Below are 57,671 nucleotides of genomic sequence, written 5' to 3'. Positions count from 1 at the left end.
TCAGTGAGATCGAGCGCTATACTCCAAAGGAAATCGAAGAAAAATACGGCCTCAAGCCGCTCCAGATCATCGACCTCAAGGGCTTGATGGGCGATACCTCGGACAACATCCCAGGTGTACCTGGTGTCGGTGAAAAAACAGCACTCAAGCTGTTGCATGAATATCAGTCCGTTGAAGCGGTATTGGAGAACATCGATAAAGTAAGCGGCAAAAAACTGCAGGAGAACCTGCGCAACAACGTCGAGCAGGCCAAAATGAGCAAATCGCTCGCCACGATCATGCGCGAAGCCCCTGTCGAGCTGGGCTTGGATGACGTAACCTACAATGGCTATGACCCGGCGACACTCCTGGACTTTTTCAAAAAGGTCGAGTTCAAGTCGCTGATCCCGAAAATCAAGAGTGCATCCCCGACGGTCTCTTATCAAAATACCGAGAACGCAGGTGCAGACGGCACAGCACCGAATACCCAACAAGCAAGCGAATTCACTTATGAAACCGTCAGACCTGATCAATACGCCGAGTACGCCGCCAAGCTCACCTCTCCGATGAGCCTGTTCGTCGAGCTCGATGGTGATAACTACCACTATTCCCCGCTCTTAGGCTTCGGACTGGCCGCAGACGGCGTCAATCTGTACGTTCCATATGAAGCGGCAAAAGACTGGTCGGAGTTCACCGCATGGCTTGCAGACGAGACCCAGGAGAAGTTTGTCTTCGACGGCAAGCATGACCGCGTCGGCCTCGGCTGGCATGGCATGGAGCTGAACGGCATCACGTTTGACCTGTATCTGGCTTCTTATCTGCTCAATGCAAGTGAGAGCAATCCGACCTTAAGTGATGTAGCGGCACAGCACGCATCCATCCCGCTGGCAAGCGATGAGGACATCTACGGCAAAGGTGCCAAGCGTCAGGTGCCGGGTGAGGAGATCTTAAGCGAGCACGTCGCACGCAAAGCAGCGGCCATCTGGCAAAGCGTACATACGGTGAAAGATGAGATTGCCAACAACCAGCTGACCGACCTGTTGACTGATATCGAACAGCCACTCAGCATGGTGCTGGCTCAGATGGAAGCAACAGGGATAAAAGTCGATCAGGACCGCTTGACACAGATGGGCCAAGATCTGGATGCCAAACTGGGCGAGCTTACTGATAAAATCTATGAATTAGCAGGCGGCGAGAAGTTCAACATCAATTCACCGAAGCAGCTGGGTGAAATCCTGTTCGACCGTCTCCAACTGCCTGTGATCAAAAAGACCAAGACAGGCCCATCGACCAGTGCCGATGTACTGGAGAAGCTGGCCAGCTATCATCCGATCATCGAATCGATCCTGCATTTCCGTCAGCTCGGCAAGCTCCGCTCCACCTACATCGAAGGACTGCTTCAGGTGATTAACCAAAAATCAGGCAAGGTCCACACCAGCTTCAACCAAGCCACGACCGCTACAGGCCGCCTGAGCAGCACCGAGCCGAACCTGCAAAACATCCCGATTCGTCTGGAAGAAGGCCGCAAAATTCGCGAAGCATTCGTCCCTTCTGAAGCGGGCTGTTATATACTCGCTGCCGACTATTCGCAGATTGAGCTGCGGATTCTTGCGCACATCAGCCAAGACGCCAACCTGATCGACGCCTTCCAAAAAGGCATGGACATCCACACCCGTACCGCGATGGACGTATTTGGCGTAGAGGAAGCAGAAGTCACCTCGTTGATGCGCAGACAGGCCAAAGCGGTCAACTTCGGAATCGTATACGGTATCAGTGACTACGGCTTGTCACAGAACCTCAATATCACGCGAAAAGAAGCACAGAAATTCATCGATCAATATTTTGCTGTATTCTCTGGGGTCAAGCAATGGATGCACGATATCGTCGAGCAGGCCAAGGTGGACGGCTATGTCACCACCCTGCTGAACCGCCGCCGCTCCCTGCCAGATATCCGCAGCTCTAATTTCAACGTGCGTTCGTTTGCCGAGCGTACCGCGATGAACACCCCGATCCAAGGAACCGCTGCTGACATCATCAAGCTGGCCATGATCCGCATGCAACAGCAGCTCACCGAAAAAGGTCTGCAAAGCCGGATGCTTCTGCAGGTACACGACGAACTTGTCTTCGAGGTACCGGAGGCAGAGCTTGAGACCATGCAGCAGCTTGTCGCCGATGTGATGGAAAACGCGATGGATGACCGACTCAGCGTTCCGTTACAAGTAGATGTTCATTATGGTCCGACATGGTATGAAGCGAAATAGGGAGGATTCACATGCCTGAGTTGCCAGAAGTCGAAACCGTCGTCCGTACCCTGCGTACCCTTGTCAGCGGCAAAACGATTGAGCGCATCACCGTCAATCTCGCGCGCATCATCCGCCGCCCTGACGATGTGGAGGAGTTCAAAGCCCAGCTGATCGGGCAGACGATCCATGCAGTCGAACGACGGGCCAAATTCATCAAATTCATCTTAGACCGCGATGTGCTGATCTCCCACCTGCGGATGGAAGGCCGATATGGGGTGTACAACCAGGACGAAGAGGTAGAGAAGCACACCCATGTGATTTTTCACTTCACGGATGGCACAGAGCTGAGATACCGCGATGTGCGTCAATTCGGCACGATGGATATCATCCCAAAAGGCTTGGAGCACGAGACACCGCCGCTTCAGGGTCTTGGCCCGGAACCGCTGGACGAGAGCTTTTCCTTGGCACTTTTCCGTAAGATGCTCAAGGGCAAGACCACCAAAATTAAGCCGCTTTTGCTAAACCAGGAATTTCTCGTGGGACTCGGGAATATTTATGTGGACGAATCCCTGTTTCGCGCCAGGATCCATCCGGAGAAGCCGGCAGGTGAATTGACGCCGCGTCAGGTGTCCCGCCTGCATGAGAGCATCATCGAGACGCTGCAGGAAGCCGTTGATCAGGGTGGAAGCTCCATCAAATCCTATGTCAACGGGCAAGGCGAGATGGGGATGTTCCAGCAATCGCTCAATGTCTACGGACGTAAAGAAGAGCCTTGCCCGATCTGTAAAACCCAGATCATCCGCTTCGTAGTGGGCGGCAGAGGAACCCATATCTGCCCCAAATGCCAGAAGCCATAATAGAAGGAGGGAGGAACCAGCATGATTCTTGGACTGACCGGCGGTATCGCCACAGGGAAAAGCACCGTTTCCAACATGCTGCGGGAACGCGGTCTCACGGTTGTCGACGCAGATCTGATCGCCCGTCAAGTCGTCGAACCGGGACAGCCTGCCTACGAGGGAGTGGTTCGCCACTTCGGTACAGAGATACTTGCCCCAGACGGCACGCTTGACCGCAAAAAGCTGGGGGACATCGTTTTTACCAATGAACAGGAGCGGCAGACGCTCAACTCGATCCTGCATCCAGAGATTCGCCGCGTGATGCGTGAGCAGGCAGAAAACGCGCTCTCCGCAGGTGAAAAGCTCGTGATTATGGACATCCCCCTCCTGTTTGAAAGCAAGCTTGAATTCATGGTGAATCAGATCGCTGTTGTCTACGTGCCGCGCGAGACCCAGCTGACCCGCCTGATGAAACGGGATGATTTCACCGAGGAACAAGCCATCGCCCGTCTCAACGCCCAGTTGCCGATCGACGAGAAAAAAGCCAAGGCCAACTACGTCATCGACAACACGGGTACCATTGAAGAGACACGGCAGCAAGTGGATGAGCTTCTCGACACCCTGCTCAAGGAGTCGGCCCGATGAGGTCACAGAAATCTGCGTGGGTGATTCTTGCCATGCTGATGGCTGTCTTCTTTTTGATTAATACGCCCTTCGTCTGGAAGTGGATGTATCCGATCAAATACCAGTCCGAGATCCAAGCAGCGTCGGCCCGCTTTGAGGTCGATCCGCATCTGGTGCTCGCTGTGATCCGGACAGAGAGTGCTTTTCGGGACAATCTCGTCTCCAAAAAAGGCGCGGTAGGCCTCATGCAGCTCATGCCGGACACCGCCGTCTGGGTCAAGGCACAGGAGAGCTTCCAAAGTCTGTCCAATCCAGATCTGAGCGAGCCGATCATGAACATCGACATGGGTACCTGGTATCTTTCCTTCCTCATCAAAATGTTCAACGGCAACCAAACCCTCGCCATCGCCGCCTACAACGCAGGCCCCGGCAATGTCACAGAATGGCTTGCCCGAGGTCAGTGGGACGGCAGCCGCGAGCGGATCGAGGATATCCCATATGGCGAGACCCGGCACTATGTGCAGCGGGTGCTGTATTATCAGGACCGGTATAGTAAGATTTATGATGAGCAGCTGGAGTAATCGAGACGAAGGAAGAGCATATGCACGGTCAAAGAGGTATCTGGGAGCATTCCTGGGTGCCTCTTTTTTGTGCCAATATCACGAGAAATCGTGTTTTTTTGTCCCAAATCCATCAGGTATGCTGGTGCAAAAGAGTTACTGCGGAGGGAGGGATACATGATGTCCGTAGATGCACCCGTTATTATTTTTCCTGAATGGGTCTATCATGGAACGGTAACAAGTACATGTGACAGTTTCAAAAGACTGCTCATCAATCAGGAGAATCCATCATTCTGGCCTGTGGACAAAGACTTTGGCAGAGGTTTCTATACGACCATAGATGTGGAGCAGGCCAAGCGATGGGCGATGAAGCGTGCTGATGAACAGGATGACGATGCCCTTGTGTTAAAAATAAACTGTCGGCATGTCAACATCACTCCTGATATCAACATTCGCCATCTTGTTTTTCTCGGTCCGAGTTTGGAGTGGAGCACATTCATTCTGTACAACCGAACCAACTCGGCGCAGAAGAGGCATCAAGTGAGTGATGTATCATTTCCAGGAACGTCTGTCCATGCTGATGTCATCACTGGTCCAATGGCAGATAATGATGTAGGCGCTATTCTTAACCGATTTCCAAAAGATCAAATTCCTCTTCATTGGTTTTATGATGAGATTACGAAAAGTAAAGCAGGTCTTCAGTTAGTTGGCTTGGATTTGGGAAACCAGATTGTGTTCAGTAACTTGGATATGGCCCAACAGATTTTATACTTAGATGGAGCCTACAAATTCGAGAGAGGAAAGTGGGTTTATTATGACAGAAAAGAACTGTGAGATGGAACATCTGGACGATTACGAAGATGCAATCGCGGAAGCCTTGGCAGATCAATACGGATACAGTCAGAATACAGCGTATCAACACGTCATGAGTTATCGGGAGGTACTCCGTCTGCTGGACAGATATGATAGTCCAGAGTACCGCGCGGGTAATATCCACAACGCAATCATCAAAAATCTCACACCAGCCCAATGGGTCAGCAACATCCATAAACGCCGCGGTTACAGGACAAGAGAGCGTAGCCTAGAAACAACAGGGCGTTCCAACCATCCCGCGTTTAAGCGAGGCAAAACAGCCATCGTCAGACGTTCGAGATAACCACCTATACCAGCTGAAAAACACATGGACATTCGTTCCGTGTGTTTTTTATTTTTACTCCATTTGCATGGTCCATGCACCATTTTATCCCATCACATTTGTCCAAATTTTTATTTTTTAGTAAAACACATTGATAATTGTGCCATACTTATTATAATAAGAGTATGAGATATTCGTAAAAAGCGTAACTCAATTATGGGAAGGGGAAAATTAATATGACAATTAAAATCGGGATCAATGGATTTGGACGAATCGGGCGCATGGTGTTCCGCCGTGCCATCCAAGACCCTAACATCGAGATCGTGGCGATCAATGCGAGCTATGCCCCTGAAACCCTTGCTCACCTGCTGAAGTATGATTCCATTCATGGCCGCATGAACAATACCGTAGAGGTTGTTGATAATAAAATCGTGGTAGATGGCAAACCGACGATTGTTCTGTCTGACCGTAATCCGCTTAACCTTCCGTGGGGCGAGCTTGGTGTTGAGATTGTCGTAGAAGCAACCGGCAAGTTCAAAGATCATGAAGGCGCTTCCAAGCATCTCCAAGCCGGTGCGAAAAAAGTAGTCATCACTGCACCGGGTAAAGATGAAGACGCTACCATCGTCATCGGCGTAAACGAAGAACAATACGACCACGCCAACCACCACATCGTCTCCAACGCATCCTGCACCACCAACTGCTTGGCTCCAGTGGCCAAAGTGCTCAACGACGCATTCGGTATCGAGCATGGCTTGATGACCACCATCCACTCCTACACCAACGACCAGGTCAACTTGGACAATCCACACAAAGACCTGCGCCGTGCCCGCGCCTGCGGTCAGTCGATCATCCCGACCACAACTGGTGCAGCCCGTGCAGTAGGTAAAGTATTGCCAGAATTGAACGGCAAGCTCAACGGTTTTTCCCTGCGTGTACCAACTCCTAACGTATCCGTAGTCGACCTCGTGGTGAACGTAAGCAAATCCGTCACGCTCGAAGAAGTCAACCGCGTACTGAAGGAAGCGGCACAAGGCTCCATGAAAGGCATCATCGAATTCTGCGAAGAGCCACTCGTATCCACCGACTTCAACGGCAATGACCATTCTTCCATCGTAGACGGTCTCTCCACCATGGTGATGGGCGACAAGCAGATCAAGGTCATCGCTTGGTACGACAACGAGTGGGGCTACTCCTGCCGCGTTGTAGACCTCGTGCGTCACGTATCCGACCTGCACAATGCAGCAGCTGTGCAAGCAGAAGAGATCGTTACCACGGTCTAATCCGTATTATCGAAGAGCATAGAATAAAAAAATATAAAAAAAGATGAAAAAAACCCTCCAGATGTTGAAACGAATCTGGAGGGTTTTTCGTCGAATAGGCGGAGAGTAATTTTTCATTGTTAAATCTAGCCCTATGAAAAGGCCCGGCTGTATCTACTACAGCCGGGCTTTTCATGTGCAGACAGTTGATTCGATTCGGTTTATTTGCCAAATCCACTGACAGTGAACAGAGATTCATCCTCGAAGCCTGCGATGAATGCCTTCAGGTCTTGACGCAGATCCAGCTCATATGGCATGGAGATGTCGTTGCCGCGTCCGTCTTTTAAGATCCGCACTACAGGACGATGAGCAATCGACGGATCGACCCGGCAGACGACACCTACCTCGCCGGTGTTCATCACGATACTCGTGCCAAGCGGGAAGACCGCGATATGCTTGCGGAACGCATCCACAAGGCGAAGCGAGAACTTGGTGTCGCCCGTGCCGAGGAGATATTCCAGCGCGTCTTGCGGCATGAAACGCTTGCGCCACGGACGCGGTGTGGTCAGAGAATCATATACATCGCATATTCCCACGATTTGCGCATATTCATGAATTTGAGAGCCGGACAGCCCCTGCGGATACCCACTGCCGTCCAGACGCTCATGGTGCTGGAACGCGACATGTGCTGTAAGCAGAGAGAGGTCATGCTGTTTGCGCAAAAGATCGAAGCCGAGGCGTGTGTGCATTTTAGCTGTCTCGATCTCATTGGGGTTCCAGCGGTGTGTTTTTTCGAACATCTCTGGGGGTAAGAGCACTTTCCCCACATCATGCAGCATCGCGCCGATCCCAAGCTCTGTCAGCTGCTGGCGGTTGTAGCCAAGCGACATCCCGACTGCGGTGGCCATGACGGCGACGTTGACACTGTGATGATACATCATCCCTGAAGTGGAGGAGATACTGATTAAGTGAATCATGACATTCGGATTTTCCATCAGGTCCTCAAGAATCTCATGGAATGCTTTTTGAAAGAGAAGTCCCATATCTTTAACCGACACACGGCGTGTCAGCTTGTTCGAGTTGGTAATCTGCTTCACTGCTTTTTGGATGGCTTCGACCGCTTTACGTCTGGTCTCCGGACGAATGACGTCTTGGACAATGATATCTTCGGTGTGAGGGTCATCGATGTAGATGGAGTCCACGCCGGATTTGCGTAAGCCTTGGATCAGCCGTTCATCCAGAACGACTCCCAGACCAAGCAATACCTTCCCGTCCTCTGTGAGTACGGTCTGGCCCATCTTCATTCCGGGTTCTGCCTGTGTTACGGAGATAAAGCGCATAATGATGTTTCCCCTTTCGTTGCGCACTAACATTATTGTAGAAGTACACATTTCAAAAAGAAATAGGTAGTTGGATTTGAACTTGACTAGAAGAAATAGATGAGGGACACTAGAAAAAAAGGTTGGACAAACTTGGAGATGATGCTATGCGCTGCCCTTTTTGCGAATTTAATGGGACTCGGGTACTAGACTCTCGTCCGTTTAACAATAACAAATCGATCCGTCGCCGCCGCGAGTGCGAAGAATGCAGCCGCCGTTTTACCACGTTTGAGATGGTGGAGGAGACTCCGCTCTTGATCGTGAAGAAGGACGGCGTACGGGAAGAATTTAACCGGGATAAAATTCTGCGCGGTTTGATCCGTGCATGTGAAAAACGTCCTGTTGCACTGGCCACGCTCGAAAACGTTGTGAACGAAATCGAAAAAGAGCTCCGTTCCAGCGCGCGCTCCGAAATACCGAGCAAAGACGTGGGAGAATTAGTGATGGAGCGGTTATACTACATAGATGAAGTGGCCTATGTCCGCTTTGCTTCCGTCTACCGGCAATTTAAAGATATCAATGTGTTCATGCGAGAATTGGAAGACTTACTCGCCCAGGCCCGACTCAAAGGGATCGAGGGTGTGCCAAAATCCAACGACACGGGAGGAGACGAGTAATCCATGTGTAGAGGGTCGCTGTCCAAGATTATGCTATGTATCGTAATGGTAAGTATGATCATTCTGACGGGATGCACCGATGAAGGACAGCCAGAACCCAACTCATCCACCACTGCCGATTCCACAATCACGACTCAGCAAAATCAAAACCCGCAAGCCACATCGCCTGACACTGCCGCCACACAAGGCCGGGAGCTGGTCATCGGTTCCCCTGTCGCACTGCCGGCACTCGATCCGCTCGGACTGTCCAAGCAAGAGCCGCTTTTGACCGACTATGAGCGGTTTACGTATCACAGTCTGTTTACCCTGCATGAGAATGGGTTGTTAGCGCCAGAGCTTGCCTTTGACTCGCAGATCCATTCCGAGGCCAATCCCCCGTCGCTCACACTCACTCTGCGCAACGGAGCGAAGTGGTCAGACGGTCAGCCTGTGACGCTCGATGACATCGCGTTTACCTATCAGCTGTATGCCAGAACCGACTACTATGGTGTCTGGAAAACAGGCATTCATCTGTTGCAGGGAGTCTCAGAGTACCGTAAAGGCAAAACCCCGGATATCTCCGGGATCAAGCTGGACGCGGCAAAAGGAACGGCTACGTTTACATTTACCCGCTCCGATGCCAGTTCAATCCAGATTTTTACCGCTCCATTATTGCCTAAGCATCAGCTGGACGGAAAAAATCTGGCCCAGATCGCCGACCTCGCCAAACAAGGCTCTCTTATCGGCGCAGGACCGTTTCAAGTCAAGTCGTGGGGGCAGCAGGACGCTCAGTTTATCGCTAACCCCAACTATTATCATGGACAGCCGCAGCTTGCTTCTGTCCGCATCGTACCGGTCGCAGAAGACCGCGTCGCCGAGGAGATCAGACAAGGACGCATTCATGTAACCGCTGTCTCCCCTGATCTGGCAAGCCAACTGGCATCTGGGACTCAAGGCGCACATGTTCAGACCAGTGCGGGGAGCGGCTATCATTATCTCGGCTTCAACACACAAAGTGATAAAGTGAAGGATCGCGCTATCCGCCAAGCATTGGCGCAGGCGGTTCCTGTCGGGGAGATCGCAAAGACAGCCTTCCATGGTTTTGCTGTACCAGTCAAAAGTCCTATTTCTTCTCCATCCATTTTCTATAAAGCGGGAAATTTTCCTGCCTATGATTTACAATTTGCACAAAAAATTCTTGTTGATAAAGGCTATACCCAAGAAAAGCCGCTTGCTTTGACACTGGTCTATCCAGGAGATAACCCAGTCCGGGAGCGGATTTTGGATGCTGTCCTCCAATCGTGGAAGGCGCTACCCGTCCAGATCGAGCGAAAAGCTCTGCCCCCTGCTGAGTTCACGGCCTATCTGTTCGGCGGTCAGCCCGCAGATCTCTTTCTCTATGCGTGGAAGTACCCGCAAGATCCAAGTGAACTTCGCGAGATGTGGCACAGTCAGGAAAAAGTAGGCGAGCTGGGCCTCAATGCATCCCGCTACCACAATCCCAAAGCAGATACGCTGCTCGACCAAGGCAAGTCTACCCTTGCGACCAAGATCCGCCAAGGCTACTATGCACAGTGGCAGGAGCTGTGGGCTGCTGACCTGCCGATATTGCCGCTTGTGGAAATCCAGGAAACCTATTATGTATCTGATCAGGTAAACGGGATGAAAGACAAGGCGGGCCAGAATCCTTACGAGAATGTGAATGAGTGGACACTGCGGTAAGTTTTTCGGGAATGCTTCCCAGCCAAACCTTCCTATACTGTTCATGGCTCCTGACATGGTATAATACAAGGACGAGATTTTTAGTCAGGAAGGAACATTCAACTTATGCGAGTGGTTTGGAACGAGCTTACCCCCAATGACCGTTACCTCGTCCGAATGATAAGACCGATTAGTATAGCGGAGATGGGTTATGCAACTCATCTCTATTTACCTTTAATAGGCGTGGCCTCTTATGCACTCTACCAATTGTTAATTCATGAGGTGGACGAGCGCAGTACTGCCGCTTCCGAAGGGACACACCGCAGTCTGATGATGATGACCTCCCTTTCGTTGGACCGTCTGATCGCCTGCCGTGAGCGTCTGGAAGCGATGGGGCTTTTGGAAGTGAGACGACGTGAGAATCGTGACCGCGATTACTTTTTTGAATATACATTAAAGCCGCCTCTGTCACCGTATCAATTCTTCCAGGAGGATATCTGGCCGGTCATGCTGCTCAACCAAGTAGGCAAGCCCAAATACGAGCAGATCCGCCGCCGATATGCCGACCACCTGCATCACAATCTGGCCGAGGAGTACCCTTACGAGGAGAACATCACCAAGCGCTTCTATGAGGTGTATCACACGCTGAGTGCGTCTGAGGTGGATGTGCGCCCCGGTTCGGAGACCGACCAATTTTTCCATCAGATGCAGACCCAGTATCCACTCCCTGTGCAGGATACCCAGTACGAAGTGGATGCCGCGCCTACACTTGATTTATCCTTTATCCGCTTGAATGTGCCGTCCCACGTACAGGTAGGCGATGTGATGAATACGGAAAATATTGAGTTTTTCTACAAGCTGATGAGCTTCTATCATCTGAACAGCTGGCTCTTGGGTCAGGAGCTGTCCGACTGGAGTCTGTATCGTACCAATGGTGAGCTGGACAAGGATGCTCTCCGCAAGCGGCTGGTTCAGCGCTATCTGGATGAGAAGCTCAACCGCCAGTCGTTCGTACAGGAGTCAGAGGAGCTGGCCCCTGGGAACTTACCGGCAGCAGGATCTGCTACCTTCACCAAAGTATGCCGCCAGTATTCGCCGCTCTCCCTACTGGAGCAAGCCTTCGGCGGACGGATCGGCAAGGTGAATGTGGAACGCGCGGAGACGCTCTTTTTCGCATCGGGTCTGACTCCTGAGGTCGTGAATGCGCTCCTGCTCAACACCCTGCGTGACACCAACATGGAGCTGCCCAAGGCCTACATCGAGACCGTCCGCGACAACTGGAAAGCGAAGAAGGTCAGCACGGTCGACGAAGCCGTCCAGGTCATTCTGGAGCGAGCCGAAGCCAAGCAGCAGGCAGCCGCTCAGTCAGCACCAGCGGCCATGTCTGCGTCTGGCAGCAGTGCGAAAACCCCGCGACGGGGCAAAGGAAACCGCTTCGTGATCGAAGACGAGCTCCCGATGGCCGTCAAGCGCCAGATGGAGCTAGAGAAGGAAGAAGAGGCCCTGAAGGAATCGGGTCAGCACATAGAGAAACCTAAGAAAACCGTAATGGACGACCCAGAGCTCAAAGCCCTGTACGAATCGCTCATGAAGTCAAGGAAAGGGGGACGGACGATAGATGAATCCAATTAATCAGTTACTTGTCGATATCGCCAAACGGACACCGCGCAATGTACTCACACCAGACGAGCAGTTAGACAAAATGCTGCGTTCGTCAACGTTACTCAAAAAATTTCAACGAGAACATCCGGAAGTAACTCGTGATGATTATCTTCGTGCCCTCTCGACGGTGTATGGAGCGGTCAAGGAGCATTACTTCTGTGAGAAATGTCCCGGTCTTGAAAAATGCCCTAATCTTGTGAAGGGTCACTATACAGAGTTACATCTGGCGAACCGCCAAATCGTCGGAAGCATCGCCGAGTGCGACCTGAGTCTGGCACAGGAAGACAAGCGACGTACCCAGCGCCTGATGCGCAGCTACTACATTGCCGAAGAGACGCTTGCGGCCAGCTTCCAAGAGATGGTCGTCGACGAGGACAACGGGGATGCTGTCAAAGCCGCCCTGCGCTTCTGCAACACCTTTGACCCGAAAAAGCCAAGCGCCAAGGGAATCTACCTCTACGGCGGCTTCGGTGCGGGCAAAAGCTATATCATGGGTGCCATCGCCCGTGAGCTTTCCCATAAAAATGTAGCTTCACTCATGGTCTATGTCCCAGATTTCATCCGTGAGATCAAAGAGTCCTTAGGCGACAACAGCTACACCAACAAGCTCAACGTTCTCAAAGACGTCCAAGTCCTGATCCTCGATGACATCGGGGCCGAGACCGTCACCCCGTGGGTTCGTGACGAAGTGCTGGGGGTAATCCTGCATCACCGTGTCAACAACAACCTCCCGACGCTCTACACGTCCAACTACTCGTTCGAAGAGCTGGAAGGCCACTTGTCGATCAGTGGTGCCAACCGGATCGAGAACACCAAAGCCTCCCGCATTTTGGAGCGGATTCGTCATTATGTAGATGCTTTCTATATGGATGGGAAAAATAGAAGAAGAGCCCTGTAGCCCTAAGGCTGCGGGGCTTTGTCTCACCCCAGCCGCCTTCCTGCACCTCCACAACCTCACAGAAGGATGAACAAGATGCCGACCTTATCCAATCAGCACGTCCAACGAGTGGTGAGCTCGTTCACCCATCAACTGCATAACCTGTTCGGTGCCAACCTGCTCGGCTTCTATCTGTACGGTTCCGTCTCCCTCGGTGCTTATGAAGAAGGCATCAGCGACATCGATTTCCTCGCAGTGCTGGCCCAAGAGATGACCCCGCTCCAGCTGATCAAGCTCCGCCGTGCCTATCAGACCGCGTGTGAAAAAGACGCACTGGCGAAGACCTTCGAGGGGAACTTCATCCTACAAAATAAACTCTTCCTCGATAACACGGTGCCCTGTCCGCAGGTGTATGATGGAGCTTTTCATGTAGCGGCTCCACGGGATTGGAATGCGGTGACGCTGTATAATCTCTATCATCATGGCTTGTCGGTCAAAGGACCGAGCCCGAAAAGCCTGCTGACACCTGTCACCGAGCGCGACCTGATCAAGACGATGCTGGGCAATCTCTTGTATCTGGAGCAGCGTATGCCGTATTATGCGCAGCATTCGCTGGAGTATCAGGTGTTCGGTGTGCTGACGCTGTGCCGGATTCTGTATACGGTGGAGACGGGGAAGATTACGAGCAAAAGGCAGGCGGCGGAGTATGTGTTGGGGAAGGGTGAGATCGTCGGTGTCGAACGCACTGGCACCGGATCAAATGGATTTGGATTGACAGAACCGTGGTTGGGGATTGTGCGGATGGCGTTGGCGTTATTGGATAGGGCTGTGGCAACAACCGCGTCTAAGGATATGACTAATCGGGTGAACCTCCACAGCCATAGCAGGCAAGACAAGGCTGACTTTGCTGACCAATCTGTCAATGACATACGTGCTGATTTTCCCATCAAAGACCTTGCTGATGAAGATGCCCTGGTGGCATTTGTCCGACTGGTGAAGGGTATGACCGAGGAGATCGTGGCGGGGAATAAAAAGTGGAAGTGAAAAAGGTATTGTGTTTATGGAGAGTTGTGTGCTATAATCTTTTTTGTAAGTGATGTAACGCATACAACATTTTGGGCCCTTAGCTCAGCTGGGAGAGCGCCACACTGGCAGTGTGGAGGTCGTCGGTTCGATCCCGATAGGGTCCACCAATACCAGGATAATAGAACCTCTGAGAGAAATCTCAGGGGTTTTTTGTTGTTTATAGCTACCACTAAGACTTTCGAGATCATCGTTACTATTCATGGCATTTCCATAAACCCACCATAGAGAAAACACTGTTAAGCCTCTACAATGTGAGAAGTAAGTGAAGAGCAGGAGGTAGATTCGGTGTTTTCCAAACTGATCTCGTCTATACTATCCATTACTGTTGTGTTCTTTGTAGCCATGAGCGGGACAAGCTATGCTACCGAATCGGTCAGAGTGAAAAAGAATGATAACAATAGATCTGTTGCAAGCTCAAAAAGAAGTGGATATGATCATCCCATATATTCATGGATCGACATTTGATGATCAAGCTGCCAGAAAGAATCACGTACCAGAGTACGACGTCTACTTGAACAGTTGTACCACGAAGACAATTCTCAGTATGGTTGAAAAAGGGGCATATCTAACCTCTATAGCTGCAGCTATATCAGGATTTACGGGGAATCTGCCAGCAGCTACGGCTCTTAGTATCGCAGGTGGTATGGTTGGATTGGGATCTAGTTTTGTACGTGATGCAGCAGAGGCTGGAAGAGGAGTCAAAATTAGATGGGCGAGAGCGGGTGTTCTGACCGTTCCATTTTGGGTAACCTCACAGTAATCGCCCAAAAGGAGATGTCATCCATTGAACAGCAAGAGGGCCTTACATCTATTTTATGCACTAGTCATTGTCATGGGCATAGCAGGACTTATTATTAATTTTCTAGCAGACTCTTCTAGTGCTTATTTCGCCGTTGACCGTACTTTTTCGAGAATCAATATAGCATTAACGCTGACCATGATTGCTCTTCTGATCTGGATTCAAAAGCGAAACAAAAAGAAATGACCCCACTTCATACAAAAGGAGACATCCCTAACCCACGGAGATGTCTCCTTTCCATGTTCAACAACCCTTCACCACATCCAGCACTACAATAAGTAAAAATATGGTAATATGTAAAGTGACTCACATTTTCCAAAATCCGCAAAGGAGTGACCATATGAGTACATACGTCTTGGTTCACGGAGCCTTTCATGGAGCATGGTGTTGGCAAAAAGTGGTTCCACTGCTGGAAGCGGCCGGTCATCAGGTAATCGCTGTCGATCTTCCTAGCCACGGTGAGGATCAGACACCGCCATCCGAGGTGACGCTAAAGGACTACACCAATCGGGTATGCAGCGTGCTAGATGAACAGACAGAAAAAGTGATCCTCGTCGGGCACAGCTTCGGTGGTCTGGTCATTTCACAAGTAGCTGAGTACCGCCCGGACAAAATTCAGACGCTCGTCTATCTCGCCGCCATTCTTCCGATGAATAATCAAAACATGATGGTCATCAGTGAGGCTTATCAGATGTCACCTTTGCCGCTTCTGTTCAGTCCTGATATGACGTATGCCCACCTCGATCAAACGTGTGTAACCGAGCATTTCTACGGTGAATGTACGGAAGCAGATGCGACTGAAGCCAAATCCAGGCTGGGTCACCAACCATTAGCCCCTTTTATGGCGCCTGTTTCTCTGACGGAAGAGCGTTTTGACAGCGTACCTCGTATGTATATCGAGACGACGAAAGACAACTCGCTGACCGTTGAAGTCCAACGACAAATGCAGAGCCATACCCCTTGTCAGCAAGTCTTTACGATGGATACCGATCATTCTCCATTTCTGTCGCAACCAGAGTTACTGGTATCCAATCTAGAATCGGTAGCACAAAAGGTAGCTCCCTAAGCAAGTTTTATGCGAATACGCGAAGAGGTCTGACTTTTCCAATAAGTTCAGACTTTTCTATTATCTTATCGCTTAAAATAAAAATATTTACATTTTAAACAAATATAGTAGAATGGTGTTTGTGTCTTTATTTTGAATTTGGAGGTAAATTATGAAAAAGCTACTAAGTCTTTTGATTATTCCATTCTTCTTATTCGCGTTCAGTTCTTCAAGTTTTGCCGCAGCAAATGAAAATATCCTCAGACCGGGAGAATTCCTGTGGAAGTATGATGCATTGGTCTCCAATAACGGCAAATACGCGCTGTTTATCGCCAATGGTGACTTGGTGCTGGTAAGTATCGACGGTAGAACCCTATGGCATACAGGTACTGCGGGAACCAGCACCAGTGGTTTATACATGACGCCGGATGGGGACTGCCAACTTATTTGGTTTGACACTTACCTGTTTCACACAAATACCGCAGGGCATCCTGGCGCGTTTCTTGTTGTTCAAGATGATGGGAATCTGGTTGTATACACGCCAGAGGGAGTTCCGCTCTGGAATTCAGGTACGTGGGAATAGCAACGCTTGTGGGAAGGAGGTTCTTCCCTATGGAGGATCACCGATTTCGGTGGTCCTTTTTCTGTATTCCGATTGCTCCAATCGCTATGTGAATATGAACCATTTTGCGTTATCATAAGGGATAATATTCAGACACGAAGGCACGCACAGTTATACGCAGATCGGTTAACTTACATAACGGAAAAGGGTGGGACAAATGAGGACAGTTACATGTACGAACTCACGTGGACTGCGCTTGGTGGGAAACTTGTATCCAGCCGATTCTCAGGCGATCATCATCATGTGCCACGGCTTCACCTCAGACAAATCATCCAAAGGGCGGTTCGATCGCTTCGCCGCGCGGTATCAGCAGTTGGGATACAATGCGCTTGCCTTTGATTTCAGCGGCTGCGGGGAGAGCGACGATGACAGGTTGACACTGTCGAAGCTGGTGGATGATCTACATGCCGCCATCGCTTTTGCGAAGTCCCAGGGTTTTACCCGGATCGCGCTGCACGGTCACAGCTTGGGCAGTCGGGTCTGTCTGGAAGCGTATACCCCCGAGATTATCACGATGGTGTTGTCCGGGGCGGGCACGGGGCCTGTTGAATACAACTGGCACGAGATCTACACACCAGAGCAGATGCGGGAGTTGGAGGAGAAGGGGTACATCACCGACTTCAAAGCGGAAGGCCCGAGAAAAGCGGTCATAGTCGATCGGCAGATGCTTCTGGATTTTGCGAATTTCAGCCAAGAGGAACTACTAAAGAAAGTGACCTGTCCTGTGCTGCTGATCCACGGCAATCAGGGAGCGGAGGAGAAACTGCTCTCAGAGATCACGAAGCAGGGAATAAAATGGCTCTCGGCTGATTCGCGTCTGGAGATCATCGACGGGGCGCAGCACAGCTTCATGGAGCATCTGCCGATCGTAGAGCGATTGGCGACAGATTGGCTGGAGAAACATGTTCCACTGGGAAAAGAGTAGGGGATAGAAAAGGGGAATCAGTCATGCTTCACTTCACACCAGAACAACGCGAAGGCGTCTACAAAGCGATCCACGGGCGCAGGGATATCCGCAGTTTTCTCACTGATCCTGTGCCGCATGACGCTCTGATGCGAATCATCGAGGCGGGGCACCATGCTCCGTCTGTTGGCTTTATGCAGCCGTGGAATTTTATCATCATCCGCGACCAGGAGATCAAGAACCGCTTGGCCTATGCAGCCGACAAGGAGCGCAGGGCTCTTGCGATTCATTATGAAGAGACAGAGCGCCAGCTTACTTTTCTCGATCTCAAGATAGAGGGCTTGCGGGAAGCGCCTGTCACCATTTGTGTCACCTGTGATCCGACGCGGGGAGGCTCGCATGTGCTGGGGCGTAACTCGATTCCGGAGACAGACGTCCTCTCCGTCGCCTGCGCGATCCAGAACATGTGGCTGGCTGCTTGTGCAGAAGGTCTGGCGATGGGCTGGGTCAGCTTTTATAAAAAGGCAGATGTCCGCGATATCCTAGAGCTGCCGCCCCATATAGAGCCGGTTGCTCTGTTGTCCGTGGGGTATACCGAGCATTATCCGGACCAGCCGCTTTTGCAGCTCCATAACTGGGAGAAGCGGCGCAATCTCGATGGTCTGATTTATCAAGACCGCTGGGGACAGACCGGGGAGTAGGGTGTGCATGGGATTCCTGCTTTTGGGAAACGATCATTATAGAAAGAGTTCTGTAAAAAGCAGGAGGCCCAGATCATGGACGAGCATCAGCATTATTTTAAGTCAGTTGATCCGCAAAGCCTGACAGGAGACATCATTGACAATGAGACCGACACCTCATTTGACTTTGAGATTCTGGCCACAGCAGAGGAGCTTCGGGAGCTGCAGCAACTGTTTCATCGGAGTCATGAATCAGATCTTGGAATGGATTCGGCAAAGGCGGATGAGGCGCTCCATCATCTTTATCGGAAAATTTATCAGTTAGGCACACCTGACACTCGTCAGCGGGCAGAAAGCCTTGGTATCATTAATATTTCGCAATAAAATATGACAAGATAAGCCTCTTTTCGCAGATTTTGGCGCGAGAAGGGGCTTTTTCACGAAAAAAAATATTTGATTAATTGACGTGAAAGCGTTTTAAATATTATATGGAGAGATGCACAGATCTGAAAGGGGCGAACATGTTGTGATTGATTATACCGGACTCCGTGCATTGGGACGGCTGATACATCGATTTGAACCACAATTAGCACAAGGAACGCTGTCTGTTATGGCCCATGACCGTAGGGAAGAGGTCATCAAGGAATTGCTGGCTGGACTGTCTGAGGCCAGTCCAGATGCCAAAATCGCTGTGGAGAACAGTTCAGGAGAATATGCGAGCCACTTGGCTGTTCTGAATGTCGGCGGAAACAAATATACATTTGCGAAGGACTTTCGTGAAGTCTATATCAGTGAGATCAATTACTATTCCTGCCGGATCACGCCGGATTCCTACGGGATTTTGGTGTACCATCATGATTATCCGGGCGTGGTACATGATGTGTCCCGCATTTTGGCTGACCACCAGATCAATATTTCCAAGCTTAATGTCTCCCGTGAGCAAAAAGGAAAGAATGCCCTGCTGGTCTCCCTTACAGATGAGGAAATTACAGCCGAAACCGTCAAATTGATTGAACAATTGCCACAGGTGACAAAGGCTATTTCATTGCGTTAAACAGATAGAAACCCTGGTACAATTCGCCAGGGTTTCTGTTTTTCTAGCAGGTTTCAGTTACTAGGAACCATGGAAATATGGTATGATCACAATACTCATACTTTAATAATAATAATTACTATAGAAAGGGTGTGCCTATGATATCGCAAACTCAACGTTTTATGAATGTAATGACTTTTCTTGCAATTGTTGTTTCGTTTATCGTATACGGATTACATTCATTTGGGCTTTTGGGAAAAGATCATGATGTAGTCCATTCTACGATAGCGGTCTTGCTGACGCTTGGTGTGGCGCCGCTTTTGCTGCTGGTCACGATCATTCTGCACGCAAGAGACAGTAAGCATCCGGCAGTTCCTGTATTGACGACGCTGGCTCTGACGTTCGCCAGTATTGCCACGACGTTTGCCGGGGAAGGAATGATTGAGTATCATTTTTCGATCTTCATGGTGATTGCGATTGCTGCTTCCTATGAAGATGTCAAAATGATCGTGCTGATGACCCTGGTTTTTGCTGTACAGCATCTGGGTTCTTACTTCTTGATGCCGACGTTCGCATTTGGTCATGAGCATTACAGCTTTGCTATGGTTCTGGTTCATGCCGTGTTTTTGATCCTGACCTCAAGTGCTGTGATTGCCAACATTCTGGTAAAACGCAGAGCGATGGGCGCCCTTGAAGCAGAAAAAGAACAGAAACAAGCCCTGATTGACCAACTCATCGAGCGGATTCGCATCACCTCCAGCCATCTGACAGAGTCAGCAGAGGGTCTTGCTTCTATTACAGATGTGGCAAACCGTTCCGCCGACCAGATCAAAACGGCAACCCAACAAGTAGCGACCGGTTCAGAGACACAGGTGAAGACTGCGGTTAAGACCGTACAGGCGATGAACGAGGTGGCAGACGGGATCGAACAGATTGCCAAGACCTCCAGCACGGTTGCTGACGTATCTCTCACCTCTGCCAGACAAGCGCAGGAAGGGAATCTGCGTGTACAAAAAGCGGTACAGCAGATGGACTCTATCGGGCGTTCTGTATCGGAGTCTGTGGCAGCGATCCAGCGTCTGGACAGCCGTTCCCATGAAATCAAACAAATCCTCAACGTAATCAGCAGCATTGCACAGGAAACCAACCTGTTGGCACTTAATGCAGCGATAGAAGCAGCACGGGCAGGCGAACATGGCCGTGGCTTTGCCATTGTAGCCGATCAGGTCAGAAAATTGGCAGAGCAATCATCTGCGTCCACCACCCAAATCGCTGAGTTGATCCATCAGATTCAAGAGGATACCGGCAAATCCGTCCAAGCGATGGACAACGTCACCAGAGAAGTGAGTGACGGAACGGCAGCCGTCAAGGATTCCTCGCAGTCCTTCCATCATATCCTCTTGTCGGCTGAGCGTGTCTCCAATGATCTGCAAGAGATTACGGCCGCAACCGAAGAGATCGCGACAAGTGCCGATCAGGTGGCATCATCCGTCCAGACGATGAGCGGAATCGCCGAGGATTCCTCCAGATACATCCAAGAAGTCTCCCTAGAGTCGAATCAGCAGGCGCGATCCATGGACAAAATCACTTCGTCCGTGCGTTCTCTGACACACATGGCACGGGAGCTGGAAGATTTGATACAGCACGTTGCCAGCCGCTAACGGTGTTTCCAGTGATTTAGACTATCTTTTTAGTATAGCTAAATAGTATTCTTAGTTATGTCCTCATTTTCACTATGGAAATAGGGCATTTCTTTTCGTCTGGGGTTCATTTATTTGAACAATTTGTGAAATGTAAAGATAGTTAACGTACAGGTGGTTCAAATCGTTTACAATAAAGAATAGCGTGTAAACACCACCACTTGCTTTATCCCCGTTTCCCCGCGAAAAGGTTTCTTGATCACTTTTCCCGGGAAAACGGATTGAAAAAAGGGGGCTTGAACAACAGGCGATAAAGGAGCATGGAAATCATTCATCGTAGTGCGTTTTACCGAGTATCTGAGTTTGATTGGCTGGTAAAATAAACCATCCCAAAGCTTTGCCAAACATGTTGCATTAATAGACTCCAAGTTGATAGAATAAGTAGGTCTATTAAAAAGGAGAGAAAGTGGGGCTAGATTGTATGATGAGACGGTTGCAACAAGTAGGGCGTCTACTACCCCTGTTTGCGGTACTTGCGCTTATGCTTACCGGTTGCAGCAGCGATCCTTATTTGTCTGCTTTGACTCCTAAGGGTCCTGCGGCTGAGATGCAATTATTCATGATGAAGCTCAGCCTTTACGTAATGCTGTTCGTATTCGCTGTAGTAGTGGCGATCTTCGCTTACGTACTGGTTCGTTATCGTAAACGCAAAGGAGACAACAGCATTCCTGAGCAGGTAGAAGGTAACCACAAGCTGGAGATTATCTGGACTGTGATCCCGTTCCTGCTTCTGATCGTAATCGCTGTTCCGATGGTTTCGACAACATTCACGCTTGCGAAAGACTACTCGCAAGACAAGGAAGCGGTAAAAGTAAAAGTTACCGCACACCAATTCTGGTGGGAATTTGACTATCCAGAAGCAAAAATCAAGACAGCTCAAGAACTTTACATCCCAGTTGGTAAAAAGGTTTGGCTGGAACTTACTTCCGCTGACGTAATCCACTCCTTCTGGGTACCAGGTATCGCTGGTAAAATCGACACCAACCCAGGTATGAAAAATACCATGTGGCTGGAAGCGAGCGAAGAAGGCGTGTTCCAAGGTAAATGTGCTGAGCTTTGCGGTGCGTCCCACGCACTGATGGACTTTAAAGTTAAAGTTGTATCCCAAGAAGAGTTCGATGCTTGGGTAGCTAAGATGTCCAAAGAAAAACCTGAGTCTACTACTGATGGTGCTGACACAGCACTGGCAGCAGAAGGCGAAAAAATCTTCCAACAATCTTGTGTAAGCTGCCATGCCATTGATGGTAACGGCGGTAAAATCGGTCCAGACCTCAGCAACTACTCTGAGCGTCAAACCGTAGCAGGTTTCCTGCGTAACGACCCTACTCACACTGGTGACGAGGCTGTTCGTACTGAAAACCTGAAGAAAAACCTTCACAAATGGTTGTCCAACCCAGAAGAGGTTAAACCAGGCAACCTGATGAAAATCGGTCAATTGAAACCTGAAGAGGTTGATGCTTTGACTGAATACCTCTCCAACTTGAAACGTCAGTAATTCTTTGAACTAAAAGTTTAACTCTGAAACAAAGGGGGCAATACCGTGGCTCAACATGCGGCACGTCCACGTAACACTGGGTTAAAGGATTGGCTCACTACGGTGGACCATAAGAAAATCGGTATCCTTTACCTCGTAGCCGGTGGATTCTTCTTCCTTCTTGGTGGTATCGAAGCGGTACTGATGCGTCTTCAGCTGATGTACCCTGAGAGCAACCTCTTCGTAGGTGCTACCTTTAACGAACTTTTGACCATGCATGGTACGACAATGATCTTCTTGGCAGCGATGCCGATCATCTTCGCACTCATGAATGCGATTGTTCCGTTACAAATCGGGGCGCGCGACGTTGCGTTCCCGTTCGTTAACTCACTTGGTTTTTGGCTGTTCTTCTTTGGTGGTACGCTTCTGAACCTGTCTTGGTTCTTAGGCGGCGCTCCTGATGCTGGTTGGACGGCTTATCCGCCACTTTCCGGCACGACGTACAGCTCGACTCACGGTGTAAGCTTCTACGTACTTGGTCTGCAGATCGCAGGTCTTGGTACCCTGATCGGTGGTATTAACTTCCTCGTTACTATCATCAACATGCGTGCTCCAGGTATGACCTTCATGCGTATGCCATTGTTCACTTGGTCCGCATTCATCACTTCTGCACTGATCCTGTTCGCATTCCCTGCGATCACGGTAGGTCTTGTACTTCTCATGTTCGACCGTATCTTTGGCGCTAACTTCTTCGAGGTAGCCAACGGCGGTAACGTAGTACTCTGGCAACACCTTTTCTGGATCTTCGGTCACCCAGAGGTTTACATCTTGATTCTCCCAGCTTTCGGTATCATTTCCGAAGTTGTTGCTACGTTCTCTAAGAAACGTCTTTTCGGTTACTCTGCGATGGTATTCGCGACAATCGTTATCGGTTTCTTGGGCTTCATGGTGTGGGCTCACCACATGTTTACTGTTGGTATGGGTCCTGTAGCTAACGCACTCTTCTCGATCGCGACCATGTTGATCGCGGTACCAACCGGTATCAAGATCTTCAACTGGCTGTTGACCATGTGGGGCGGTCAAATCCGTTTCACGACAGCTAACCTGTTCGCAGTTGGTTTTATCCCAACATTCGTTATCGGTGGTATGACAGGGGTTATGCTCGCGGTTGCGCCTGCTGACTTCCAATACCATGACTCTTACTTCGTAGTAGCTCACTTCCACTACGTAATCGTTGGTGGTATGGCGTTTGGTCTCTTCTCCGGTTGCTACTACTGGTGGCCAAAAATGTTCGGTAAAATGCTCAACGAAACCATTGGTAAGTGGAACTTCTGGCTCTTCTTCATCGGTTTCCACCTGACATTCTTCCCGCAACACTTCTTGGGTCTCACAGGTATGCCACGTCGTGTATACACTTACATGGCAGGCCAAGGTTGGGAAATGGGTAACATGATTTCCACAATCGGTGCTTTGGTTATGACATTGGGTACTGCTGTGTTCCTCTGGAATGCATTCGTAACATCCCGTAAAGCTGAAAAAGCTCCTGCTGACCCATGGGATGCACGCACACTTGAGTGGGCGATTCCATCTCCAGCACCTGAGTACAACTTTGCACAAACTCCACGCGTACGTGGTCTTGATGCACTTTGGGTAGAAAAAATGGCTGGTAACAAAGGTATGACTCCGGCTGAACCACTTGGTCCGATCCACATGCCGTCCCCATCCATTCTGCCATTCCTGATGTCTGTTGGTTTCTTCATCGCTGGTTTTGGTTTCATCTATCACCAAACCATCGTTTCTGTTGTTGGTCTGTTGGTCGTATTCTATGGAATGTTCGCTCGTTCCCTGTTTGACGATCATGGCTTCCACATCGAAGTGGACGAAATCAAGGAAACTGAAAAGGGGGTTAAGTTATGATCCACGATCATGGCGTACTGCCTGCAGAACCGGAAAAAGCCACCCTTGAAGGACGTAATAAAGTCCTCGGTTTCTGGCTGTTCCTTGGTGGTGAGACCGTACTTTTCGGTTCTTTGTTCGCAACTTACCTTGCGTTGAAAGAATCGTTCGTTGGCGGTCCATCTCCAGAAGAGCTTTTTGACCTCAAAATCGTAGCACTCGCTACTATCTTGCTCTTGACTTCTTCTTTGACATCCGTATTTGGTGTTATGGCGATGCATAAACATAACACTAAACTGATGCAACTCTGGTTTGGTATTACTGTTATCCTCGGTGCCGGCTTCTTGGGTCTTGAGGTGTACGAGTTCTATCACTACTACCATGAAGGTCATACTTTGACCAGCAACGCGTTTGGTTCTGCGTTCTATACGCTCGTAGGTTTCCACGGAGGTCACGTAGCGTTCGGTGTAACCTGGATTGCATTGCTCCAAGCTCAGCTGGCGAAAAAAGGCCTCACAGTAGTAACCGCTCCTAAGTTCTATGTAGCAGCTCTTTACTGGCACTTTGTAGACTTGGTGTGGGTATTCATCTTCACTGTAGTTTACCTGATGGGAAAGGTGGGCGCATAACATGGGTAACATCAACCTTGAGAATGCACATCCACAACCGAAAATCAACAAGTCCCACGGCATCGGCGTCAAAGGACATCTTGTTGCATTCGCTCTCTCCATCGTTCTGACTGCACTTGCTTTCATCGGTGTTATTTACTTCGGTGATGACAGAAGTTTCGTAATCCCTTACATCATCGGTCTTGGCATCGTGCAAGCACTCGCACAATTGTTCATCTGGATGCACATGAGCGAAAAGGGTCACCTTTTCCCGCTGGTCGGTATGGTTTCCGGCGTAGTGGTAATCCTCCCTGTAATCCTGATGGGTCTGTACCTCTGCTGGTGGTAATCCACTGACAAAGGCTAATAAGGTACAAGAAAAAGAATCGGAGCTTCGGCTTCGGTTCTTTTTTTGTCTATAAGTAGGTTGTTAGTGGTGGAGAGGGAGAGTCCGTGGTTCCCGTGCTTCGCTCGGTTGACAATCCGCGAGGATGATTAAACTGTCCGCTTCGAAAGGAGTCTTGGGGGAATTGGGGGTAAAATGTTTCAACCCCCCGAAGAGAGGGGGCATCTGGGTGTTTCAAGAAGTGAGACTGTTACCCCCTAAAAGCGTTCCCCCAATACTCCTTTCTCCGCTAGGCAGGCTTGTCAAAGGAGCTTGCACGGGAACCACGGACTCTCCCTGCCAGCACTGAGTGTTGAACTGATTAAATACAAAAAAAGAAAAGAGCTATAGAAGTTCGGACTAGGATGCTTTTGTATCTTTTTAGTTTCTTATCTTTTCTCTTCCCTTTCTCTCCTTGTCATTACATCGCAACCTACATTCCGCATAGAGAGCGGGCGTGGTTCCCGTGCAAACTCCTTTGACAATCCCGCCCAGCGGAGAAAACAACAAGGGTAGCCAACTTCTCTGAGTTACTCAGGGGCAAACAGTCTCACAACCCTGAAACACCCAGATGTCCCCTCTCATCGGGGGATCGAAACATTTTTGCCCCGTCCTACCCTTGTTGTTTTCGTAGCGGCCAGTCCCCACATCCTTGCTGATTGTCAACCGGGTGAAGCACGGGAAACACGCCCGCTCTTTATCGGCACAAAGGTAGTTGCGATTTAGTGACAAATCTACCCACTACCTAGATTCCACACATCTAAAAAGGTATAATAAACACTGTGTTTACATCACTAACGCTACGTCACAAAACAGAGTTATCTTGACAGCCTATTTTTCCTTATAGGAATCCCTTGCTCAAGTTTGAGAGGAGGTTTACCGCATCATGAACCAACATCAGCATCACGATGTCGTACAGGCAGGGCCAAGCTTTTTTGAGTTGTGGAGCCCTGAATATATGCTTTTCTCTGTAGCGCTTGTTGCGATCTATTTGGCTGTGACGGGGCCGTATCGTCACCGCTTTGGCGTAACGGAGGAAGTGCCGATGGGGAAAAAGATCACTTTCGTTATGGCTATGGTGATCTTCTATCTGGCGATGGGTAGTCCGTTGGCTTATTATGGACATCATTATCTGTTTAGTGCGCACATGCTCCAGCAGTCTCTGGTATACCTGATTGTACCGCCGCTTGTCTTAGTGGGGACACCAGCATGGTTTTACCGTGGTCTGTTGAATAACGAAAAGGCATTGCGTTTTTTCAAGAGAGTGACGAACCCGATTTTTTCTCTGGTGACATTTAACTTCTTGTTCTCTCTGTATCACTATCCGATCATTTTCGACACGATGTACAGTATTCATGGCCTGCATAACGTCTACCATGGAATTCTGCTTCTGGCTGCCTTCCAGATGTGGTGGAACGTAGCGTGCCCGGTACCTGAGATGGAGCGTTTGACTCACGTACGTAAAATGGGTTATATTTTCGCAAATGGTGTATTGCTTACTCCGGCTTGTGGTCTGATCATCTTCGCATCTGATGTGATGTATCAGGTGTATCAGGGAGTGCCGCAGGTTTTTGCTGCGCTGCCGATCTTGGATGACCAACAGCTGGGTGGGGTCATCATGAAGCTCGTACAGGAGTTGGCGTACGGCTTTACGCTCTGGTATGTCTTCTTGGGTTGGTACCGCAATGAGAATCCAACTACAGCTGCTGATGAGATCGATGCGATCGAGCCATTCGAGACCCTCGATAGCTCAAGCGACCGGATGATCCCGGCGAAATAACACAAAAACACTGGATGATGGAAGGGATATGGCATGCTGACGATTTTGCCGCTGATTAGTACAACCTTTATCGTAATTAGTGCGATTCTGGTCGCCTATGGATGGGCTTTGATTAAACAAGGGAAGAGAGAAGAACATAAAAAGACAATGCTGGCCGCGTCCGGATTTGCTCTGGCGTTCTTCATCATCTATATGTCCCGGACAATCTTCGTGGGGAATATGAACTTCGGTGGTCCGGCAGAGTGGAAGCTCTACTACCAGATCTTCCTCATCGTTCATATCACCTTGGCTACGACTGGTGCCGTGCTGGGTCTGCGCATGCTGTATACCGGCTACAAGGCTCAATGGAAGCAACATAAAAAGATTGGTCCAGGAACATCGATTATCTGGTTTTTGACCGCAATTACAGGGGTTATCGTCTATCTGCTCCTGTTCGTGATCTACCCAGGCGGGGAAACCAACAGTTTGTTCAAAACCATCCTCGGATTTTAATCCGTGGCAAAAACCCTTGATTCAGATATCAAGGGTTTTTTCTTTTATCCGGGAGTCCAATTCATCCGTCGTGCCAAAGGTCGTAAACAAAGCGGCCATCTCGTCGGAGGGGACAGGCGGACTGAAGAGAAAGCCTTGGATCTCATCACAGTTCTGATCGACCAAGAAGCTTCGCTGTGCTTCGGTCTCGACACCCTCGGCAATGACCTTCACACGCAGGCTGTGGGCCATAGCGATGATACATGTGATGATATCGGAATCATACGGGTCGATAGTGAGGTTGTGGACGAAGGTCCGGTCGATTTTGAGAGCGTGGATCGGAAAGCGTTTCAGATAGTGGAGGGAGGAGTAGCCTGTGCCAAAATCATCGATAGAGATTTTGATGCCGCGGTCTTTAAGCCGCTTTAGCTTGTCGATGGAGCTGTTGACGTCGAGGAGCGGGATGCTTTCGGTTACTTCCAGCTCGAGATAGTGAGGGGAGAGGTCGGTTTCGACGAGGATTCGTTCAATGGTTTCCACCAGGTCTTTTTGCTGGAACTGTTGGACGGAGAGGTTGACGGCGATCGGAATAGGGGGATGGCCGGCTGTCTGCCAAGCCTTGTTTTGCTTGCAGGCAGTACGCAGGACCCATTCGCCGAGCGGGATGATCAATCCAGTCTCCTCAGCGAGCGGAATGAACTTGGCAGGGGCCACCAGACCCATCTCAGGGTGCTGCCAGCGGACAAGTGCTTCGACACTGATGATCTTATGGCTGGCGAGGTCGATACGGGGCTGATAGTGCAGCAAGAACTCCTCACGGGCGAGTGATTTTCGCAGTTCGTTTTCTAGCTTCAGCTTTTCGTAAGCGGTGTAGTTCAGGGAAGCGGTATAGTAGTGGAATCTGTTTTTGCCCGATTCCTTGGAGCGGTACATCGCCAGATCGGCATTCTGCAGGATCTCCTCAAAACAATCACCATCGTCGGGAAAAATACTGATCCCGATGCTGCAGGTCACAAACAGCTCCTGCCCTTCCAGAATCAGTGGTGTCGCCATGGTAGAGAGAATCTGTCGGGCAATCTCATCCACATCGCTAAGCTGCTGGATATTCGGCAGGATAACGGTGAATTCGTCACCAGAGAGGCGTGCCACGGTGTCTCCCTGACGGACACAAGCCTGCAGCCGTTCGGCGACACAGCGGAGCAACAGGTCACCCAGACTATGTCCCAGCGTATCATTAATCTGTTTAAAACGGTCTACATCCAGAAACATCACTGCTACTTTTTCACCGCGTTCACGGGCTTCCTCGACGATCCGTTGCAGGGTTTTGCGGAAACTGCGCCGATTCGGCAATTTGGTCAGGGAGTCATAGTGGGAGAGGAAGTACAGCTTCTGAAAAGCGGTGTCGATCTCATTTTTGGCCTCATGAATGATACGGGCGGGAAGCTGATACAAGACAATCCCCATAACCAAGCCCAGTCCGGAAAAAGCGGCAAACAGCACGCCTGTCTTATACAGCTCATGCATCCATGGTCCTGAGACGACGACAAATCCGAGAATACTCTCCCCATGCATGATCGGGGAGCTGTAACTGATGTCAAAAGAAGAGGGCGTAAGATAATCACGGGCATACAAGGGTTGTCTGTCCTGATCATACACGTGGATGGCGATGGTATCGTCCATTTTTGATTCGGTGATGATTTCCTCCAGCCGCTCTTGAGGAAGGGGCCATGTATCGGGGATCCGCTCCAGCTTGTCACGGATCATCCAGGCCAGATGCTGGCTGTAGTGGGAGACTTGTTCGGATGCATCCCGAAAGGTAAGGAGCAGGTGACTGAGCGGCATCGAGACCGCAATGATCAAGCCCGTCAACAACGAGAGGAACAACATGCGTTTCGTGAAGTCCTGATAAAAGCGAACGACCTTATTCATGAAGTCCGATCACTCATTTCTCAAAAGTTTGCCCTAGGACTATACTATTTCAGTTGTGTGCTTTTGGTCGCAATAAAAAAGCCCATACCGGATTGGGATGGGTCAAATGTCATTTTTTCAATTATTGTTTTTTCACGAATTCCTGAAGACGGCTTGCTGCGAGTGCAGGGTCCATGGTGATTTGAAACAGGATCTGTAAATGGCTTGATGATGTCAGATTCAGGCGGGTTGCATGATATAATTGCGGTTTCTGCTGCTTGATGATGGTCATGATCTCGGTGGTTGGCGGGACAACTCCTTTGGTCCGCAACAAACCGTTCAGATAGGCAATGAACTGTCGAATGGAGTGGGGGTTATCGTTATCAGGTACTTTATCGATCAGGGCAACTAGGTCTCTTACCATCTGCTTTTTCTGTTCGATGGGATTAAATCCCAAAGCATTGTGATTCATATTATCCCTCCGTACTACTAATTCCCTACTTATGTACCCTCTTTGAATAGGACATAAACATCAATTGATGAGAATTTACAAAAAAAAGACTCTCTGGAAAAGAGAGTCTTTTTTGGGTCTAACGTCTGGTTGGGGCAACAATCCCGCCTGGAGTAGGGGGAGCAATGTATTCCAACGGCTCATCAAACGTGATGTAATCCAGATTTACCATGAGGAGGAGATATCGTCTGCCGGTCTGCGGATCGCTGATAATGATGTGGTCACGCCCGGCTGCTTCGAGGACGCCTTTGAAGACTTTGGCATTCCATTCTTGGTTATTTTCAAAGGTTTGATAAATCGTAGCCACTTTGCCGAGGTTCATCCGCAGAATGTTCTCGATGTAGGATTCTTCGACGAATGGAGCTGCGGCGCCTGCTACTGCTCCTGGAATGACCGCACCTGGGACTGCTGTCTGTACGCCCCCCACAACCCCTGGAATGATGCTGCCGGATGGCTGAACAGGTGAGATCGGTTGAGCGTATGGTTGAGCCATTTGAGGTGCCATAGGGGCAGCATACATCTGTTGTAAAGCTTCCGCCATCGGTGCCATTGGTACCTGTGGAGCCATATAAGGAACAGCTTGCGGGTTCATCTGTGGCTGCCATTGCATCATGCCAGCAGGGCCACAGTCAGCACAGCCACCATATTGAGCTCCAGCGATATTCATAGGGTTGGGGTTCATATTCCCAAAGTACGGATTTACACTCATTTCCATTACATTTCTCTCCTTTTAATAAACTCCATAAACTCGGTTGCAGTTTACCGGGGTAGGTCGGTAGAAACAGTGTGCTTTGAAGCGCCCTGCGTTCCACTGGTTAAACCATTGGGCGGGACAACGGCCATACGGTTTAAAAAACCACAGGGAGTTGCTGGCTGGATGCTGACGCTCCCCGTTGATTACCCGGCGTGCCAATCTTCGTTCGCTGTCACGAGCGCGCTGATAAAAGTATGACTTGGTGATGGCTTCATAGCCTCCTGGACGTTGATACACCATATCACGAACCGAACGGATATTTTTAAAGTCAAGACAGTTCGCCCTGATCCGATTTACTCCTACGTTGCCCACCATCAGCATGCCGAGCTGACCTTCGCCTTCTGCTTCGGCGCGCATCAGTCTGGCCAGTAAGTCTACATCTGAAGAATTCGTCTTGATTACAGCCACTCTGTCACCCCCGCTGATTGCCTTATACATTTTCAATATATTGGCGTTTGCGGAATAGGTGATTCGTCTAGAAAAAAAAAGCCCGCCGCATCGAACGTGCGACAGAGCGAGTCATCATCCGTTATTCTTTTTCTTGCGGCGAGTCCACCATACATAGAGGAGAGCAACGATCAAAGCCAGACCCAACAGACTTACTTCCATATAATCATCAAGCAGCTGTTTGGCGTGTTTCCCGTACAGATAGAACAGCGTACCGATCAAAAAGCTCTTCACACCGCGCCCGAGCACCGTAAACAGCATCAGTTTGGCAAATGAGTATCCCAGCGCTCCCGTGAGCACCGAGAAGACCTTGATCGGAATCGGGGTGAAGGCACCGATCAGCAGAAACCCGTCCCCATTCTTCTGGAATTTTTCGATGGCGACATCGGTCCATTTCTTCGGGAGGAGCTTGTGCATGACCGGACGGCCCAATACTTTTCCTAAGATAAATCCGACAGGTGCCCCTGCTACGGTTCCGAGAAAAGACATCAATGCAAACAGTAATGCATCATGGGGCATATTTAAGCTCATCGCTACCTGTAAGATCAGTGGGGAAACCGGCAAAATAAATGAGTCTAAAAACGCCATGGTGAACAGACCCCACTCACCATACGTTTCGAATAGGTGCAAGATTTGGTCGAACATGTCGATCTCCTTTATTTTTTCTGACAAATCATGATTCCATTATACATCAAACTGACAGAAAAATCGCATTGACTCGTGAATACTTTCTTACTACTATTAGGTTATACTGGCTTCAAATTACTGGGAGGTACCCTATGAAGAACATTGGTTCTGGCCAAATCGTATTTTATGCACCGGATAACAGTGTCACCAGGCTGAAGGGTGAAATCGTGGTCAAAGGCGACCGTGTATCCCTGACTGAATTTATTTATTTTAACGGTAAACCGAACGGTGCCAGAGAAATCAATTTCCCGCTGGCTTCCTGTGTGATTCACTGGGATCCAGAGGTTTATGAAGAAATCGGTTTTGAATAGACAAGCCTTCAATAATTAAGCTTTGACGATCCTTGCCAATAGGCAGGGTCATTTTTTTGTGTTAGGATTAAGAGTGCAACACAGAGAAGAGGAGGAGATCCTTTTGATCGATAAAATCCTAGAGAGAGCAGTGGCTGGGGAACGGCTCGGCTTAGAAGACGGACTGGCCCTGTTCGAAAGTGACCAGGTCGAAAAAATCGGTCACGCGGCCAATCAAGTCATGCAAAAATGGCATCCAGACCCGATTACCACGTTCGTAATCGGCCGTAATATTAACTATACCAACGTATGTGATACGTATTGCCGTTTCTGTGCTTTTTATCGTCCGCCGGGTTCCAAGGAAGGATACGTGCTTCCGACCGAACAGATTTTGGCAAAAATCCAAGAGACTGTTGATGTGGGCGGAACCGAAATCCTGATGCAGGGCGGCACCAATCCAGACCTGCCGTTCGAGTATTACCTCGACCTGCTGCGTGAGATCAAGAAGCATTTCCCTAAGATTCAGATGCACTCCTTCTCCACAGCGGAAGTGGCGAAGATGGCACAGGTATCCGGACTTAGCATCGAACAGACCCTGATCGAGCTGAAAAAAGCGGGTCTTGATTCCCTGCCGGGCGCAGGCGGAGAAATCCTCGACGACCGCACCCGCCGCAAAATCTCCCGTCTCAAAGGCTCGTGGACCGAGTGGATCGACATCCAAAAAGCTGCGCACCGCGTCGGCATGCATGGTACGGCTACGATGGTTATCGGTTTTGGGGAAGAGATGGAGGAGCGTGTCCTCTCCCTCATGCGCATCCGTGAAGCACAGGATGAGACCAAAGGCTTCAAGGCGTTCATCACATGGACCTTCCAGCCGGAGAACACCAATATGAAAGCCGTCAACAACACACCGGAAGAATACCTCAAGACACTGGCGATCAGCCGTCTGATGCTTGATAACATCGCCAACTTCCAATCTTCCTGGGTAACCGTGGGCCCTGACTTCGGCAAACTCTCCCTCTCCTATGGTGCCAATGACTTCGGCTCCACCATGATGGAGGAAAACGTCGTCTCCGCTGCTGCATGTACCCACAAGGTCAACACCAATCTGATCCTTGACCTCATCCGCCAAGCCGGCAAAATTCCGGCCCAACGCAACACCAACTACGAAATCCTCCGCGTCTTCAAAGAAGGCGAGATGGCGGAAACAGATTTCGTCATGCAAAATTAGTCAGTACTCGACATTCAACAATAACCTGTCTCTTCTATAATATATATGGAAGAGATAGGTTTTTTATTTTGGTTAATTTCGGGAGGGAGGAGTGAGCGAAGTATTCCCTTTATGTTTTTTATTATCCCATCCATCGTGAGTCGACAGCGAGTTGTGGCGAACCTGCTTTTGAAACCCCCTACTCAGCGAAGAAAAAATTCATGGCGTCCGTACTTCCTCGAGACAGCCAGGGGCAATAGTCTCACTACCTTGAACCACCCAGATGTTTTGCCCCGACCCTAGCCATGAATTTTTACGTAGCGGACAGCTCCTCCTTCTTACGAAAGGGGTTTCATTAAGCAAGGTTCGACACAACTCGCTGTCGACTCCAAACCACACCATTCGACCTAAGACTATGTTCCTATGACTTTTTTAAAAATTAATGGTAATATAGTCAACAGCGATTTTTGATGCATGCCTTCCGAACCAGGAGGATTATATATGGGGAATAGTCGGAATTTTTTTCGGATTGAACTGGATAACCCTTTGCTTGCCGATATGACGATCGTCGAGATGAGGGGACAATCAATTGAAACAGGAGCAGCCAGTGTTTTGATTGATAATATTAGTGCCGGGGGCCTGCGTTATTTGTCCAACCTCAAGCTACCGGCCAGCCAGCATGTGATTCTAGAATTTGAAGTAACCATTCTGCAGTATCCGATACGGTTGCTCGGGTATTCTGTCCGCCGTAGAGAGGTGGCGGAAGACCTGTATGAGTACGGGGTCATGTTTACTATTGATGATGAACTGCAGGATTTCATGGTTCGATTGATGAACGAATTGGCTATGAGACTGCGGCGCACACCGAGTATCATGAGCAGACCGCCTTTTTTCTCAGGCGATGTAACCGATTACTTCCGTTCCCAGTTTGAACCGGAGTTCGAATCTGAATACGAATCACAGGCATGATAAAAAACAGACGGCTAATCAAAGTCCCGTCTGTTTTGCTTTTTCAGCTGCTCGCGTTCCCAGAGAAAAATGAGGGTCTGCTGAAGATCCTCCATATCTTCACGGGTAAGCTTGTCTAACTGATTTAACTGATGATGGATCGTTTTGAGCTGAGCGTCATGAACACTTTCATAATTATGAAACATTCGAATAAAATAACTGGCAATTGTACCAGTCATCACCCCGAGGAATGAGATGCCCACCAGCATCAGAACAGCAGCGATCAAGCGGCCTTCCGGGGTCTTTGGCGTGATGTCACCATAGCCGACCGTTGTCGTGGTGACCCAGCTCCACCAAAGCGCATCCCCGATATTTTCCATGCTTGGGTCGGGGACAGCCGATTCGAAATGATACACCGCAAAAGAGGCCAGGATGACCACGCTGAAGGTCAGAAAAGTCACATAGAAAAACGTATTTCGCCGCAAGACAGGCTCCCAATGATGAAAGGCATATTGCAGCAGAATCACAATCCGCAGCACCCGGATGAGCCTAAGTGACTGAAAGAAAACGGACAGCGGAATAATAGACAAAAGTTCAATCCAATGCGTACGGATATATCCCCATTTATCGTCAGTAAACCATAGCTTGATGAAATATTCGAATGCAAAAATCGATACAATGGTAGTCTCGATCAGGGCAACCGTTTTTCCCCATTGTGGGTCATGATAATAAAATTCGGATAAATACAGAAGAACGATCAGAACCGCAAGCGTCCCCATGATGTATTCGATTGGCTTGCTGAATATCATTCTCTTCAGCAGCGAATCACGCCTCCACATCGGACCAAATCCTTTCCATAGGGGATTTACCAAGACTTTAAAAGTATATCAGAGTAGGTGGGACATATACTTACTATATACTGAGTGGGGGTGACGAATCATGCAAACGATCTCCGTGTTCCTCCAGCAAGACAACCAGCAACAGTGCCAAGCCTTTCGTTCAATCATCGATTCCCTGAAAGAGAAGCTTCAGACCGAGCCCGTGACGATTGAGGTTCGGGAAGGGATGCGCGCAGGTGATACTCGGTTCCAGTTTGTCAGCTGGTGCCAGGAAGAGTATACGTTGGAGACCAGGGACATCGTCCGCTCTTTCGTTGCTCTGGTCGTAACCGATTATGTCCTCCAAGTGATGGAGCCGCAACTGGTCAAACGCTGCCTACATAAAGAAATACAATCAGATCTTTCGAACAAATGGGAGGAGATCCTCCCTTACGTGCAATTCGTTTTTCACGAGCAGGACGAGATCATGGAGCAGCTGGAGCCGAATGCCTCACGGAAAATGCGCATCTACCGTACCGTGGTTGAATACCTGCAAGAAGAAAACGAAATGAATCTCGACGGGTTTATCCGCTTCCGGCTCAAGGATTACTGGGCCGAGCTTTACGAAGCGATGCAATCCGGCATTGATCAATATGTGCAGGACAAGGAATACCAGGAATTCGTCGAGCTCCTCCGTTATTTTGTCTCGATGCAGGAGACCAGATACCCATTGGTTCATGTAGTGGAAGACAAGCAGAAGCAATTTCTCCTATACGATGAGACCGATGAGCTGATCCCACTGGAAGAGATCGAAGCAGTACTGGGTCTTTCCGAACAGGAATGCCGGGAGGAGGACTATCTCGTCAGTGCCTTGATTACCTTGGCCCCTGAGAAAATTATCCTTCATTTGGATGAGGAGAAGCAAGCGTTACTTGAGACACTCCGTTCTATTTTTGGCAAAAGAATCAGCATCTGCAATACGTGTGCGTACTGTCTTACCAATAGAAGCGCCCTTGACTTGAATACCCCATCGCTCTATAATAAGTAACCATACAGCAACATAAATCTTGAAATACGATGAGAAGGACATGGACATTGCGTCAGCCGTTTCAGAGAGGCGGGTCTTGGCTGGGAGCCCGCTACGCGCTTGTGATGATCTACCCCCTTCGAGTAGCTGCCGGGAAGCGGAGCCGTGAACCATGGACACGGGCACCACAGTATCGGTCAGCCGGCGATGAGCCGTTATCTTACTAATGAGGGATTGTGGAGTCCTGCCTGCTTTGGGCATGCTCATAATCCGAATTAGGGTGGTACCACGAGAATAACAGCGCTCGTCCCTTTCTGGGATGTAGCGCTTTTTATTTTTTCTACTTTGGCAAACAGAAAGGAAGACCTGACAATGGCACAAGTAAAAGTAACTCTGCCTGATGGCGCGGTCCGTGAATACGAAGCAGGTGTCTCCATCGAAGACATCGCCGGCTCCATCAGCACCAGCCTGAAGAAAAAAGCAATCGCCGGTAAAATCAACGGCAAGGTGGTTGATACCGCAGCACAAGTAGACGAGGATGCGAACGTAGAAATCGTGACCCTCGACTCTGCGGATGGACTGGAAGTATACCGTCACTCCACCGCTCACTTGCTTGCACAGGCTGTGAAGCGCATCTATGGTCAAGAAGTAAAACTGGGGATCGGTCCTGTCATCGAGGACGGTTTCTATTACGATATGGATATTCCAGTCAGCCTCACACCAGAGGATCTGGGCAAAATCGAAGCTGAGATGGAAAAAATCATCAAAGAAAACCTGCCGATCGTACGTAAAGTGGTTTCCCGTGAGGACGCACTCAAGATCTTCGGCGAACTCAATGACCACCTCAAGCTGGAGCTGATCCGTGACTTGCCGGAAGGCTCCACCATCACTATCTATGAGCAGGGCGAATTCTTCGACCTGTGCCGTGGGCCACACCTGCCATCCACCGGCCACATCAAATCCTTCAAGCTCATGAGCGTAGCAGGTGCTTACTGGCGCGGTAACTCCGACAATCAAGTACTCCAGCGCGTCTATGGTACGGCATGGCCGAAGAAAGCAGAGCTGGATGAGTATTTGCACTTCCTCGAAGAAGCGAAGAAACGCGACCACCGCAAACTGGGTAAAGAGCTGGAGCTCTACATGTTCTCCGAAGAGGCTCCTGGTATGCCATTCTACCTGCCAAACGGCTTTACTGTCCGCCAAGAGCTGGAGAACTTCTCCCGCCGTCTGCAACAGCTGGCTCAATACACAGAGGTACGCACTCCGTTCATGATGAACCAACGCCTCTGGGAGCAATCCGGTCACTGGGATCACTACCATGAGAATATGTACTTCTCCGAGGTAGATGACGTCAAATTCGCGATGAAGCCGATGAACTGCCCAGGCCACATGCTCATCTACAAAAACAAGCTGCACTCCTACCGCGATCTGCCGATCCGTTACTCCGAGTTCGGTCAGGTACACCGTCATGAATATTCCGGTGCGCTCAACGGTATGCTACGCGTACGCACATTCTGCCAAGACGACGCGCATGTGTTCGTTCTTCCAGAGCAGATCAAACAAGAGATCAAAGGCATGATTCAGCTGATCGACAAGATCTACAAAGTGTTTGGCTTCGAATACTCGGTTGACCTCTCCACCCGCCCAGAAGACTCCATGGGTTCTGATGAGCTGTGGGAAACTGCTGAGACTTCCCTCAAAGAAGTACTGGAAGAAATGGGCATGCCGTTCAATATCAACGAAGGCGACGGTGCATTCTACGGTCCGAAAATCGACTTCAAAATCACCGACGCACTCAAACGCCGCCACCAGTGCGGTACCATCCAGCTTGACTTCCAAATGCCTGAGAAATTCGATCTCAGCTACATCGGTCAAGACAACGAAAAACACCGTCCAGTTGTTCTCCACCGTGCGATGTACGGCTCCCTTGACCGCTTCATCGGGATTCTCGTTGAGCACTATGCAGGTGCGTTCCCAGCGTGGCTCGCTCCAATCCAGGCACGCCTCATGACCATCAGTGACGTGTTCATTCCATACGCAGAAGAGATCCGTCAGAAGATGGCTGAAAAAGGCATCCGCGTAGAACTCGATGCCCGCAATGAGAAAATCGGCTACAAAATCCGTGAAGCCCAAGTCAACAAAATCCCTTACATGCTCGTTATCGGGGAAAAAGAAGTGGCAGACCGCGCCCTGTCCGTACGCAAACGCGGCGAAGGCGACCTTGGTTCCCAGCCGGTAGATGAGTTCATCGCCAACCTGCTTCAGGAAATTCAAGAACACAAGTAAACCCCAAGGCTTGACAATCATATCAGCGTTGTATTACTATATACAAAGTGCAAATGAACTTCACATTCGAGAATCAAGCAGAAGCGCCCAGCTTCTCACCTGTATCGACGTCTTTTAAGACTGTTGACGGGTCCCATTTCCGAAAGCAATCTCCGATTCATTTCGTTGTATTTGCTAGGTGAGATAGGTGCGGGCGCTCAGGCGTTCGCACTTTTTATTATGCCGTTTTTGCTCTCGAAATTTATGGAGGTGGCAAACTATTAGCAAGGATCAGATGTTAGTGAATGAGGCGATTCGTGCTCGTGAAGTCCGTTTGATTGGTGCGGATGGTTCCCAGCTTGGAGTTGTGTCCCTGCGTGAAGCGTTAAGCATCGCACAAGAGGCTAATCTTGACTTGGTTAACGTAGCACCAACCGCAAAACCACCCGTTTGCCGTATCATGGACTATGGTAAGTTCAAATACGAACAAGCGAAGAAAGAAAAAGAAGCACGTAAGAACCAAAAAATCGTGGAACTCAAAGAAGTTCGTTTCTCTTCCAACATTGAAGAACACGACTTCCAGACCAAGCTTCGCAATGTGAAGAAGTTCCTCGAAGATGCAGACAAAGTGAAATGCAGCATCCGCTTCCGTGGACGCGAAATCACTCACTCCGAAATCGGTCAACAAGTTCTTGAGCGTGTCGCTGCTGCTTGCGAAGAGATCGCAACCGTAGAGCGCAAGCCTAAGATCGAGGGTCGCAGCATGCTGATGATTCTCGCACCGAAAGCGGAAAAGTAATTCAGGATACGAGACAGGAGGACTCTACAATGCCTAAAATGAAAACCCATAAAGGTGCAGCGAAGCGCTTCAAAAAGACTGGTTCCGGCCGTCTGAAACGTGATTCCGCTTACACCAGCCACTTGTTCGCTAACAAGTCTACTAAAGCGAAGCGTCATCTTCGTAAAGGTGGCCTTGTTTCCAAAGGCGACCAACAACGTATCGCTCAATTGATCACGTACCTCTAGGATTACCCGCTTCATCTTATTACGCCAAACACAATTTTATAGCACGTGCTCCTTAAGTGTCGACTGACCGCCGTGCTAGATACAGGAGGAATTAAACATGCCAAGAGTTAAAGGTGGCACCGTTACCCGTCGTCGTCATAAAAAAATCCTTAAGCTTGCGAAAGGTTACTTCGGTTCCAAACACCGTCTGTTCCGTTCCGCGAATGCACAAGTAATGAAATCCCTTATGTATGCATTCCGCGACCGTCGCCAGAAAAAACGCGACTTCCGCAAACTGTGGATCACCCGTATCAACGCGCAAGCTCGCCTGAACGGTCTTTCCTACAGCCGTCTCATGCATGGTCTTAAAGTAGCAGGCGTTGAAGTTAACCGCAAAATGCTTGCTGACCTTGCTGTAAACGACAAAGCTGCGTTCAACGAACTGGCTGCTGTTGCTAAAAGCAAAATCAACGCTTAATTAGCGTTTCGGTTATAGAAAAGCACTCTTCTTCGGAAGGGTGCTTTTTTTATTTGTTTTTGTCATATATTTCTTGGTTTCCAATCTGGCATTTCAGGGAAAATAAAGGTTTATAAAATAATCGGCAGGATTTGGAGGGACATCATGTTTTCTACTTACCGAGCGAAGTTAACCAGTTTATTATTAATCTGTGCGATTGTTCCGATGTTGGTAGTCGGATTCATTACCTATACCTCGGCCCAGGATGCGATGATGGAAAGCGGGAAAGTTCAACTAAGACAGACTGCTGATCATGCCTATGAGGTACTTGAGCTGCTGGATCAACAGGTGAAGGCAGGTTCTATGACTCAGGAGGAAGCGATCGTGCAGGGAAGTATGATTCTGGGTGGACCGCTGAATCCGGATGGCAAGACCCACGATTTCAGCAAAACCAGCTTCCGTTATGGCCATACTGGTTATCTGTTTGTGAACAGGATCGAACCGGACCGCTCCAAAGAAACGATCATTCATCCGCGTTTTGGTGAGCATGGCACGTTGCCAGACACCTTTTCGCCAGACGGACAAGACGTCCTGAAAGAGCTGCAGAGCGTAGCGCAAAAATCAAATCCAGAAGAGCGGTATGTAGAGTTTTTATTTCTGTTGCCAGGATCTAAGAAAGATGATCCGAATCCCCAATATGGCAACAAAATCACCTATCTGAGAGAATTCAAACCATGGAACGGCTATATCGGAATTGGTGCGTATGAGGATGAGTTCTATGCCGACATTCAAGATTTGCGATATAAAACGATTGGTTTTGCCGTTGTGGCAGGGATTATCGGTCTATCAATTGGACTTCTGTTCTCCCGCCGCAATCTGCGTGCGTTGAAGAATATGGGAGAGACCTTGCACGAAGTAGGGAAGGGGAATCTCGCAGCAAAGGCTATTGTAGAAGGCAAAGACGAATTCGCTCAGCTTGCAGTGTCCCTGAATACGGCTACCAAGAACATGTCTGATATGATCCAAGAGGTAAGTATGGTTACCGGACAAGTCACGACCTTCAGCAATATGATGCGGGAAGGAGCGTCTCAGACGGGCAAAGCCTCGGAGCAGATCGCAGTGACCGTTACTGATTTGGCTGAAGCCTCTATGCAGATGAAGCACAATACAGACCAGACCGCCCGTACGATCAGTGAACTGCAATCCGAGATGGAGAACCTCACGGAAAATATGAAAGTGACGACACGGCTGACGGAGCGCGCCCTGCAGGATGCAGTCGGGGGCTTGCAAACTAGTCAGGCCGTCAGTGTCGAAATGAAACGCGTCAATGAATCCGTCCAAGGCTCAGCCGTAGCGGTCGAGAATCTGGGACAGCGGATGGACAAGATCGGCGAGATCACCAAGCTGATCAATACCATCGCAAGCCAGACCAACCTGCTCGCACTCAATGCGGCCATCGAGGCAGCGCGTGCCGGCGAACATGGCAAAGGCTTCGCGGTCGTAGCAGATGAGGTACGCAAGCTGGCAGAGGCGACAAGCAATGCCGGTAGGGAGATCATCCATGTGCTTGCAGAGATTCAGAACAGCACAGGGGAAGCCGTCCTGGCCATGCATGGCGGTGTGACCTCTGTACGTCAGATGACAGGCATGATCGAGCAGGCAGGTCAAGCATTCATTCATATTTCCGATGCCGTCAAAGATATTTCCGGTCATATGCAAAATGTATATACAGCCTCTGAAAACATGCATAAACAGGGGCAGGATGCACATATTCATATGCAGCAGGTAGGAGCAGCCAGCGCAGAGATGGCGATGGGGATGGAGGCAATCGCAGCGTCTACCGAAGAGCAGACCGCTACCGTGGAAGAAACCGTCTCATCCATCTCAGAAGTCTCCCGCATGATTGATGCCTTGAACGAAAAAATTAAGACCTTCCACGTCTCATAATTTTTTCCTCAAAACCAGTTGACATATCCCGAGTGCTCCGATATGATTAGATCATTGAATTTGCCACAACATTTCAAAACTTAATAGCAAACACTTCTTATCCAGAGAGGCGGAGGGACTGGCCCTTTGATGCCCGGCAACCAATCACTTATTTTGATGCAGATCAAATAAGGAGATACGGTGCTAATTCCTGCAAAGTGTTGATTTCACTTTGGTAGATGAGAGGAATTGCTTTACGTATATTGCGTAAATCAAAGCCTTCTTTCATCTGGAAAGAAGGCTTTTTTGCATCATGATAGTGTTCAGAGCTGAGAGGAGAGACCTACAACCATGCATATCGAGACTAAGTTAGTACAGATTGGCGTCGGCAAAGAAAAAGAAACCGGTGCCGTAAGCTTCCCGATCCACCACGCCACAGCTTACCGTCATCCGGCTCTCGGTGAGAGTACAGGATATGACTACACCCGTACGGCGAATCCGACGAGAACCGTACTCGAAGACGCAATCGCCCAACTGGAATCAGGAGATGCAGGTTTTGCCTGTGCGTCCGGGATGGCTGCGATTCAGACGATCATGGCCCTGTTTTCGGCGGGAGATCATCTGGTGGTATCGCTTGATCTGTACGGGGGTACATACCGTCTGTTCCAACAGATCTTGAGCCGCTATGGACTCTCCTTCTCCTACGTGGACCTGCGCGATCCAGAGGAAGTGGAAAAAGCGGTACGTGAGAATACCAAAGCGATCCTGGTGGAGACACCAACCAACCCACTGATGCAGGTAACCGATCTTCGCACCATCGTCGGGATTGCCAAGCGCCATGAGATCATCACGATTGTAGATAATACGTTCATGACTCCGTTTTACCAACGCCCGCTGGAGCTGGGAGCCGACATCGTGTTCCACAGTGCCACCAAGTACTTAGGCGGCCATAATGACGTGCTGGCTGGATTGATTGTCACCAAAGGCCAAGACCTGTCTGAAAAGCTCAAATACTTGCATAATTCGATCGGTGCGGTACTTGGGCCGCAGGACTGCTGGCTGTTAATCCGCGGGATGAAAACACTGGCACTGCGCATGGAGCGTCATCAGGAGAATGCTTTCCGCGTAGCGAAGTTCTTGAAGGAGCATCCGGCGGTAAGAGAAGTCTTCTATCCGGGCTTGGAAGAACATCCGGATTATGCGGTACAGAGCGCACAAGCGAGCGGTTACTCTGGCATGGTGTCGTTCCGTATCCAGGAAGCGTGGCAGGTTGGGACGTTTTTGCGGAATCTCAAAGTGATTTCGTTTGCTGAAAGTCTGGGAGGCGTCGAGTCGCTCTGTACGTATCCGGCGACGCAGACCCATGCTGATATTCCAAAAGAAGTTCGTGATTATGTTGGTGTGTGTGACCGTTTGCTGCGTCTGTCGGTAGGAATTGAACATGCGGATGATTTGATTGAAGATTTGCGTCAGGCTTTGGATCTGTGTCTAACTGTCGGGAGGGGGATTTAAGATGAATTTTGCGACAAAGCTTTTGCATGGAAGCAATGCGATTGATGGTGTGACAGGAGCGTCCAGTATTCCGATTTATCAGGCATCGACGTTTCATCAGTTCGATATCGATCAGCCCAATACGTTCGACTATGCACGCTCCGGCAATCCGACCCGCCAAGCGTTAGAGGATGCGATCGCGGTACTCGAAGGCGGGACACGAGGCTTTGCCTTCGCTTCCGGGATGGCGGCGATCTCTAGTGTGTTCATGCTCTTCTCTGCGGGGGATCATCTGGTGGTGGCCGAGGACGTGTATGGCGGAACGTACCGTTTCCTGACTAAAGTCTTGTCGCGCATGGGTATTGAGGTCACGTTCGTCGACACAACCGATCTCAAAGCGGTGGAAGCAAGCATTCTGCCAACGACCCGTGCCATTTATCTGGAGACCCCGTCCAATCCAACTTTGAAAGTAACAGACATCGCGGGTGTGTGTAGACTGGCCCAAGCTCAAGGGGTGCTCACCATCGTGGATAATACGTTCATGACTCCGTATTATCAGCGCCCACTTGAGCTGGGGGCCGACATCGTCATCCACAGCGCAACCAAATTCATCGGGGGTCACAGTGACGTCGTGGCCGGTCTGGTGGTTACCAAAGAAGAAGAGCTGGGCAATCAGCTCTACATGATCCAAAACGGATTTGGCGCCATCCTTGGCGTACAAGACTGCTGGCTCGTGATGCGCGGTCTCAAAACCCTCAAATCCCGTCTTGATGTCAGCACCAAGAATGCACACAAAATCGCCCAATGGCTGGACCGCCATCCATTGGTGGAAAAGGTCTACTATACCGGCCTGACCGGACATGAAGGACACGCGATCCAAAACCGTCAATCGTCCGGCCACGGTGCAGTTCTCTCCTTTGACGTGGGGAGCCGTGAGAAGGTGAAGGCGTTCTTTGATGCTGTACAGCTTCCCCTCGTCGCTGTAAGCCTTGGTTCGGTCGAGAGCATCCTCTCCTATCCAGCCATGATGTCCCACGCTGCCATGCCTCAGGATGAGCGTGAAAAGCGCGGCATCACAGACGGTCTGATCCGCCTGTCTGTCGGTCTGGAGGACGTGAATGACCTGCTGGCTGATTTTGAGCAGGCGCTGGCAGCTTGTGCGCGACCACAGACGCTGAAGCGGGTTGGAGTGAAGTAAGTGAATAGAGCGTGAATATGAGAGCCATTCCTTCGGGGGTGGCTTTTTTGCGTGGGATAAATAGCTTGAAGCAGGTAACAATATTTGTAAATCAAGGAGGGATCAAGGTGAGATTGGTGATGGTCATTATACTTACTAGTTTGACTCTATTTCTTGCTGTCCCCGGTAATGATGGTACATCAACAGCTAAATCTGTTGATGAAAACTTGATCTTTCCAGAGCAACCGCTAGAAGAGTTAGAACAGAGCAAAAAAGCTATTACGATTGACGTAATCAGCGGCAATGCTATGTCGACCACCGCGATCAGAAACGGGCCAAAAACGAACAGATTGGCCAAGCTTGTACGAAAATCGAAAGGACAGGCGCTCTCAGCAAAAGCGATCTGGGTGTTAGAAGATCAAGTGGAGGAAGCGATCAAAGAGGGCAGTGGATTGCATCGGATGTTAAGAGATGGGGTGGAACAGGGAAGGATGGTTGTCTTTTTTGGGGAGGTGGATATGAATAGGGTGGCTCAGGCTTTTGATATCACGATTCGAGAAGAGACACTGCAGCCCGACCCTTCCCAACTAGTAGCAGCTTCATGGATTTCCCGTGGTTCAGATGGGATGATGAATGTTGGTGAAGTGATGGTACCGATCGGACAAGAAAGTTCATTTGTGACCGATTCAATATTAGAAACAACATATATCCATTCCTATAATCGATTGAAAACGAAGAGGAAAGGAACTTCACGGATATCTTACACTAGTGGTGAACCATCTAGTAATTGGAAAAAACGTGGAGACTATTTTGTTACGAATTATAATAAACCGTACGGTGTTGTGAATCAAAGATTTGAATTTTGGCAGCTTGTTCCGGATGGGGATGCAACTTATGACTGGTTTGTTTTTGATTGGTACACTCAGATTACGCCGGGTTCCCGATTAGCAGCTTCAAATCCTGATTATAAACCATACGTGATCAATAGATTCTACGACCGTACCTACACATCTTATCATCCAAATCAAATCTTATATAGGTATGGACCGATTGGAACCTTTTCAACCAGTAATTCTTCAGTCAGTGTTAATGTAGGCATGTCTGCGGCCGTAGCAAATGCAGGATTCAGTTACACATGGAATATCAAAGAATTGGAGATTAGTGATTGGAGTGATTTTTCATTACAAAAGGCCAATCATAAATGGGATTTTAACGAGCTTTCGTCTGTAGCGCAAAATGCTGCACTAGTCGACCCAGGTGTAAACACACGTGTGGCGCAAAAGCAAAATGGCGTTGCCAGTCACTACTGGTCGATTTATTGGAGTTTTAGAGGATCTGATGTGCCTGGAGTAAGAGTATCAAAAAGATTTTTTGCGGATAACTATAATAGTTAAACACATTAGAAGGAGCCGTTTGCCCATGCGAACAAATTGGCTGTATCATTGGATGCTAACGCTAACCTTGTGTCTGTTTGCCACGGGATGTGTTACAAAGCCTGAGACAGGCGAGATTATCGTCTTTGGTGAAAACGACAATTGGAATATGGATTTGACATATACGGTTTCTGAAAAGACAATGCTGCATAAAGGTAACCTGAATTATTTAGGACACACACCATATGAGGATGTACGGTACGAGTTTCGCTATCCAGGAAAGCTAGAAGAATACAGACCAGGAGAACAACTTTTTGGTGAAAGCTACAGCAGATTAATTCCAGTGATGAGCCCCAGCTATCAACGTGCCGGCATCAGTATGGAAGAACTCAAAGAAAGTATCGACGCAGCTCAAGTACAAGTGTCATGGAAACAAGGCGGCAAGGAGTATCAGGAAATCATCGAGTTGAGTACAGGTCTTCAAGAAAAAGCCGTTGGGAAATAGTCCTCCAACGGCTCTTTGCTGTTATCTATTCACTTAATAATAACTCACTTTCACTGAATGAACCTCGCATTACTATACGGCAGCAAAATCTCACACACCACTTTATGCCCTTTCTCTGCCGCAAGCTCCAGCGCTGTTTTCCCATCTTCATTGGTCAAGGTAGCATCTGCATCATTGGCAAGCAGGGTCGTCACCAACTCCGCATATCCGCGCAGTGCGGCTTCATGCAGAGGGGTATACCCGCCACTTTCCTTGGCATCCAGATCCGCACCGTGCTCGATCAGCAATTCGACCAGTTCTTTTTGATAATACCCCGCGATGGCTGCGTGGATGGGGTGGTTTTGCATCGGATTGAGAGAGCGTACATCAAGCGGTGCGCCTGCGGCCAACAGAATCCGGGTAGCATCAGTATGACCGAAAAAGCTGGTGAGATGTAGGGCTGTCCAGCCGTCGTGACTGTATGTATAAATGATTTCGGGATCTGTATCGATCAGCGCGGCAAGTCGGTAAGGGTTCCCGACAGCAGCCGCCTCAAACCAGCTCAGTTCGCTGTCTAGAGAGTGGGAGAGCAGCACGTTCAGCGCCTCTCTGGCCCCATGATAGACGGCGAGAATCACAGGTGAATCGCCATTCTCTGTATGCAGATGCAGTAACGAGGCATCTTGATTGAGCAGCGCTCGCACTGTTTCGGGTTGATTCTTTTTAATCGCTTCAAAAAAAGTAAGGTCAGTTGACATAGGCTACGGGGCTCCTTTATGCAAAACTACAAATCATCATAATATCCATTATAATCCATCTGGAATATGAAAAAAATAAAGAAAAAGAAAACGCCGTCTTATACGACAGCGTTTTCGATCACATAGGCTTTTCCTTTTTCGAGGTACTTCTTCTCGACCAGTGAGATGTCGGTCAGCTTGGGAGCGACCAGGAACTCACGCCGAATTGCCGTTTCCGCATAGGAGAATGCTTTTTCGTCTGATTCGGAGATCACGACGACGACAATAGACTTGTTCTCTTCCGTGGTCGCTTCGATTTTGTACAGAAACATAATCGGGTGCCTCCCTGTGAGGGTTTCCCCTTAGTATAAGATTTACACACCTACGGTCGCAAGAATCACGTTGAGGCGCTCTTGGAACGCTTCAAGACCGACACGGCGTACGGTTTGGTGGAATTTCTCGCCTTCCACGCGAGTTTCCTTGTAGTATTCGATCAGGTTGCCGATTACAGGAGCGATGCGGTCACCAGGGACACGGCCTTTCAGCTTTTGGTTGAAGGCTGCATCTGGACCGAGGCTGCCGCCGATGTGGAGGTCGAAAGCGTCGATCATGCCGTTCTCGGTTTTGACGAGGGCGCCTTGCAGACCGATGTCAGCGATTTGACGCTGGCCGCAGGAGTTCGGGCAACCGTTGACGTGAATGCGGACTGGAGTATCCAGCTCGACATTTTCATCCAGCCAGTTGGCGACGGATACCATGCGTTCTTTGGTCTCGACAATAGCGAGGTTGCAATATTCGTTACCGGTACAGGAGACAGCGTGGCCGATGAAGGTGCGTGGATTTGGAGTGAGACGCGCAAGCAGTGGTTCTGCGAGCAGCTTTTCCACGTTTTCGTCAGCGACGTTAGGAATCAGGAGGTTTTGGGAGTTACATGCGCGCAGGGAGCCGTCGCCATAGGTGTCTGCAAGACGTGCCAGCTCATCCAGCTCATCTGCATCGAAGCGGCCTACCGGAAGCAGAAGACCTACATAGTTGAGACCGTCCTTTTGCTTGTGAACGCCTGTGAAATAACCGGCATTCCAGCCTACAGTGCGGTCGGTTCCGAGTGATTCCATCGGGCCGATGATTTCGGTCAGCTTTGCCAGGAATTTCTCAGCACCCCAGTCAGCCACGAGGAACTTCAGGCGGGCATGGTGGCGTTTTTCACGGTAGCCGAAGTCGCGGAAGATGGTGGTGACGCCTTCTGCTACTTTGAGCACTTCTTCAGGACGTACGAACAGGTCGAGGCGTTGTGCCAGATAAGGCTTGGCAGAAAGACCGCCGCCCACCCATACGTGGAAGCCGATGACTTCTTCACCGTCGATGACTTTGGTAGCCGGAGTGAACGCGAGGTCGTTGATCTCAGCGTGCCCGGTGTTATAGATATTGGAAGAGATAGAGACTTTGTATTTGCGTGGCAGGTTGGAGAATTCACGGTTCAATAGGAAGTAAGTCTCCAGCTCCTCAACGAGCGCACGGGTATCGATGAGTTCATTCGGGTCGATCCCGGCGAGTGGGTTACCTACGATGGTACGTGGTACGTCACCACATGCTTGGTAAGAGAACAGGCCTACTTTTTCCATGCGGTCGAAGATATCAGGGAGCTGCTCGGTCTCAAGCCAGTGGAACTGAACTGCTTGACGAGTTGTGATATCCACTACACTGCGTCCATAGTCGCGAGCGATGGCGGCGAGAGTGCGCGCTTGTTCACTGCTGAAAATACCGGATGGGATACGGACACGCATCATGAATTTGCCTTCACCTTTTGGCTTTTGCTCATAGATGCCAGCCCATTTAAAGAAAGACAGATCGTCTTCGCTGAAAGCCTCATAGCCTTGTGCGGAAAGATCGCGAATTTTTTGAATAATATCGAGGCCGTCACGCTCCAGCTTGACTTGCTCAAACTTGCTTAGCTTAGAAGTATCTGCTTCCCAAGGGCGTACTTGCTCTGACATGGATGAACCCTCCTTTTATGCTTAAAACCAATTGGATTACTCGGAATTGTTTTGGGATAAGTATAAACCTGTGGGAACATATGGTCAATGATTATTTTTCGGTGTTGACATGGAAATAGAAAGAAAATAAGATTAAATCTAAATTCATTAGCATATCCGATGGGTTTAATCGGATTAGTGCGGTGGCTGATCAACTGACCGTTAGGCATGTGACCAGAACTACAACCGCAACATATGATAACTATCGTAACTAACGTGGGAGGGGTAGACATGACAGACAAAAAAAGATGGTCAGATGAGGAACTTCAATTGTGGGCATACCGCTTAGAGGGCCAAAGCCCAGAAGAGATCATCGCATGGGCCGTGGAGCAATACGGCACAGACATCGTATTCGCATCCAGCTTCGGTGCAGAAGACGTTGTCGTGATCGATATGATTGCCAAGGTGGCACCACAGACACCAGTGTTTTATCTCGACACCAACAAGCACTTCCCAGAAACATATGAGACCATCGAGCGCGTAGCCAAACACTACAACCGCGACTTCATCAAAGTATTGCCTAAGCTCACATTAGAAGAGCAGGCAGAACAATTCGGTGACGAGCTGTGGAAAACCGCCCCGAACCAATGCTGTAATATCCGCAAAGTAGAGCCATTGACAGATATTCTGTCTCAATATAGCTCTTGGATCACCGGAATTCGCCGTGACCAGGCGCCAACCCGCGCGAACGCGAAAAAGATCGAGTGGGATGAAAAATTCGGTCTGATGAAGTTCAACCCGCTGGCAGGCTGGACATCTGAAGATGTATGGGCGTACATCAAAGCCAACAACGTACCGTACAACCCGCTTCACGACAATCACTATCCAAGCATCGGCTGTGATGTCTGCACCCGCCAAGTGATGCCTGGCGAAGACCCACGCGCTGGACGTTGGTCCGGTCATGAAAAAACGGAGTGCGGTCTGCACAAGTAAGAGGAAACAAGAGGAGGAATCAGCGTGTCTTATGTGAACCAGCCCCACGGTGGGGTACTGATTAACCGCCTGCTTTCTGCCGAGGCGCGTGAAGAGGTACAAAAACAACTTGATAACTATCGCGTAATCACCGTCGATTCTTGGACGATATCTGATATTGACTGTATTTCCATCGGGGCGTTCTCCCCATTGACCGGCTTTTTGACTGAGGCTGACTACCATTCTGTCGTTGATCATATGCGCCTCGCCAACGGTCTGGTGTGGTCCATCCCGATTACCCTTGCTGTCGATGAACAGTACCAAGACCTGGAAATCGGTGAAAAAGTGGTGCTTCGCGGTGAAGACGGCATCAACTATGCGGTACTAACTGTCGAAAGTAAATATGTTCCTGATAAACAAAAAGAAGCACAAAATGTATACCGTACGACAGAACTGGAACATCCAGGCGTAGCGAAGCTGTTCGAACGCCCAGCGCTCTATCTCGGCGGCCCAATCGACGTACTGGAACGTCCACAGCCTGAGCTTTTCGCTGATTATTACTACACGCCAGAGCAGACCCGCGCGATCTTCCAGGAAAAAGGCTGGAAAACCGCTGTCGGCTTCCAGACCCGCAATCCGGTTCACCGTGCCCATGAATATATCCAAAAGACTGCTATGGAAATCGTAGACGGGCTCTTCCTCAACCCACTCGTGGGCCAAACCAAATCCGATGACGTACCGGCTACCGTCCGTATGGAGAGCTATCTGGTGCTCCTCGAAAACTACTATCCAAAAGATCGTGTCTTCCTCGGTGCTTTCCCAGCGGCGATGCGCTATGCAGGCCCACGTGAAGCGGTCTACCATGCGATGGTGCGTAAAAACTACGGCTGCACTCACTTTATCGTAGGCCGCGACCATGCTGGTGTAGGCGATTACTATGGCACGTATGATGCTCAATATATTTTCTCCGAGTTTACCCGTGAGGAGCTCGGTATCGAACTGCTGTTCTTCGAGCACAGCTTCTTCTGCACCAAATGCGACGGCATGGCGACCACTAAGACGTGCCCGCATGACAAAGCAGACCACCTGACCCTCTCCGGGACAAAAGTGCGTGGACTGCTGCGCAACGGTCAGACTCCACCGCCACAGTTTACCCGTCCAGAAGTGGCACAGGTACTGATCAAAGGCATGCAAGAGACGCAACCGGTTTAATTTACGGCTAACACGTTTTTGAAGAGATCCCTTCTCTATGAGGGGGTCTTTTTTGTGTGCTTTCGGGAGGGGCAAGGTTGCGTGGGATTGGCCCGGTTTGCCAGCTTTCTAGGAAGTGTTTACTGGCCGCAACGAAGTTGCCAAGAGGGAAGAGGGGCCGTTCCCACGCAACCTTGCCCCTCCCGATCCCACTTTTGGTTGGGGAGGAGGTAATAAAGATTAAAGAGAGTGAAGAAAATACAAAAGATGGATACCAAGTAGTTGGCAATTAGAGAAGCTGCTGTTATAATGTAAGGAAACCTAACATGACTAAGTTTCACGACAATCCTTGAAATCTTCACAAATCTGCCACAGTTATTTGGCAGAGGGATCGCGTGGGGAACCGTCCAGATACACTCTCTTATCTGGACAATCGAGACAATTTGTCACGATGTCATACTCTTTTTTTCGTAGCGAAATCAAATAATCCCCTGCTAGGGAATGGATCAGAGGAAGGCTAACCGGTCTTCCTTGTTTCCGTTACAAAAAAAATATGTATAAAATTGTATGCGCTTACACCCAAACTGGGCGCAGGATGCCCGAGTTTTGCTGAACAAACGCTCAATTAAAAGGCTGGTAAAAGAATTTTTATTCGATTGACACCCCTAAATAGCCTGTTTATAATCCTAGTTAACTCAAACAAACATTCAGACAATTCGAAAAGCGTTTGAAGAGTGAAAACTGTTTCGATTCTCCTTTTCAGAGAGCCTGGGGTCGCTGCGACCAGGTAAGGAGCCGAGAATAGGGATCACACTCTGAGCTGTCGGCTGAAAGGCAGGTTTTCCGATCTGTTTAGTAGGTACGTACCGTTTGACACGCGTTAATGTGTCCCAGTCTGAGATCAAGGTAGAAAAGAACAGACTGACCAAGGTTGGCTGCTGTGAGGCGCCAATAAATTTTGGGTGGTATCGCGAACCCTTTCGCCCCAAAAGACATGATAGCTATACATGTCTGGGATGAAAGGGTTTTCATTATTTTCAAAACCTAGGAGAGAAAACCATTCTGGAGAGTGGGGAGGAACCAAAATGAGTGTAGAAGCCGCTGAGTTGACCAGATCGTTGCCAGCCATCGAGTATGGCGAGGAAATGACAGGGGCTGACATGTTGCTTCGATGTTTGTTACTCGAAGGCGTTGAGTGTGTGTTTGGATATCCGGGGGGCGCGGTCTTGCCGATCTATGACTCCCTGTACAGCAGCTACCTCAAGCATATTCTCACCAGACATGAGCAGGGAGCAATCCATGCAGCAGACGGTTACGCCAGGGCGACAGGTAAGACAGGGGTCTGTATCGCGACATCAGGGCCAGGTGCAACCAACCTCGTAACAGGGATCGCCACCGCGTTGATGGACTCGATTCCATTGGTCTGTATCACAGGGAACGTGGCACAGAGTCTGATCGGTACCGATGCCTTCCAAGAGGCGAATATCACAGGAATCACGATGCCAATCACCAAGCACAACTATTTTGTCAGAGATGTGCGGGACCTGCCGAGAATCGTCAAAGAAGCGTTTTATATCGCAAGCACTGGGCGTCCGGGACCTGTCCTGATCGACATTCCAAAAGATGTGTGCAATGCGGTCACTCCATTTACCTATCCAGACTCGGTTAGTGTACGCGGATACCAGCCGACACTGGAGCCGACTGACCAAGACGTTGAGGCATTGGCTGTGGCGCTGACTCAGGCGAAAAAGCCGGTCATTCTGGCAGGCGGAGGAATTCTGGCGGCTGATGCGACACAAGACCTGCTCGCATTTGCCGAAAAAACACAGATTCCAGTGATCAGCACGTTCATGGGACTGGGAAATTTTCCGGGTCAGCATGAATTGGCGCTGGGGATGCCGGGGATGCATGGCAGCTATACAGCGAATCAGGCGATTTTGCAGGCAGATTTGCTGATTGGGCTGGGAGCACGCTTTGACGACAGGATTACGATGGGGCGGACGAAGGAGTTTGCACCGAATGCCACGATCGTGCATGTCGACATCGATCCGGCTGAGCTGGGCAAAAACGTCGAGACAGCACTGCGGATTGCAGGCGATGTGAAAAGCACCTTGAAAAAAGCATTGCCACTCGTCTCCCGCTGCGATTCGGAGGCTTGGCTTCAGCAGCTCAAGGATAGCCAACAACAATTCCCTTATTCTTATCAGAAGATTGAAAATATTTTGAAGCCACAGGAAGTCATTGAACTTCTCCATCAGGCCACAGAGGGTGAAGCCATTGTGACGACAGACGTCGGACAGCACCAGATGTGGGTGGCACAGTACTACAAATTCAAGCATCCACGTTCACTGGTTTCCTCTGGAGGGCTTGGTACGATGGGCTTCGGTTTTCCGGCAGCCATCGGGGCACAGATCGCGCATCCGAATCGCACGGTGTTTGCCGTAGCAGGTGACGGTGGGTTCCAGATGACCAATCAGGAGCTGGCGGTAGTGAAGCAGTTTAACCTGCCAGTCAAGATCGCGATCGTTAACAACCAGGTTCTGGGGATGGTTCGCCAGTGGCAAGAGCTTTTCTACGAAAACCGCTACAGCGAGATCGATCTGTCTTGCTCCCCTGATTTTGTCAAATTGGCAGAGGCTTACGGGGTGAAAGGCTTGCGGGCAACCAACCGCGAAGAGGCAGAAGCGATCATCAAAGAAGCGTTGGAGCACGACGGTCCGGTTGTCATGGACTTCCGTGTCGCCAATCATGAGAATGTCTATCCGATGGTAGCATCAGGTAATACGCTTGATCAGATGGTATTGGGGGAGGAGTAGCCGATGATGATGGAACGACATACGCTTGCGATTCTGGTAAACGATCAGCCCGGTGTACTCACCCGTGTCGCCAATTTGTTCGGTCAGCGCAACTTTAACATAGACAGCATCACCGTAGGCCCATGTGAAGAAGAGGGGCTGTCGCGGATGATCGTGACCACAGGCGGGGATGAGACCCGTGTCGATCAGCTGAGAAAGCAACTCATCAAACTGATCGATGTCATCGATGTCATCCATCTTTCCAAAGATCCGATGGTCGCCCGCGAAATCCTGCTGGTCAAGGTCAAAGCATCACCGAGCCAGCGCACAGAGCTTAACGGAATTGTTGAGCCGTTCCGCGCTTCTGTGATTGACATCGGGCCGGAATCCCTGATCATTCAAGCGACAGGTGATACCGCCAAAGTAGATGCCTTGCTCACCCTGCTTGCTCCATACGGGATTGAGGAATTGACCCGTACCGGCACAGTGGCAATGGCCAGAAGTATTGTTAACACACCCATTCACTCATAAAAAAACAACCACTCAGGAGGAACCATACCATGGTAACTATGTACTACGAAAAAGACGTTAATCAATCCGCTTTGAAAGGCAAAACAGTTGCAATCATCGGCTACGGCAGCCAAGGCCACGCACAAGCACAAAACCTTCGTGACAGCGGCATCAACGTAATCGTCGGCGTACGTCCGGGAAAATCCTTCGAACAGGCAGCAAAAGACGGTTTCCAAGTATTCACTGTAGCAGAAGCTACCCAACGTGCAGACTTGATCCAGATCCTTATGCCAGACGAGCGACAGAGCCAGGTGTATAACCAAGAAATCGCTCCAAACCTGAAAAAAGGCGCAACCCTCTGCTTCTCCCACGGCTTCAACATCCACTACGGTCAAATCATGCCACCTGCTGATGTAGACGTCATCATGGTAGCACCAAAAAGCCCTGGTCATCTGGTACGCCGTGTATATACGGAAGATTTTGGTGTACCTGGCTTGCTCGCGATCTATCAAGACGCAACAGGCAAAGCACATGAAACCGCACTCGCTTATGCAAGCGGCATCGGCTGCACCCGTGCAGGTGTTATCGAGACAACATTCCGTGAAGAGACCGAGACAGACCTCTTCGGTGAGCAGGCCGTTCTTTGCGGTGGTGTGTCTGAGTTGGTTAAAGCAGGCTTCGATACGCTCGTGGACGCAGGCTACAAGCCAGAGATCGCATACTTCGAGTGTCTGCATGAGTTGAAATTGATCGTTGACCTGATGTACGAAGGTGGTCTCGCACGTATGCGTTACTCCATCAGTGACACCGCTGAGTACGGTGACTACAGCGTGGGTAAGCGTATCATCACAGAAGAGACCCGCAAAGAAATGAAAAAAGTGCTGGCTGAGATCCAAGACGGTACATTCGCACGTAACTTCATCCTCGAAAACCAAGCGAACCGTCCAGGGTTCAACGCACGCCGCCGTCTGGAAAGTGAACACGGTATCGAAGTCGTTGGTCAACAGCTGCGCAGCATGATGGCTTGGATCAAAAAAGATGAAAAACAAGCAGAACCAGTAAAATCCGGCAACTAAGCGACCTGCACCAAGACCACGGGAACTTATGAAAAAGGTGGAGGAGAGAAATGCGTACGATAGAAATTTTTGACACAACACTCAGAGACGGTGAACAATCACCAGGGGTCAACCTGAGCACCAGCGAAAAGATCGAGATTGCCTTGCAATTGGAACGTTTGGGCGTAACTCGGATGGAGGCGGGCTTTGCTGCCGCCTCTCCCGGTGACCTCAAGTCTGTGCAAGAGATTGCGAGACGGGTAAAACATGCATCCGTGGTCAGTCTGGCCCGCTCGACGATGAGTGATATCGACAAAGCATATGAAGCACTTAAAGTAGCCCAAAATGCCTGCATCCACGTATTCATCGCCACTTCCCCGATCCATCGGGAGCATAAGCTTCGTATGAGCAAGGAACAGGTAATTGAACGCGCAGTGGAAGCGGTCAAATACGCGAAAAAATATATGCATGAGGTTGAGTTCTCTGCTGAAGACGCAGGCCGTACCGAGATTGCCTATTTGGCAGAGGTAGTGGATGCGGTGATCAAAGCAGGGGCGACCATCATCAACATCCCGGATACGGTCGGTTACATGACACCATTGGAATACGGCAATATCTTCCGTGAACTGAAGCTGCGTGTACCTGCTGTATCCAACATCAAGCTGAGCTGCCACTGTCACGATGACCTTGGGATGGCGGTTGCCAACAGTCTCGCCGCGATTGAAGCGGGTGCTACTCAAGTAGAGGGCACGATCAACGGGATCGGCGAACGCGCAGGGAATGCCGCACTTGAAGAAGTGGCACTGGCGCTTGCTACCCGTAAGGATATCTATCAGGCAATCACTCCGCTGAATCTCAAAGAAATCGCCCGTACTAGCCAACTGGTCAGCCGCCTCACAGGGATGATTGTACCTGGTAACAAAGCGGTCGTCGGAGCCAATGCCTACGCACATGAATCCGGCATCCACCAGGACGGCGTGCTGAAGGAAGCGACTACCTATGAGATCATCAATCCAGAGACAGTCGGCTTCAAATCCAACCGCATCGTGCTTGGCAAACACTCCGGACGCCACGCGTTCAAAGAGAAGCTGGCAGAGCTTGGCTATCAGCTTGAAGCAGAACAGATCGACGAAGCATTCGTAGCGTTCAAAGCATTGTGTGACCGCAAAAAGGATGTCAGCGATGATGATCTGTTGGCCTTGATCGATGTGAAGCTGTTTGCTGCCCAACAGACTTACAGCCTTGAATCGGTACAATTGTCGTACGGGAACCATTCAACACCTACTGCAAGCGTTCATTTGGTCAAAAACGACGGCGAAGTGCTCACCGAAGCGGCCATCGGCAATGGTTCCGTAGACTCGATCTACAAAGCCATCGACCGTGCCACTGGCGAGGAAGTGACGTTGACCGATTACAAAATCGTCTCCGTCACACACGGCAAAGACGCGCTTGGTGAAGTCTACGTCCGCCTGCAGCAAGGCTCGATTAACGTTCAGGGACGCGGTGTCAGCACAGACGTCCTCGAAGCAAGTGCACTGGCTTACATCCGTGCGATTAACAAAATCATCGAATTGCGCGGACAGACGCTGGTCACCTCCTAGCATCAGCCGAGTCGAGCAGAGAAGAGACTAGAGAGATAAAGGATTTTGGATAGGATAAGTGGTTCCCCATATAGATAGAAAAAACGTAACGGAAAGAAGTGTGGAAGATGAACAAGACCTACAAGATCTGCGTACTCCCCGGTGACGGAATCGGCCCGGAAATCATGGGGGAAGCGATCAAAGTTCTCAACGTGATCTCTGAACAGACTGGTGTTTCGTTTTCCTATGACTTTGGACGGATCGGCGGTTGTGCCATCGATGAAGACGGCACCCCACTTCCAGAGGAAACACTTCGTTTGGCAAAAGAAGCAGATGCTGTACTGCTTGGAGCGGTAGGCGGCCCAAAATGGGACCAAAATCCGGGGAATCTGCGTCCAGAAGCAGGACTGCTCGGAATCCGCAAAGCACTTGGTCTCTATGCCAACCTGCGTCCAGCCACAATGCACCCAAGTCTGGTAGAAGCATCCTCGCTCAAACCAGAAGTGGTCGCTGGCGTCGATCTGATCGTCGTGCGTGAGCTGACAGGCGGTATCTATTTTGGAGAGAAAAAACGCTATACGTCTGAAGATGGTCAAGAAGTGGCCGAAGACCTCTTGATCTATCAGGAAAAAGAGATCGAGCGCATCATCCGCACCAGCTTCGAGGTCGCCCGCAAGCGCAGCAAGAATCTTGTCTCTGTGGATAAAGCCAACGTATTGGAAAGCTCCCGCCTCTGGCGTAAG

Annotated in this window: 56 protein-coding genes, 1 tRNA gene, 1 riboswitch and 1 other annotated feature (2 of these 59 only partly in view); of the genes, 47 read left to right on the top strand and 10 right to left on the bottom strand. The window is 49.7% G+C overall.

The features are described from left to right. From polA to FGI41_RS17765, 7 genes are all read left to right on the top strand, one after another. Positions 1-2,240 carry the 3' portion of a DNA polymerase I gene (polA, locus tag FGI41_RS17795; RefSeq protein WP_139491689.1) on the top strand. Its footprint begins 457 nt before the window's first position, so only the last 2,240 of its 2,697 coding nucleotides appear in the window; its start codon lies off the left edge, out of view; it ends in the stop codon at positions 2,238-2,240. An 11-nt stretch (positions 2,241-2,251) separates the two neighbouring features. Beyond that, positions 2,252-3,079, top strand: a complete 828-nt coding sequence (gene mutM, locus FGI41_RS17790) for a DNA-formamidopyrimidine glycosylase (RefSeq protein WP_139491688.1) — start codon at positions 2,252-2,254, stop codon at positions 3,077-3,079. Positions 3,080-3,100: 21 nt separating this feature from the next. After that, entirely contained in the window at positions 3,101-3,703 is a 603-nt protein-coding gene (coaE, locus tag FGI41_RS17785; RefSeq protein WP_139491687.1) for a dephospho-CoA kinase, read from the top strand. Next, positions 3,700-4,263 carry a lytic transglycosylase domain-containing protein gene (locus tag FGI41_RS17780; RefSeq protein WP_139491686.1) on the top strand — a complete coding sequence of 188 codons (564 nt, stop codon included), beginning with the start codon at positions 3,700-3,702 and terminating at the stop codon, positions 4,261-4,263. The genes coaE and FGI41_RS17780 overlap by 4 nt, the downstream gene beginning before the upstream one ends. Positions 4,264-4,419: 156 nt before the next feature. Further along, a complete protein-coding gene (locus FGI41_RS17775; protein WP_139491685.1) occupies positions 4,420-5,076 on the top strand; it encodes a DUF3990 domain-containing protein in 657 nt (218 codons plus the stop codon). Further along, entirely contained in the window at positions 5,057-5,398 is a 342-nt protein-coding gene (locus FGI41_RS17770; protein WP_139491684.1) for a hypothetical protein, read from the top strand. The genes FGI41_RS17775 and FGI41_RS17770 overlap by 20 nt, the downstream gene beginning before the upstream one ends. Before the next feature lie 215 nt (positions 5,399-5,613). After that, complete coding sequence (locus FGI41_RS17765; protein WP_139491683.1) at positions 5,614-6,660, top strand: glyceraldehyde-3-phosphate dehydrogenase; 1,047 nt, start codon at positions 5,614-5,616, stop codon at positions 6,658-6,660. A 200-nt stretch (positions 6,661-6,860) separates the two neighbouring features. Here the strand turns inward: FGI41_RS17765 and FGI41_RS17760 are convergent, their stop codons facing one another. Next, the gene (locus tag FGI41_RS17760) at positions 6,861-7,979 is read right to left on the bottom strand and encodes an HD-GYP domain-containing protein (RefSeq protein ID WP_139491682.1); all 1,119 of its coding nucleotides are present in this window, start codon (positions 7,977-7,979) and stop codon (positions 6,861-6,863) included. 146 nt (positions 7,980-8,125) lie between these two features. Between FGI41_RS17760 and nrdR the strand changes: the two genes are divergently transcribed. The 20 genes from nrdR to FGI41_RS17660 all read left to right on the top strand — a co-directional run bounded on the left by nrdR (position 8,126) and on the right by FGI41_RS17660 (position 27,358). Further along, positions 8,126-8,635, top strand: a complete 510-nt coding sequence (gene nrdR, locus FGI41_RS17755) for a transcriptional regulator NrdR (RefSeq protein ID WP_139491681.1) — start codon at positions 8,126-8,128, stop codon at positions 8,633-8,635. Between the two features lie 3 nt (positions 8,636-8,638). Beyond that, the gene (locus FGI41_RS17750; protein ID WP_139491680.1) at positions 8,639-10,336 is read left to right on the top strand and encodes an ABC transporter substrate-binding protein; all 1,698 of its coding nucleotides are present in this window, start codon (positions 8,639-8,641) and stop codon (positions 10,334-10,336) included. 105 nt (positions 10,337-10,441) lie between these two features. Continuing rightward, positions 10,442-11,947 (top strand): DnaD domain protein, encoded by a 1,506-nt coding sequence (locus tag FGI41_RS17745; RefSeq protein ID WP_139491679.1) that lies wholly within the window; start codon positions 10,442-10,444, stop codon positions 11,945-11,947. Next, a complete protein-coding gene (gene dnaI, locus FGI41_RS17740) occupies positions 11,934-12,875 on the top strand; it encodes a primosomal protein DnaI (protein ID WP_139491678.1) in 942 nt (313 codons plus the stop codon). Before FGI41_RS17745 ends, dnaI begins: the two co-directional genes overlap by 14 nt. A 75-nt stretch (positions 12,876-12,950) precedes the next feature. Further along, positions 12,951-13,898 carry an aminoglycoside adenylyltransferase domain-containing protein gene (locus FGI41_RS17735; protein WP_176560334.1) on the top strand — a complete coding sequence of 316 codons (948 nt, stop codon included), beginning with the start codon at positions 12,951-12,953 and terminating at the stop codon, positions 13,896-13,898. Between the two features lie 73 nt (positions 13,899-13,971). After that, positions 13,972-14,047, top strand: a tRNA-Ala gene (locus FGI41_RS17730). Between the two features lie 281 nt (positions 14,048-14,328). Continuing rightward, the gene (locus tag FGI41_RS17725) at positions 14,329-14,700 is read left to right on the top strand and encodes a hypothetical protein (protein ID WP_139491676.1); all 372 of its coding nucleotides are present in this window, start codon (positions 14,329-14,331) and stop codon (positions 14,698-14,700) included. A 379-nt stretch (positions 14,701-15,079) separates the two neighbouring features. Beyond that, a complete protein-coding gene (locus tag FGI41_RS17720) occupies positions 15,080-15,805 on the top strand; it encodes an alpha/beta fold hydrolase (protein ID WP_176560333.1) in 726 nt (241 codons plus the stop codon). Between the two features lie 151 nt (positions 15,806-15,956). Further along, positions 15,957-16,367, top strand: a complete 411-nt coding sequence (locus FGI41_RS17715) for a lectin (RefSeq protein ID WP_139491674.1) — start codon at positions 15,957-15,959, stop codon at positions 16,365-16,367. Positions 16,368-16,605: 238 nt separating this feature from the next. Further along, entirely contained in the window at positions 16,606-17,331 is a 726-nt protein-coding gene (locus FGI41_RS17710) for an alpha/beta hydrolase family protein (RefSeq protein WP_176560332.1), read from the top strand. Between the two features lie 23 nt (positions 17,332-17,354). Then, positions 17,355-18,011: a 5,6-dimethylbenzimidazole synthase gene (gene bluB, locus FGI41_RS17705; RefSeq protein WP_139491672.1), complete on the top strand. Its 657-nt coding sequence runs from the start codon at positions 17,355-17,357 to the stop codon at positions 18,009-18,011. Between the two features lie 75 nt (positions 18,012-18,086). Next, positions 18,087-18,374: a hypothetical protein gene (locus tag FGI41_RS17700; RefSeq protein ID WP_139491671.1), complete on the top strand. Its 288-nt coding sequence runs from the start codon at positions 18,087-18,089 to the stop codon at positions 18,372-18,374. Positions 18,375-18,516: 142 nt separating this feature from the next. Next, positions 18,517-19,044 carry an ACT domain-containing protein gene (locus tag FGI41_RS17695; protein WP_139491670.1) on the top strand — a complete coding sequence of 176 codons (528 nt, stop codon included), beginning with the start codon at positions 18,517-18,519 and terminating at the stop codon, positions 19,042-19,044. A gap of 137 nt (positions 19,045-19,181) precedes the next feature. Next, positions 19,182-20,684, top strand: a complete 1,503-nt coding sequence (locus FGI41_RS17690; protein ID WP_139491669.1) for a methyl-accepting chemotaxis protein — start codon at positions 19,182-19,184, stop codon at positions 20,682-20,684. Between the two features lie 463 nt (positions 20,685-21,147). Next, positions 21,148-22,218: a cytochrome c oxidase subunit II gene (gene coxB, locus FGI41_RS17685; RefSeq protein WP_438358036.1), complete on the top strand. Its 1,071-nt coding sequence runs from the start codon at positions 21,148-21,150 to the stop codon at positions 22,216-22,218. A gap of 45 nt (positions 22,219-22,263) precedes the next feature. After that, positions 22,264-24,114, top strand: coding sequence for a cytochrome c oxidase subunit I (gene ctaD / locus FGI41_RS17680; RefSeq protein WP_139491667.1), 1,851 nt, complete (start codon positions 22,264-22,266; stop codon positions 24,112-24,114). Beyond that, positions 24,111-24,722: a cytochrome (ubi)quinol oxidase subunit III gene (locus FGI41_RS17675; RefSeq protein WP_139491666.1), complete on the top strand. Its 612-nt coding sequence runs from the start codon at positions 24,111-24,113 to the stop codon at positions 24,720-24,722. The genes ctaD and FGI41_RS17675 overlap by 4 nt, the downstream gene beginning before the upstream one ends. A 1-nt stretch (position 24,723) precedes the next feature. Beyond that, a complete protein-coding gene (locus FGI41_RS17670; RefSeq protein ID WP_139491665.1) occupies positions 24,724-25,050 on the top strand; it encodes a cytochrome C oxidase subunit IV family protein in 327 nt (108 codons plus the stop codon). 922 nt (positions 25,051-25,972) lie between these two features. Then, on the top strand, positions 25,973-26,866 hold the full coding sequence (locus FGI41_RS17665) for a cytochrome c oxidase assembly protein (RefSeq protein ID WP_139491664.1): 894 nt from the start codon (positions 25,973-25,975) through the stop codon (positions 26,864-26,866). A gap of 33 nt (positions 26,867-26,899) precedes the next feature. After that, positions 26,900-27,358 carry a DUF420 domain-containing protein gene (locus tag FGI41_RS17660; protein WP_139491663.1) on the top strand — a complete coding sequence of 153 codons (459 nt, stop codon included), beginning with the start codon at positions 26,900-26,902 and terminating at the stop codon, positions 27,356-27,358. 21 nt (positions 27,359-27,379) lie between these two features. Here the strand turns inward: FGI41_RS17660 and FGI41_RS17655 are convergent, their stop codons facing one another. The 5 genes from FGI41_RS17655 to FGI41_RS17635 all read right to left on the bottom strand — a co-directional run bounded on the left by FGI41_RS17655 (position 27,380) and on the right by FGI41_RS17635 (position 31,602). Further along, positions 27,380-29,266, bottom strand: a complete 1,887-nt coding sequence (locus tag FGI41_RS17655) for a putative bifunctional diguanylate cyclase/phosphodiesterase (protein WP_139491662.1) — start codon at positions 29,264-29,266, stop codon at positions 27,380-27,382. Positions 29,267-29,387: 121 nt separating this feature from the next. Then, complete coding sequence (locus tag FGI41_RS17650) at positions 29,388-29,717, bottom strand: hypothetical protein (RefSeq protein ID WP_139491661.1); 330 nt, start codon at positions 29,715-29,717, stop codon at positions 29,388-29,390. A gap of 118 nt (positions 29,718-29,835) precedes the next feature. After that, the gene (gene gerQ / locus FGI41_RS17645; protein ID WP_438358035.1) at positions 29,836-30,306 is read right to left on the bottom strand and encodes a spore coat protein GerQ; all 471 of its coding nucleotides are present in this window, start codon (positions 30,304-30,306) and stop codon (positions 29,836-29,838) included. Between the two features lie 180 nt (positions 30,307-30,486). Then, complete coding sequence (locus tag FGI41_RS17640; RefSeq protein WP_139491748.1) at positions 30,487-30,918, bottom strand: cell wall hydrolase; 432 nt, start codon at positions 30,916-30,918, stop codon at positions 30,487-30,489. 114 nt (positions 30,919-31,032) lie between these two features. Further along, positions 31,033-31,602, bottom strand: coding sequence for a YqaA family protein (locus tag FGI41_RS17635; RefSeq protein WP_139491660.1), 570 nt, complete (start codon positions 31,600-31,602; stop codon positions 31,033-31,035). Positions 31,603-31,736: 134 nt separating this feature from the next. On the opposite strand from FGI41_RS17635, the gene FGI41_RS17630 reads away from it, so the two are divergent. From FGI41_RS17630 to FGI41_RS17620, 3 genes are all read left to right on the top strand, one after another. Continuing rightward, positions 31,737-31,955 carry a hypothetical protein gene (locus tag FGI41_RS17630; RefSeq protein ID WP_139491659.1) on the top strand — a complete coding sequence of 73 codons (219 nt, stop codon included), beginning with the start codon at positions 31,737-31,739 and terminating at the stop codon, positions 31,953-31,955. A 103-nt stretch (positions 31,956-32,058) separates the two neighbouring features. Further along, positions 32,059-33,165, top strand: a complete 1,107-nt coding sequence (gene mqnC / locus FGI41_RS17625; protein ID WP_139491658.1) for a cyclic dehypoxanthinyl futalosine synthase — start codon at positions 32,059-32,061, stop codon at positions 33,163-33,165. A 480-nt stretch (positions 33,166-33,645) separates the two neighbouring features. Beyond that, positions 33,646-34,113, top strand: a complete 468-nt coding sequence (locus tag FGI41_RS17620; RefSeq protein WP_176560331.1) for a PilZ domain-containing protein — start codon at positions 33,646-33,648, stop codon at positions 34,111-34,113. Between the two features lie 14 nt (positions 34,114-34,127). Here the strand turns inward: FGI41_RS17620 and FGI41_RS17615 are convergent, their stop codons facing one another. Then, a complete protein-coding gene (locus FGI41_RS17615; protein WP_139491656.1) occupies positions 34,128-34,931 on the bottom strand; it encodes a potassium channel family protein in 804 nt (267 codons plus the stop codon). A 100-nt stretch (positions 34,932-35,031) separates the two neighbouring features. Here FGI41_RS17615 and ytxC point away from each other — a divergent pair, with 100 nt between their 5' ends. From ytxC to FGI41_RS17565, 10 genes are all read left to right on the top strand, one after another. Continuing rightward, positions 35,032-35,958 carry a putative sporulation protein YtxC gene (gene ytxC / locus FGI41_RS17610; protein WP_139491655.1) on the top strand — a complete coding sequence of 309 codons (927 nt, stop codon included), beginning with the start codon at positions 35,032-35,034 and terminating at the stop codon, positions 35,956-35,958. Between the two features lie 20 nt (positions 35,959-35,978). Then, positions 35,979-36,252: a binding site (T-box leader), on the top strand. Between the two features lie 57 nt (positions 36,253-36,309). Next, the gene (gene thrS / locus FGI41_RS17605; protein ID WP_139491654.1) at positions 36,310-38,223 is read left to right on the top strand and encodes a threonine--tRNA ligase; all 1,914 of its coding nucleotides are present in this window, start codon (positions 36,310-36,312) and stop codon (positions 38,221-38,223) included. 274 nt (positions 38,224-38,497) lie between these two features. Further along, positions 38,498-39,001 (top strand): translation initiation factor IF-3, encoded by a 504-nt coding sequence (gene infC / locus FGI41_RS17600; protein ID WP_139491653.1) that lies wholly within the window; start codon positions 38,498-38,500, stop codon positions 38,999-39,001. Positions 39,002-39,030: 29 nt separating this feature from the next. Next, the gene (rpmI, locus tag FGI41_RS17595; RefSeq protein ID WP_139491652.1) at positions 39,031-39,228 is read left to right on the top strand and encodes a 50S ribosomal protein L35; all 198 of its coding nucleotides are present in this window, start codon (positions 39,031-39,033) and stop codon (positions 39,226-39,228) included. Between the two features lie 97 nt (positions 39,229-39,325). Further along, on the top strand, positions 39,326-39,685 hold the full coding sequence (rplT, locus tag FGI41_RS17590) for a 50S ribosomal protein L20 (RefSeq protein WP_139491651.1): 360 nt from the start codon (positions 39,326-39,328) through the stop codon (positions 39,683-39,685). A 144-nt stretch (positions 39,686-39,829) separates the two neighbouring features. Further along, the gene (locus FGI41_RS17585; protein ID WP_139491650.1) at positions 39,830-41,611 is read left to right on the top strand and encodes a methyl-accepting chemotaxis protein; all 1,782 of its coding nucleotides are present in this window, start codon (positions 39,830-39,832) and stop codon (positions 41,609-41,611) included. 94 nt (positions 41,612-41,705) lie between these two features. Then, a riboswitch (SAM riboswitch) is annotated at positions 41,706-41,836 on the top strand. A gap of 105 nt (positions 41,837-41,941) precedes the next feature. After that, a complete protein-coding gene (locus FGI41_RS17580; protein WP_139491649.1) occupies positions 41,942-43,102 on the top strand; it encodes an aminotransferase class I/II-fold pyridoxal phosphate-dependent enzyme in 1,161 nt (386 codons plus the stop codon). A 1-nt stretch (position 43,103) separates the two neighbouring features. Further along, positions 43,104-44,279, top strand: a complete 1,176-nt coding sequence (locus tag FGI41_RS17575) for an aminotransferase class I/II-fold pyridoxal phosphate-dependent enzyme (RefSeq protein ID WP_139491648.1) — start codon at positions 43,104-43,106, stop codon at positions 44,277-44,279. Positions 44,280-44,290: 11 nt separating this feature from the next. Next, the gene (locus FGI41_RS17570) at positions 44,291-45,652 is read left to right on the top strand and encodes a hypothetical protein (RefSeq protein ID WP_139491647.1); all 1,362 of its coding nucleotides are present in this window, start codon (positions 44,291-44,293) and stop codon (positions 45,650-45,652) included. 25 nt (positions 45,653-45,677) lie between these two features. Further along, positions 45,678-46,136 carry a hypothetical protein gene (locus FGI41_RS17565; protein WP_139491646.1) on the top strand — a complete coding sequence of 153 codons (459 nt, stop codon included), beginning with the start codon at positions 45,678-45,680 and terminating at the stop codon, positions 46,134-46,136. Between the two features lie 50 nt (positions 46,137-46,186). Here the strand turns inward: FGI41_RS17565 and FGI41_RS17560 are convergent, their stop codons facing one another. From FGI41_RS17560 to FGI41_RS17550, 3 genes are all read right to left on the bottom strand, one after another. Beyond that, on the bottom strand, positions 46,187-46,873 hold the full coding sequence (locus FGI41_RS17560; protein ID WP_139491645.1) for an ankyrin repeat domain-containing protein: 687 nt from the start codon (positions 46,871-46,873) through the stop codon (positions 46,187-46,189). A 98-nt stretch (positions 46,874-46,971) separates the two neighbouring features. After that, the gene (locus FGI41_RS17555; protein WP_139491644.1) at positions 46,972-47,184 is read right to left on the bottom strand and encodes a DUF3906 family protein; all 213 of its coding nucleotides are present in this window, start codon (positions 47,182-47,184) and stop codon (positions 46,972-46,974) included. 42 nt (positions 47,185-47,226) lie between these two features. After that, positions 47,227-48,846 (bottom strand): nitrite/sulfite reductase, encoded by a 1,620-nt coding sequence (locus FGI41_RS17550; RefSeq protein WP_139491643.1) that lies wholly within the window; start codon positions 48,844-48,846, stop codon positions 47,227-47,229. Between the two features lie 270 nt (positions 48,847-49,116). On the opposite strand from FGI41_RS17550, the gene FGI41_RS17545 reads away from it, so the two are divergent. The 7 genes from FGI41_RS17545 to leuB all read left to right on the top strand — a co-directional run. Then, positions 49,117-49,818, top strand: coding sequence for a phosphoadenylyl-sulfate reductase (locus FGI41_RS17545; RefSeq protein ID WP_139491642.1), 702 nt, complete (start codon positions 49,117-49,119; stop codon positions 49,816-49,818). Between the two features lie 24 nt (positions 49,819-49,842). Further along, entirely contained in the window at positions 49,843-51,009 is a 1,167-nt protein-coding gene (sat, locus tag FGI41_RS17540) for a sulfate adenylyltransferase (protein WP_139491641.1), read from the top strand. A 1,064-nt stretch (positions 51,010-52,073) separates the two neighbouring features. Further along, positions 52,074-53,804 (top strand): biosynthetic-type acetolactate synthase large subunit, encoded by a 1,731-nt coding sequence (ilvB, locus tag FGI41_RS17535; protein ID WP_139491640.1) that lies wholly within the window; start codon positions 52,074-52,076, stop codon positions 53,802-53,804. 9 nt (positions 53,805-53,813) lie between these two features. After that, positions 53,814-54,314 carry an acetolactate synthase small subunit gene (gene ilvN / locus FGI41_RS17530; protein WP_139491747.1) on the top strand — a complete coding sequence of 167 codons (501 nt, stop codon included), beginning with the start codon at positions 53,814-53,816 and terminating at the stop codon, positions 54,312-54,314. Positions 54,315-54,343: 29 nt separating this feature from the next. Beyond that, positions 54,344-55,369, top strand: a complete 1,026-nt coding sequence (gene ilvC / locus FGI41_RS17525; RefSeq protein WP_139491639.1) for a ketol-acid reductoisomerase — start codon at positions 54,344-54,346, stop codon at positions 55,367-55,369. Between the two features lie 50 nt (positions 55,370-55,419). Then, complete coding sequence (locus tag FGI41_RS17520; protein ID WP_139491638.1) at positions 55,420-56,949, top strand: 2-isopropylmalate synthase; 1,530 nt, start codon at positions 55,420-55,422, stop codon at positions 56,947-56,949. Between the two features lie 107 nt (positions 56,950-57,056). Then, positions 57,057-57,671 carry the 5' portion of a 3-isopropylmalate dehydrogenase gene (gene leuB / locus FGI41_RS17515; protein ID WP_139491637.1) on the top strand. The gene runs 483 nt beyond the window's last position, so only the first 615 of its 1,098 coding nucleotides appear in the window; it begins with the start codon at positions 57,057-57,059; its stop codon lies beyond the right edge, outside the window.

This window comes from Brevibacillus dissolubilis (genome assembly GCF_006170445.1).
Classification (GTDB): Bacteria; Bacillota; Bacilli; order Brevibacillales; family Brevibacillaceae; genus Brevibacillus_B; species Brevibacillus_B dissolubilis.
The sequence above is the reverse complement of the archived record's forward strand: the minus strand, read 5'-3'. Positions and strand labels throughout refer to the sequence as shown.

Coding starts and splice junctions, on each gene's coding strand:
- mutM (WP_139491688.1), top strand. CDS start 2,252: ATGCCTGAGTTGCCAGAAGTCGAAACCGTCGTCCGTACCCTGCGTACC.
- coaE (WP_139491687.1), top strand. CDS start 3,101: ATGATTCTTGGACTGACCGGCGGTATCGCCACAGGGAAAAGCACCGTT.
- FGI41_RS17780 (WP_139491686.1), top strand. CDS start 3,700: ATGAGGTCACAGAAATCTGCGTGGGTGATTCTTGCCATGCTGATGGCT.
- FGI41_RS17775 (WP_139491685.1), top strand. CDS start 4,420: ATGATGTCCGTAGATGCACCCGTTATTATTTTTCCTGAATGGGTCTAT.
- FGI41_RS17770 (WP_139491684.1), top strand. CDS start 5,057: ATGACAGAAAAGAACTGTGAGATGGAACATCTGGACGATTACGAAGAT.
- FGI41_RS17765 (WP_139491683.1), top strand. CDS start 5,614: ATGACAATTAAAATCGGGATCAATGGATTTGGACGAATCGGGCGCATG.
- FGI41_RS17760 (WP_139491682.1), bottom strand. CDS start 7,979: ATGCGCTTTATCTCCGTAACACAGGCAGAACCCGGAATGAAGATGGGC.
- nrdR (WP_139491681.1), top strand. CDS start 8,126: ATGCGCTGCCCTTTTTGCGAATTTAATGGGACTCGGGTACTAGACTCT.
- FGI41_RS17750 (WP_139491680.1), top strand. CDS start 8,639: ATGTGTAGAGGGTCGCTGTCCAAGATTATGCTATGTATCGTAATGGTA.
- FGI41_RS17745 (WP_139491679.1), top strand. CDS start 10,442: ATGCGAGTGGTTTGGAACGAGCTTACCCCCAATGACCGTTACCTCGTC.
- dnaI (WP_139491678.1), top strand. CDS start 11,934: ATGAATCCAATTAATCAGTTACTTGTCGATATCGCCAAACGGACACCG.
- FGI41_RS17735 (WP_176560334.1), top strand. CDS start 12,951: ATGCCGACCTTATCCAATCAGCACGTCCAACGAGTGGTGAGCTCGTTC.
- FGI41_RS17725 (WP_139491676.1), top strand. CDS start 14,329: ATGATAACAATAGATCTGTTGCAAGCTCAAAAAGAAGTGGATATGATC.
- FGI41_RS17720 (WP_176560333.1), top strand. CDS start 15,080: ATGAGTACATACGTCTTGGTTCACGGAGCCTTTCATGGAGCATGGTGT.
- FGI41_RS17715 (WP_139491674.1), top strand. CDS start 15,957: ATGAAAAAGCTACTAAGTCTTTTGATTATTCCATTCTTCTTATTCGCG.
- bluB (WP_139491672.1), top strand. CDS start 17,355: ATGCTTCACTTCACACCAGAACAACGCGAAGGCGTCTACAAAGCGATC.
- FGI41_RS17700 (WP_139491671.1), top strand. CDS start 18,087: ATGGACGAGCATCAGCATTATTTTAAGTCAGTTGATCCGCAAAGCCTG.
- FGI41_RS17690 (WP_139491669.1), top strand. CDS start 19,182: ATGATATCGCAAACTCAACGTTTTATGAATGTAATGACTTTTCTTGCA.
- coxB (WP_438358036.1), top strand. CDS start 21,148: ATGAGACGGTTGCAACAAGTAGGGCGTCTACTACCCCTGTTTGCGGTA.
- FGI41_RS17675 (WP_139491666.1), top strand. CDS start 24,111: ATGATCCACGATCATGGCGTACTGCCTGCAGAACCGGAAAAAGCCACC.
- FGI41_RS17670 (WP_139491665.1), top strand. CDS start 24,724: ATGGGTAACATCAACCTTGAGAATGCACATCCACAACCGAAAATCAAC.
- FGI41_RS17665 (WP_139491664.1), top strand. CDS start 25,973: ATGAACCAACATCAGCATCACGATGTCGTACAGGCAGGGCCAAGCTTT.
- FGI41_RS17660 (WP_139491663.1), top strand. CDS start 26,900: ATGCTGACGATTTTGCCGCTGATTAGTACAACCTTTATCGTAATTAGT.
- FGI41_RS17655 (WP_139491662.1), bottom strand. CDS start 29,266: ATGAATAAGGTCGTTCGCTTTTATCAGGACTTCACGAAACGCATGTTG.
- FGI41_RS17650 (WP_139491661.1), bottom strand. CDS start 29,717: ATGAATCACAATGCTTTGGGATTTAATCCCATCGAACAGAAAAAGCAG.
- gerQ (WP_438358035.1), bottom strand. CDS start 30,306: ATGGCACCGATGGCGGAAGCTTTACAACAGATGTATGCTGCCCCTATG.
- FGI41_RS17635 (WP_139491660.1), bottom strand. CDS start 31,602: ATGTTCGACCAAATCTTGCACCTATTCGAAACGTATGGTGAGTGGGGT.
- FGI41_RS17630 (WP_139491659.1), top strand. CDS start 31,737: ATGAAGAACATTGGTTCTGGCCAAATCGTATTTTATGCACCGGATAAC.
- FGI41_RS17620 (WP_176560331.1), top strand. CDS start 33,646: ATGGGGAATAGTCGGAATTTTTTTCGGATTGAACTGGATAACCCTTTG.
- FGI41_RS17615 (WP_139491656.1), bottom strand. CDS start 34,931: ATGTGGAGGCGTGATTCGCTGCTGAAGAGAATGATATTCAGCAAGCCA.
- ytxC (WP_139491655.1), top strand. CDS start 35,032: ATGCAAACGATCTCCGTGTTCCTCCAGCAAGACAACCAGCAACAGTGC.
- thrS (WP_139491654.1), top strand. CDS start 36,310: ATGGCACAAGTAAAAGTAACTCTGCCTGATGGCGCGGTCCGTGAATAC.
- infC (WP_139491653.1), top strand. CDS start 38,498: ATGTTAGTGAATGAGGCGATTCGTGCTCGTGAAGTCCGTTTGATTGGT.
- rpmI (WP_139491652.1), top strand. CDS start 39,031: ATGCCTAAAATGAAAACCCATAAAGGTGCAGCGAAGCGCTTCAAAAAG.
- rplT (WP_139491651.1), top strand. CDS start 39,326: ATGCCAAGAGTTAAAGGTGGCACCGTTACCCGTCGTCGTCATAAAAAA.
- FGI41_RS17585 (WP_139491650.1), top strand. CDS start 39,830: ATGTTTTCTACTTACCGAGCGAAGTTAACCAGTTTATTATTAATCTGT.
- FGI41_RS17580 (WP_139491649.1), top strand. CDS start 41,942: ATGCATATCGAGACTAAGTTAGTACAGATTGGCGTCGGCAAAGAAAAA.
- FGI41_RS17575 (WP_139491648.1), top strand. CDS start 43,104: ATGAATTTTGCGACAAAGCTTTTGCATGGAAGCAATGCGATTGATGGT.
- FGI41_RS17565 (WP_139491646.1), top strand. CDS start 45,678: ATGCGAACAAATTGGCTGTATCATTGGATGCTAACGCTAACCTTGTGT.
- FGI41_RS17560 (WP_139491645.1), bottom strand. CDS start 46,873: ATGTCAACTGACCTTACTTTTTTTGAAGCGATTAAAAAGAATCAACCC.
- FGI41_RS17555 (WP_139491644.1), bottom strand. CDS start 47,184: ATGTTTCTGTACAAAATCGAAGCGACCACGGAAGAGAACAAGTCTATT.
- FGI41_RS17550 (WP_139491643.1), bottom strand. CDS start 48,846: ATGTCAGAGCAAGTACGCCCTTGGGAAGCAGATACTTCTAAGCTAAGC.
- FGI41_RS17545 (WP_139491642.1), top strand. CDS start 49,117: ATGACAGACAAAAAAAGATGGTCAGATGAGGAACTTCAATTGTGGGCA.
- ilvB (WP_139491640.1), top strand. CDS start 52,074: ATGAGTGTAGAAGCCGCTGAGTTGACCAGATCGTTGCCAGCCATCGAG.
- ilvN (WP_139491747.1), top strand. CDS start 53,814: ATGGAACGACATACGCTTGCGATTCTGGTAAACGATCAGCCCGGTGTA.
- ilvC (WP_139491639.1), top strand. CDS start 54,344: ATGGTAACTATGTACTACGAAAAAGACGTTAATCAATCCGCTTTGAAA.
- FGI41_RS17520 (WP_139491638.1), top strand. CDS start 55,420: ATGCGTACGATAGAAATTTTTGACACAACACTCAGAGACGGTGAACAA.